The sequence below is a fragment of the Paraburkholderia solisilvae genome, assembly GCF_902859875.1.
Classification (GTDB): domain Bacteria; phylum Pseudomonadota; class Gammaproteobacteria; order Burkholderiales; family Burkholderiaceae; genus Paraburkholderia; species Paraburkholderia solisilvae.
In genome coordinates this window covers 56424-111199 of sequence record NZ_CADIKF010000021.1, presented here as the reverse complement: position 1 = coordinate 111199, position 54776 = coordinate 56424, and the positions used below count along the sequence as shown (strand labels likewise).

43 protein-coding genes and 1 pseudogene (1 of these 44 only partly in view) are annotated in these 54776 nt (G+C 62.5%); 26 read left to right on the top strand and 18 right to left on the bottom strand.

The genetic code is table 11. The annotated features are described in order from the left end of the window. Both HV675_RS15075 and HV675_RS15070 read left to right on the top strand, forming a co-directional pair. Positions 1–1274 (top strand): annotated as a pseudogene (locus HV675_RS15075) (hypothetical protein); the annotation flags it as partial. A 70-nt stretch (positions 1275–1344) separates the two neighbouring features. Continuing rightward, positions 1345–2691 carry a hypothetical protein gene (locus HV675_RS15070; RefSeq protein ID WP_175111716.1) on the top strand — a complete coding sequence of 449 codons (1347 nt, stop codon included), beginning with the start codon at positions 1345–1347 and terminating at the stop codon, positions 2689–2691. Positions 2692–2779: 88 nt separating this feature from the next. Here HV675_RS15070 and HV675_RS15065 read toward each other — a convergent pair whose 3' ends face one another. From HV675_RS15065 to HV675_RS15045, 5 genes are all read right to left on the bottom strand, one after another. Beyond that, on the bottom strand, positions 2780–3295 hold the full coding sequence (locus HV675_RS15065; RefSeq protein ID WP_175111715.1) for a metal-dependent hydrolase: 516 nt from the start codon (positions 3293–3295) through the stop codon (positions 2780–2782). After that, a complete protein-coding gene (locus HV675_RS15060; RefSeq protein ID WP_175111714.1) occupies positions 3296–3631 on the bottom strand; it encodes a sugar ABC transporter ATPase in 336 nt (111 codons plus the stop codon). Between the two features lie 312 nt (positions 3632–3943). After that, positions 3944–5095, bottom strand: a complete 1152-nt coding sequence (locus HV675_RS15055) for a porin (protein ID WP_175111713.1) — start codon at positions 5093–5095, stop codon at positions 3944–3946. Between the two features lie 690 nt (positions 5096–5785). Next, a complete protein-coding gene (locus HV675_RS15050; protein ID WP_175111712.1) occupies positions 5786–6214 on the bottom strand; it encodes an HIT family protein in 429 nt (142 codons plus the stop codon). A 374-nt stretch (positions 6215–6588) separates the two neighbouring features. After that, positions 6589–7020 carry a hypothetical protein gene (locus HV675_RS15045; protein WP_175111711.1) on the bottom strand — a complete coding sequence of 144 codons (432 nt, stop codon included), beginning with the start codon at positions 7018–7020 and terminating at the stop codon, positions 6589–6591. Positions 7021–7304: 284 nt separating this feature from the next. Between HV675_RS15045 and HV675_RS15040 the strand changes: the two genes are divergently transcribed. The 8 genes from HV675_RS15040 (at position 7305) to ppk2 (ending at position 15668) form a co-directional block, all read left to right on the top strand. Further along, a complete protein-coding gene (locus HV675_RS15040; protein ID WP_377700614.1) occupies positions 7305–7961 on the top strand; it encodes a CDP-alcohol phosphatidyltransferase family protein in 657 nt (218 codons plus the stop codon). Further along, on the top strand, positions 7958–8797 hold the full coding sequence (locus tag HV675_RS15035; RefSeq protein WP_175111709.1) for a HalD/BesD family halogenase: 840 nt from the start codon (positions 7958–7960) through the stop codon (positions 8795–8797). The genes HV675_RS15040 and HV675_RS15035 overlap by 4 nt, the downstream gene beginning before the upstream one ends. Next, positions 8794–9798, top strand: a complete 1005-nt coding sequence (locus HV675_RS15030; protein WP_175111708.1) for a flippase-like domain-containing protein — start codon at positions 8794–8796, stop codon at positions 9796–9798. The genes HV675_RS15035 and HV675_RS15030 overlap by 4 nt, the downstream gene beginning before the upstream one ends. A 33-nt stretch (positions 9799–9831) precedes the next feature. Beyond that, the gene (locus HV675_RS15025; RefSeq protein WP_175111707.1) at positions 9832–10596 is read left to right on the top strand and encodes a phosphocholine cytidylyltransferase family protein; all 765 of its coding nucleotides are present in this window, start codon (positions 9832–9834) and stop codon (positions 10594–10596) included. A 108-nt stretch (positions 10597–10704) separates the two neighbouring features. After that, positions 10705–12108, top strand: a complete 1404-nt coding sequence (locus tag HV675_RS15020) for an MFS transporter (RefSeq protein WP_175111706.1) — start codon at positions 10705–10707, stop codon at positions 12106–12108. 270 nt (positions 12109–12378) lie between these two features. After that, positions 12379–14109, top strand: coding sequence for a gamma-glutamyltransferase (gene ggt, locus HV675_RS15015; RefSeq protein WP_175111705.1), 1731 nt, complete (start codon positions 12379–12381; stop codon positions 14107–14109). A gap of 103 nt (positions 14110–14212) precedes the next feature. Then, on the top strand, positions 14213–14617 hold the full coding sequence (locus HV675_RS15010; RefSeq protein ID WP_175111704.1) for a VOC family protein: 405 nt from the start codon (positions 14213–14215) through the stop codon (positions 14615–14617). A gap of 124 nt (positions 14618–14741) precedes the next feature. Continuing rightward, positions 14742–15668: a polyphosphate kinase 2 gene (ppk2, locus tag HV675_RS15005; RefSeq protein WP_175111703.1), complete on the top strand. Its 927-nt coding sequence runs from the start codon at positions 14742–14744 to the stop codon at positions 15666–15668. Between the two features lie 147 nt (positions 15669–15815). Here ppk2 and HV675_RS15000 read toward each other — a convergent pair whose 3' ends face one another. Further along, the gene (locus HV675_RS15000) at positions 15816–17402 is read right to left on the bottom strand and encodes an inorganic phosphate transporter (RefSeq protein WP_175111702.1); all 1587 of its coding nucleotides are present in this window, start codon (positions 17400–17402) and stop codon (positions 15816–15818) included. A 364-nt stretch (positions 17403–17766) separates the two neighbouring features. Between HV675_RS15000 and HV675_RS14995 the strand changes: the two genes are divergently transcribed. Continuing rightward, complete coding sequence (locus HV675_RS14995) at positions 17767–18867, top strand: diguanylate cyclase (protein WP_246270289.1); 1101 nt, start codon at positions 17767–17769, stop codon at positions 18865–18867. A gap of 70 nt (positions 18868–18937) precedes the next feature. Here the strand turns inward: HV675_RS14995 and HV675_RS14990 are convergent, their stop codons facing one another. Then, positions 18938–20002: a VTT domain-containing protein gene (locus HV675_RS14990; RefSeq protein ID WP_246270288.1), complete on the bottom strand. Its 1065-nt coding sequence runs from the start codon at positions 20000–20002 to the stop codon at positions 18938–18940. Between the two features lie 98 nt (positions 20003–20100). Next, positions 20101–22104 (bottom strand): bifunctional DedA family/phosphatase PAP2 family protein, encoded by a 2004-nt coding sequence (locus tag HV675_RS14985; protein ID WP_175111699.1) that lies wholly within the window; start codon positions 22102–22104, stop codon positions 20101–20103. Positions 22105–22696: 592 nt separating this feature from the next. Here HV675_RS14985 and HV675_RS14980 point away from each other — a divergent pair. Beyond that, a complete protein-coding gene (locus tag HV675_RS14980) occupies positions 22697–23446 on the top strand; it encodes an H-NS histone family protein (protein ID WP_343056783.1) in 750 nt (249 codons plus the stop codon). 99 nt (positions 23447–23545) lie between these two features. On the opposite strand, the gene HV675_RS14975 is transcribed toward HV675_RS14980, so the two are convergent. The 4 genes from HV675_RS14975 to HV675_RS14960 form a co-directional block, all read right to left on the bottom strand. After that, positions 23546–24184, bottom strand: a complete 639-nt coding sequence (locus HV675_RS14975; protein ID WP_175111698.1) for an IMPACT family protein — start codon at positions 24182–24184, stop codon at positions 23546–23548. A gap of 415 nt (positions 24185–24599) precedes the next feature. Then, positions 24600–24833, bottom strand: a complete 234-nt coding sequence (locus tag HV675_RS14970) for a hypothetical protein (RefSeq protein WP_175111697.1) — start codon at positions 24831–24833, stop codon at positions 24600–24602. Between the two features lie 190 nt (positions 24834–25023). Then, positions 25024–25299 carry a hypothetical protein gene (locus HV675_RS14965; protein WP_175111696.1) on the bottom strand — a complete coding sequence of 92 codons (276 nt, stop codon included), beginning with the start codon at positions 25297–25299 and terminating at the stop codon, positions 25024–25026. 142 nt (positions 25300–25441) lie between these two features. Further along, positions 25442–25711, bottom strand: a complete 270-nt coding sequence (locus HV675_RS14960) for a hypothetical protein (RefSeq protein ID WP_175111695.1) — start codon at positions 25709–25711, stop codon at positions 25442–25444. A gap of 376 nt (positions 25712–26087) precedes the next feature. Between HV675_RS14960 and HV675_RS14955 the strand changes: the two genes are divergently transcribed. Further along, on the top strand, positions 26088–28274 hold the full coding sequence (locus HV675_RS14955) for a serine/threonine protein kinase (RefSeq protein WP_175111694.1): 2187 nt from the start codon (positions 26088–26090) through the stop codon (positions 28272–28274). 16 nt (positions 28275–28290) lie between these two features. Here HV675_RS14955 and HV675_RS14950 read toward each other — a convergent pair whose 3' ends face one another. After that, positions 28291–30264: an SUMF1/EgtB/PvdO family nonheme iron enzyme gene (locus HV675_RS14950; RefSeq protein ID WP_175111693.1), complete on the bottom strand. Its 1974-nt coding sequence runs from the start codon at positions 30262–30264 to the stop codon at positions 28291–28293. A 180-nt stretch (positions 30265–30444) separates the two neighbouring features. Here HV675_RS14950 and HV675_RS14945 point away from each other — a divergent pair, with 180 nt between their 5' ends. The 9 genes from HV675_RS14945 to HV675_RS14905 all read left to right on the top strand — a co-directional run bounded on the left by HV675_RS14945 (position 30445) and on the right by HV675_RS14905 (position 43165). Then, complete coding sequence (locus HV675_RS14945; protein WP_246270285.1) at positions 30445–30897, top strand: DUF4399 domain-containing protein; 453 nt, start codon at positions 30445–30447, stop codon at positions 30895–30897. 122 nt (positions 30898–31019) lie between these two features. Continuing rightward, entirely contained in the window at positions 31020–31454 is a 435-nt protein-coding gene (locus HV675_RS14940) for a DUF4399 domain-containing protein (protein WP_175111692.1), read from the top strand. Positions 31455–31714: 260 nt separating this feature from the next. Next, positions 31715–31984, top strand: a complete 270-nt coding sequence (locus tag HV675_RS14935; RefSeq protein WP_175111691.1) for a hypothetical protein — start codon at positions 31715–31717, stop codon at positions 31982–31984. 305 nt (positions 31985–32289) lie between these two features. After that, on the top strand, positions 32290–33759 hold the full coding sequence (locus tag HV675_RS14930; protein WP_175111722.1) for an efflux transporter outer membrane subunit: 1470 nt from the start codon (positions 32290–32292) through the stop codon (positions 33757–33759). 151 nt (positions 33760–33910) lie between these two features. Further along, a complete protein-coding gene (locus HV675_RS14925) occupies positions 33911–36511 on the top strand; it encodes an FHA domain-containing protein (RefSeq protein WP_175111690.1) in 2601 nt (866 codons plus the stop codon). Further along, positions 36489–37862 (top strand): beta-barrel domain-containing protein, encoded by a 1374-nt coding sequence (locus HV675_RS14920; protein WP_175111689.1) that lies wholly within the window; start codon positions 36489–36491, stop codon positions 37860–37862. The genes HV675_RS14925 and HV675_RS14920 overlap by 23 nt, the downstream gene beginning before the upstream one ends. Before the next feature lie 68 nt (positions 37863–37930). Next, positions 37931–38683, top strand: a complete 753-nt coding sequence (locus HV675_RS14915) for a peptidylprolyl isomerase (protein WP_175111688.1) — start codon at positions 37931–37933, stop codon at positions 38681–38683. A 55-nt stretch (positions 38684–38738) separates the two neighbouring features. Continuing rightward, on the top strand, positions 38739–41795 hold the full coding sequence (locus HV675_RS14910) for a peptidase domain-containing ABC transporter (protein ID WP_175111687.1): 3057 nt from the start codon (positions 38739–38741) through the stop codon (positions 41793–41795). Further along, the gene (locus HV675_RS14905) at positions 41795–43165 is read left to right on the top strand and encodes a sigma-54 interaction domain-containing protein (protein ID WP_175111686.1); all 1371 of its coding nucleotides are present in this window, start codon (positions 41795–41797) and stop codon (positions 43163–43165) included. The genes HV675_RS14910 and HV675_RS14905 overlap by 1 nt, the downstream gene beginning before the upstream one ends. 166 nt (positions 43166–43331) lie before the next feature. Here HV675_RS14905 and HV675_RS14900 read toward each other — a convergent pair whose 3' ends face one another. Together HV675_RS14900 and HV675_RS14895 are read right to left on the bottom strand one after the other, a co-directional pair. Beyond that, complete coding sequence (locus HV675_RS14900; RefSeq protein WP_175111721.1) at positions 43332–44111, bottom strand: PP2C family protein-serine/threonine phosphatase; 780 nt, start codon at positions 44109–44111, stop codon at positions 43332–43334. Positions 44112–44119: 8 nt separating this feature from the next. Beyond that, complete coding sequence (locus HV675_RS14895) at positions 44120–44404, bottom strand: hypothetical protein (protein WP_175111685.1); 285 nt, start codon at positions 44402–44404, stop codon at positions 44120–44122. Positions 44405–44877: 473 nt separating this feature from the next. Between HV675_RS14895 and HV675_RS14890 the strand changes: the two genes are divergently transcribed. The 3 genes from HV675_RS14890 to HV675_RS14880 all read left to right on the top strand — a co-directional run bounded on the left by HV675_RS14890 (position 44878) and on the right by HV675_RS14880 (position 48271). Beyond that, positions 44878–45417, top strand: coding sequence for a lecithin retinol acyltransferase family protein (locus HV675_RS14890; protein WP_175111684.1), 540 nt, complete (start codon positions 44878–44880; stop codon positions 45415–45417). 39 nt (positions 45418–45456) lie between these two features. Further along, positions 45457–45702, top strand: coding sequence for a hypothetical protein (locus HV675_RS14885; RefSeq protein WP_175111683.1), 246 nt, complete (start codon positions 45457–45459; stop codon positions 45700–45702). Positions 45703–46159: 457 nt separating this feature from the next. Beyond that, positions 46160–48271, top strand: coding sequence for a cytotoxic necrotizing factor Rho-activating domain-containing protein (locus tag HV675_RS14880; protein ID WP_175111682.1), 2112 nt, complete (start codon positions 46160–46162; stop codon positions 48269–48271). A 38-nt stretch (positions 48272–48309) separates the two neighbouring features. Here the strand turns inward: HV675_RS14880 and HV675_RS14875 are convergent, their stop codons facing one another. From HV675_RS14875 to HV675_RS14865, 3 genes are all read right to left on the bottom strand, one after another. After that, entirely contained in the window at positions 48310–50130 is a 1821-nt protein-coding gene (locus tag HV675_RS14875; RefSeq protein WP_175111681.1) for a peptidoglycan D,D-transpeptidase FtsI family protein, read from the bottom strand. A gap of 331 nt (positions 50131–50461) precedes the next feature. Further along, the gene (aqpZ, locus tag HV675_RS14870; protein WP_175111680.1) at positions 50462–51208 is read right to left on the bottom strand and encodes an aquaporin Z; all 747 of its coding nucleotides are present in this window, start codon (positions 51206–51208) and stop codon (positions 50462–50464) included. Between the two features lie 335 nt (positions 51209–51543). Beyond that, positions 51544–53085, bottom strand: coding sequence for a methyl-accepting chemotaxis protein (locus HV675_RS14865; RefSeq protein WP_175111679.1), 1542 nt, complete (start codon positions 53083–53085; stop codon positions 51544–51546). 608 nt (positions 53086–53693) lie between these two features. Here HV675_RS14865 and aepX point away from each other — a divergent pair. Beyond that, positions 53694–54776: the 5' portion of a phosphoenolpyruvate mutase gene (aepX, locus tag HV675_RS14860; protein ID WP_175111678.1), read on the top strand. Its footprint extends 636 nt past the window's final position; 1083 of the gene's 1719 nt are visible here — the first part of the coding sequence; its start codon is at positions 53694–53696; the stop codon falls past the right edge of the window.

Sequence of the window (54776 nt, the reverse complement as noted above, 5' to 3'; positions counted from 1 at the left end):
CGCCCGCCTTCGCGCCGCAGATGTTTCCGTTTCATGTGGCGTGTGACGCGTGGCGGGGCAATAACAGTTTTGCGTGGGCGACGTCGCCAAAGGCGGAGGCCGCGCAAGGGATAGTGCCGGCTGCGCCGGTGTCGCGCGCGTCGATACCGGAGAAGACGCAGGGCAAGGGCGTGCCGGTTATCCCGGCGGATTCGCCCGATGCGCCCGATGCGGATCATCACCCGGAACAGGAGCCGACGCTGCCGGCTTCGCGTGACCTCAGTGTGCCCATCAGGCTTGAGAAGGGCGTGTATTGCAACTGGCGTATGCCGGGGTTTGTCAGCGAGTGTAGTGATGTGACGGAGACGGGTAGCTACGCAGCATTGAAACCGAATAAGACTCCGTGGTTGGACCGTGAAATGAATCAGCGCACGGCGGGTTCCACTTTTCCCACGGCTTTCGAATTGTCGTATGACGAACGGGCGAAGTGTCTGTATGCCACGGTCAGAGTGAAGATCATTCCAGTCGATCTGATCAGGGTTGATACAACAGGAAACGCACGCGGGAATGAAACGCTGAAGCAGTCGGTGCCTTACGACACCACCATCCACTATCCATGCGTATTCAATGGCGTGGGCAAGCCTTCCAGAGGCTACGTCATGGAACACCGCGATGAAACCGGCCCACGCTTTAACGTCGAGACGAAGAAACGCCAGGTCGAGGCGGTGCTGAACGGACATAGAAGCAAGCTGATTCTCGATGGCTGTTCGAAAGGCTCATCGTGTGGTTGCCGTGTATCGGTGCTCTTCCAGGTGGAATTTTTCGTCAGCGTAAGGGGCGCGGAGGTCGGCAACGGCAAGAAGATGCACAAGACAATTCACCTGTTTCCACGGGCGCAGCGAGCCGATGCCGGCGCCTGGGGTGAGATTGGCATGCTGCCGGATAAAGACGGAGCCTGGACCGATGATTTGCGCGATACCAACGTGGTTGCACATGAATGTGGCCACCTGTTTAACTTCCCCGACGAATATTGGGCGTACGGTGGTTGGGTGCACAGGATGTACATCGACGACGGTCAATTGAACTTCAATCTCGGAGACGCCAATCGCGGGAAGGAAGTGTGGCAAATCAGTGCGGCGGCAAACATCATGGGAGCCGCATGCAATAACCCGGTTCCAGATGCGCGCAACGTTGCGCCGAGTGCGTCCGTCCATCCCTATTACCTCGAATACATTCGGCGGCACTTTTCAGAACTAACTCACAAGAACTGGAAGGTGGGCTATGTGGCTGAGTAGGTTCGTCGCCCGCCCTCGCTCACGTGTTATCTGGCTGACCTTGTCATTGTTTTTATTTGGAGCATATGGAATGAACGCGCTGTCGGCCGAAGACAATGGACTTCCGCGTGGGGAAGGTTTCACGATCAGTCCGATGATCACGATGCCCCTGGGTTCGAACGACGTAGGTGTGTGGTTATCCGGAACGATTCACGTCGGCTTGTCCGATACCCTCGATATGAACGTCGACGGTATCGGCATAGTCGAAAATCAGCTTTCGCCGGAGGACCTCCGGCAGGCGCGGGAGATCCATAGCAAACTGTGCAGCGCGGCGACAGATGAGACTTCGCGAGACTTTCCGACCAACCCGCCAGCAATGCATTACTCGGTCACGTGTCTCAACCAGGGCGCCCTCAAATCTTATCAAGGGAAACTGGATGAGTTACCGCGAGATCTGGCGTTCCAGCTTTTTGACTATCGCGTTATGGCATTGAGTCGGTATGTCGAAAGCGGTCGTGCGATCGTCAAGCTTGATCTCGCGGTAAGAGAAGTCAGACGTGAGAAGGATAAATTCTTCGTTTCCGTAAAATTCACCAACAACGGGCGCTACACAATCCGGATGTCCACTCCGGATGTCTGGTCGCGGCAGTACGGTGACAGTCTAAGTGTATGGGGAAAAGCGGTCGACGGGACTGAGAAGTGGGGAATCCAACTCGCCGGTCTGGCTTTGGTGAACAAGGCTGATTTCAACAGTGACACGGTCACCCTGCCTGCGAGAGGGACTGTCGTATTCGACTTCCGGGCGCTACCGGATACAAAGATTAAACGTGGCACATACGACGTCAATGCCATTGCAATTACCGATCTGGACGGTGACGGACTGGCGGCAACCATGGCGCGCGTTGACTTCCGGTCCGACCGTGGTAAGGCCGCCCTCGTCACCTTCGACCACGACTACCCCTCCACACCAGAAGAACGCGAAAACTTCGAAGCCCAAAAGCGCGAAGCAATGTCATCGCAGCCCTTCTACCCCGGTTCAACTTTCATCGAAGAAGGCTACTACCGCGCCGTATCCGACAGCGGACAGCGCAGCCGCTTCGTGAACAGGTTCTACAGGAACGACCCTGTGCCGGAAGTGAAGAACATGGTGGACGGCCTCGGCCAGCCACTCCACGGCAAGCACCTGGGATGGACCTGGGAAGCCGGACCGCCGGCCGATGTTTACGCATTCGAGACGCAATGCAAGCCGGGCAAGGTATGCCCGCGCACCGGCCACTGGTTTGCGCGCATCGAGTGGGACATGACAACGTATCCGCCCGAGTACGACGACAGCCTGGGCGAGATCATCCACTGCAGGCAAGGCCAGCTCATGCCCGCGTCCAGAAAAGCTTCCGGACAGGTTCGTAACGACGTGCGCTGGGAATGGATAGGAGTTTGAACCATGCCGCGACGCGCATACATCATGCAGTTCGACAAAACGACGAGCGGCGGGCTCGTGCTCGATGGCGATCCCGAGGAGGAAAGGCTCAACCCACCCCCATCTTCCGCAGCCACGGCACCGCATGCCATCGAAGCACCCAAACATGCATAACCACAAACCACGCGCTCGCCCACGATGCCGCGACGATCAGCACATCGCACCGCCCGCTGTTCCACCAGTTCAACGAATGCCGTCCAGCGATCCACGGCACGCCGAGCGGATTCGGCCAGTCCGCCAGCAGATGCATCACACCGCCGCACGCGAATCCGAAGAGGGGCGCCGCAAGCGGATGATGAGAGAGCCCGTGATAAGCGCCGGCAAGTAGCGCAAGCCAGCCGATGCCCCAATGCGTCGCAGTGCGATGCGTGATCCACAACCGTCGCGTGCGCGACCACCACGCGACTTCGAGCCAATCCGGCGCCGTACTACCGGCTACGCCAGCAACAAACGCCGCGGCCACCCACAAGTGATAACTCCCGCCCGCACCCGTATGAGCGACAAGCGCCGCCGCAATCGCACCAGCGGCCCAACCGGTCGCATGATGCGCAGCTGTCGATGCCATCTAAGTCGTGCACCGCGCGATCGCGAATCGCAATTCCTCTTCAGGCGGATCTTCCGATGCTCCGCGCACAACTTTCACCACCGACCCGCGCGGCGACGGCGTCAGCGTAATGAAATACGACCCATGCGACGAAGACCCGACCGTCAACTCGGTCGAGCCATTGTTCTTCGACTCATGCACGCGCGAAAGCCGGCTGTCGAGGCAGTGCGCAATATCCGATGCCTCGCGAGCGGATGACACATAGACCATCGTGTCGGAACCAGCGCCTTCCGGTCCGCGCGACGAACCGCAGGCGGCCACGAACGCGAGCGGCGCCAGTAGCAGGAGTTTTTTCATCGTTCTGCTCTTTATGATGTCCGTGCCGGCGCAAGCAAAGAGCAAGCGTAAGCACGGCGCGTGGGCTCGTGCGGAGCATCACGCCCCGCGCTGCAAAAGCAACGCGATTGTCACACGCGCGCGCGGCAGACGGAAAGACGGTTTACATTCGGTAACCGGTTTGCGGTGTCCGCACAAAAAAACGCGCGCGTCGTGCAGACGCGCGCGTTTATCGATACGGAGCATTCATGCGGCAGCAGGAATTTCAAACAGCCTTCAATGCAGCTCAGGCCATGTCAGGAAACCCGGCGCCGCGCTCCGCAAGCGTGATGCTTAGAAGCGGTGACGCAGACCGACGCTAGCCGCGACCTGGTTGCCGGTCGACGACGGCTCGAGCGTGTTGATCGTCGCGACGTTCCCGCCGAAATCGCCGAACTGACCCGATGCGTGCTGGTACACGCCTTCGAGGTACACGTCAGTGCGCTTGCTCAGCGAGTAGTCGGTCATCAGAGACACCGTATGCCACTTCGGATCGCCATTGTTCGCCGTGCCCGTCACCTTGCCGTCCGTGAACGTATAGGCAGCTGCGAGGCTCAACGCCGGCGTCAGTGAATAGCGGCCGTTGATTTCGTAGTTGTCCATATGCAGGTTCATGCCGGTCACGCCCGCCAGCGGGATGCCGCCTGCGTCGATACCTTGTACGCCGTCCAGCTGCGTATGCGTATAGACGAAGTTCGCGTTGGCCGGGCCGTACGTATAGCCGATACCTGCACCGTACGTGCGCTGCTGATTCGACGCGATGTTCGCGTTGCCGTTCTGCACCGAGATCGCGCCGGTCACGTTGGTGCCCGAGTTGTTCAGTTGCAGGTACGACGCGGCGATATTCAACGGACCGTTGTTATACGATGCGCCCGCGCTCCATGCACGGTTCTGCGAGAACCCGCCTGCCTGGTTCGAGAAGCCATACAAGCCACCGAATTTCAGACCCGCGTAGTCGTTGCTCGTGTACTTCACCGAGTTCTGAACCGAGAACGAATTGTCCAGGTTGTCGTTATCGAACGGGTGGGCCGCAAGGTTGTTGCCGTAGCCGCCGCCCGCTTCGGACAGCGGGGCGAGGAAGTCGACCATCGAGTCATATTGGCGGCCGAGGGTCAACGTGCCGTACTGGTTGCTCTGCAAACCGACGAATGCCTGACGGTTGAACAGGTTGTTGCTTTGCGTGAAATTGCCGTTGTTGATGTTGAAGCCGCTCTCCAACGTGAAGATCGCATGCAGACCGCCGCCGAGATCTTCGTTGCCTTTCAAGCCAAAGTACGTGTTCGACACGCTGCCACTCGCTTGCTGCCAGTTGCTATGACCTTGCTGGTTGTTCGAGTAGACGAGACCAGCGTCCAGCGTGCCGTACAGCGTCACGCTGCTTTGCGCGTATACGGCCGGCGCGGCGAAAGCGCCCATGATGCTCGCAACGAAAAGTGTTTTTTTCATGGTTTGTAAACTCCGAGACAGTGCGTAGAGAATCGCGTTGAGATTGTGCATACCGCCGTTCAGCGCGGCCCACAGACGATCCGAAGCGAAGTTTATTCTGCTTATTCCGTGGCTTGACCGCGTATTGCGCAACAGTTCGTTCCGGATTTCGGAATAGCGCGATTTATCGTCGTAAGTACGTCTGTATAAAGGGAAAATCAGCGGCGACACCGGCGATTCACACGCCTGTCAACCTCGCGGCTGTTGCGCAGGCGCGACGTAGCATGCTTTCGTGAAAGATAAGTGATAATTCGAAAATCGGAAAGTCAGCAATTTATTCGTGTGATTTTTTGCAAAGAACTTTTCCGCATTATGTGGTCGCTCGCCGCGCCGCATACGCATAGAATGAAATCGCCCCTTGACCAAGGGTGGTCTTTTTTATCTGTACTTTTGCACGCGGCTTTCGGGCCGCGTTTTTTTTGCCGATATCCGGTTAATTATTCCGGCATTCGCGTTTATTGTGCGGCAATTGCAATCGCATCAGGAAATAAAAGCGGATTCTGGAAAGCATTTTGATAGCAGGTCGATGGTCAATTGATAGTTTCGTGGCTTGCTGCAACCTGGTGCACCCGTTGCGCGCACGCGTGACGCTCGTTTTGCGCTACGTCACGCGTTGCGCGGGTAATGGGAAATGCGTGTTCTTTATACGCGTTATGCGTCGGCCGGCATCGCGGCCTTGATCCGTTCGGCGAATTCGCGCAACTGCGCAGTATCCGCAGGCACCGCGTGATGCAGCTTCAGGTCCAGGCCCGCGTGACGCGGAATCACGTGAAAGTGCACGTGCGGTACGGTCTGGCCGGCTGCGCTGCCATTCAATTGCACGATCATCACGCCGGGCGGATTGAGCGCGGCCTTCACCGCGCGCGCGACTCTGCGCGTCGTGTGCATGCAGGCCGCCGCGCCTTGCGCGGACAGATCGAACACCTCGGCGACCGGTTCCTTCGTGAGGACCAGTACGTGCCCGTCGGCTTGCGGCATGATGTCCATCAACGCGACGGTGAAGTCGTCCTCATACACGCGCAGCGACGGCAACTCGCCGCGCAGGATGCGGGCGAAGGGATTTTGCGGATCGTATTCCATCAGTCGGCCTCGAGAAGGAGAAGGGCGCGACGATTCTAGCCGACGGACCCGCGGCCACGGCGTGAGACCGGCGTTCACGATACGAGGGGCGTCACGCAGGAAGCGATCGGGCCGACGAAGTCGCAACACACGGGCTGCACACGGGCAACACATGGGCTGTGCACGGTTTGTGAGCGGCGCAGGATATTGCGTTTGCTGACAGGCACCTGGACGTGGTGCGCGCAGGTTCTCCACACTGTTGTGCACGGGACCTGTGGACAAACCCGGCATTCACATGTCGAACCGGCCGGCATCCACGCCGCGGCGTCGGGGCGCGCGTCAACGCACAAGCTGCACAGGTAACACATGCAGTACACGCAACCCGCGCGCGAGCGTTAGCTTCGCTTGCAGAAAATCGCGGTGATATGCGGTGCGACGTGATGCACGACCGCGTTGCTGCCGGCTGCGGTCACGGCCGCCTGCACCTTCTCGTCGTTGCCGAACACGACCGCCCCATACGCGGATTTCGCGAGCGGCTCGCCTTTGCCGCGCTTGAAGAGCGGGTCGTCCTGTTCGAAACCGACCACGGCGAACACGCTGAATCCGTACGCGGTCATCCGCGCATCGCGCGCGGGCTGGAACGCATTGATCGAATTGCTTTCGACCCGCATCGGCTCCGGCTCGATCAATTGCTGATCGGCGAGGTCGGCGATAAACCGGTGTGCGGATTCACCGCATGCGAGCGCTGCATCGAGTTCGGCCGCACGCAAAGCGAGCGGCATCGCCGCGGCAATAAGCGCCGCGACAAAGAGGAAAGTGCGTTTCATATTCTTGGTCGAATGTTCGCATCGAGCGTGGCATTGTATGGGCCGGCAGCAAGCATCGCGCGGCGCCCAACACCATGCTGCCTTTTCACAACAGGTTCGGCAGCAGATCTGACACTTTAGCGGCCTTCGGCGATTTGCGCCTGGCTCAACGCCCGCTTTGATCCCGGGAAAATCACAGGCTTGCGATAAAGCCGGGCATGAAGTTTCATTCCCGTATATATTGCCGGGTTATGACATCGAAAGACAACCCTTCGACGACGCCAACCAATGTCCCGCCGCCCAAAATGTGGGATGCGAGGCTGGCGCGGCGGCTGATCATGCCGCTCGTGAACACCCGCGTGACACCGAATCATCTCACCACCGTCCGCCTGCTGATCGGCCTTGCCGGGGCGCTTTATCTCGCGCGCGGCGGTTACGGATGGACCAATCTCGGCGCATTGCTCATCGTCGTCTCGAATTTCGTCGATCACACCGATGGTGAATTGGCGCGCGTGAGCGGCAAGTCGAGTCGTATCGGTCATTTTTACGATCTCGCGTGCGATGCGCTGGTGACCGTGCTGTTGTTCGGCGGCCTCGGCTACGGCGTGCAGGCGGCGAGCGTGCAGGCGTGGATCGGCCTGAGCGCGCCGCCGTTCCTGCTCGGTTGCGTCGCGGGCGTGGCTGTGGCGCTGATCTTTTTCCTGCGCATGCGCATCGAGGAAATGGAAGGCAAGGCGGGCACCAGACAGGGCTCGGTGGGCGGTTTCGAAACCGAAGACGTGCTGTACCTGCTGCCGCTTGTCACGCTGTTCAGCGGCGTGACGCCGTTTCTGATCGCCGCGTCGGTCGGCGCACCGCTCTTTGCCGCGTGGGTCGTCATCGATTATCGCCGTGTCGTGCGCCGCAGCCGTCCGCTGCAGGACGCCAAACAGGAAGCCAGCCAGATGTGGGTTAGCCGATGAGCACGTCAGCCGAACAACCCTTCGTCGCAGTGCAGGCCTCGCCCCATCACGCTGCCGGCTCGCCGCCGGCAGCGGCCATTCCGGACCCCGATCAGGCGGTCGCGAGCCAGGTCGGCACGTTCGACAATGCGCGGTTGCGCAAGCAGTTCGCCGACCAGGGCGCATTCCTGTATCTGGACGATTTCCTTGCGCCGGAAGTCACCGCGCAACTGATCGCGAGCGCGCGCGGCCTGCTCGGCGAGGTGAACCGCAACTATCTGCCGGGTCACAAGCAGGGCGGCAGCGTGAGCCGTCACACGATCGACCGCCTCGCGCCGTTCATCGCTGCGCTGTACCGGTCGAAGGAACTGATCGGCTGGCTCGAACAGCTGACCGGCGACAAGCTGATGGAATCGCCCGCGGACGATCCGCATGCGTACGCCCTCTATTACTACACCCGCGCCGGCGACCATATCGGCTGGCACTATGACACGTCGTACTACGACGGCCGCCGCTATACGCTGCTGCTCGGCGTGATCGACGAATCGTCGTGCCGCCTCGATTACGAGTTGCACACGCGCAACCCGGACGTGCCCGATATGCCCGGTTCCGTGCAGATCCCTCCGGGCGGCCTCGTATTCTTCGACGGCGACAAGCTGCGCCATCGCATCTCGCCGGCGCGCGAAAACGAAATGCGCGTATCGCTGACCTTCGAATACGTGACCGATCCGAACATGCGGCCGTGGCGGCGCGTGATTTCGAACCTGAAAGACGCGATTGCATATTTCGGTTTCCGCCAGGTGTTCAGCCAGTTCGCGCGACGCAACAGCGCCCGGCGCAACGGAGGGCGCGCGTGACCCGCGCCGCCATGATCCTGCTGACCATCGGCGGCGCGCTGTTTGTCGCGCTGCTCGCGTGGCAAGGCTTCGGGTCGGTCGCCTCGACGCTGCTGACGGCCGGCTGGGGGCTCGCGCTGGTCGCGGTGCTGCATCTGCTGCCGCTGGTGCTCGACGCGGGCGCGATTTCCGTGCTGTTCGACAAGCGTCGCGATCCGCTCACCGAGCGTGACGCGGTGTTCGCGCGCTGGATCGGCGAATCGGTGAACAGCCTGCTGCCGGCCGGCCAGATCGGCGGCCCGGTGATGATGGCGCGCCAGCTCGCGCAGCGCGGCATGTCAATGCGCGACTCGGCCGCGGTGATTACCGTCAGCACGACACTGCAGGCGATCGCGCAGATCGTCTTCGCGATGCTCGGGCTGCTGCTGTTCGGTGCATCCGCATCGCACGGCGCGTTTCACAATCTGCAGACCGCCGCGATGATCGCGACCGCGGTGCTCGGCGCGATGGTTGTCGGTTTCTATCTGGCGCAGCGGCGCGGGCTGTTCGGCCGCGCACTGCGCGTGATCTCGAAGGTGCTCGGCAAGCGTGACTGGTCGTCGCTGACGATGCGCGCCGACGCAGTCGACGCAGCGGTGCATGCGCTATACGGCGACCGCCGGCGCGTTGCCGCGAGTTTCGCATTGAGCCTCGCGGGCTGGCTGGTCGGTACGGTGGAAGTGTGGCTTGCGCTGCGCTTTCTCGGCCATCCGGTCGACTGGGTCGACGCGCTGCTGCTCGAAAGCATCGGCCAGGCGATCCGCGGTGCGGCCTTCGCGATTCCGGGCTCGCTCGGCGTCCAGGAAGGCGGCTACCTGCTGCTCGCGCCGCTCGTCGGCCTGCCGCCGGAAGCCGCGCTCGCGCTGTCGCTTGCCAAGCGCGCCCGCGAGTTGCTGCTGGGCATGCCGGGCCTGCTCTATCTGCACTTCAGCGAAAGAAGCTGGCAACGGCGGCGTGCGACGCGCCTGCCGGCGACCGATTAATTCACCCGAAAACCGAAACAGGAAGGACCGCGAATGCGCGCCATCATTCTTGCCGCGGGCTTGGGCCTGCGTCTTCAGCAGCAACCCGGCGAACAATATCCCAAATGCCTGCTGCGCTTCGACGGCATGACGCTGCTCGAGCGTCATCTGCAGATGCTCGATGCGGCGGGCGTGCATGACATCGTGCTCGCGCTCGGCTTTCAGCCCGAGCTGGTGGAAGCGGAATTGAAGCGGATCGCGTGGCCGCGTCAGGTCGAGATCATGTTGAACCCGCGCTATGACCTCGGCAGCGTGCTGACCGTGCATACGGTGGCCGATGCGCTGACGCGCGGCGGCGACGTGCTGCTGATGGACGCGGACGTGCTGTACGACGAACGTATTCTTACGCCGCTGGTGGCCGGCGACCATGCGAACCGCCTGCTGATCGACCGCGACTTCGAAACCGGCGACGAGCCGGTGAAGCTGTGCCTGAAAGACGGCGTGCCGGTGGAGTTGCGCAAGCAGGTCGCCGCGAATCTCGCGTACGACACGATCGGCGAGTCGATCGGCTTTTTCCGCTTGCGCGAGGACGCCGCGCGGCGCTTTGCGCAGATCGTCGCGGGCTATGTCGACGGCGGCCGTGCGAACCTGCCGCATGAAGAAGCGGTGCGCGACCTGCTGCTCGAGCGCAGCCATGTGTTCGAAACCGCCGATGTGACCGGCGCGCCGTGGATCGAAATCGACTTTCCGACCGACGTCGAGCGCGCCGGCATCGAGATTTTGCCGCTGCTGCAACCGCTCGTCGGCGCGTCGCGCTAGTCTCGCCGGCCACGCTCGTCATGCCGTTTTGTTGCAGCCGCAACTGATTCCTCGTCGTCTTGCGCGGCGTTGCGATCTTCAACAGATCGTGAGCCGCGCTGTCATCCAATGCCCCTTGCCCTAGGCGCCTTCATCGTTCCGTTGATCGTCGCATGCGCGATGTTCATGGAGAACGTGGATTCGACCGTAATCGTCACGTCGCTGCCGGTGATCGCACGCGACTTCGGTACCGACCCGATCGTGCTGAAACTGGCGGTCACGAGTTATGTGATCGGCCTTGGCGTATTTATCCCGATCTGCGGCTGGGTCGCGGACCGCTTCGGTTCGCGCACGGTGTTTCGCACGGCGATCGGCGTGTTCGTCGCCGGCTCGCTGATGTGCGCGGCGTCCACCTCGCTGGCGACACTGGTCGCCGCGCGTTTCGTGCAAGGCGTCGGCGGTGCGCTGATGGTGCCGGTCGGACGCATCATCATCTTCCGTTCGATGCCGAAGTCGGAGTTTATTCGCGCGGTCAACTATCTGACGGTGCCCGCGTTGCTCGGGCCGGTCGTCGGGCCGCCGATCGGCGGCTTCATCACGACGTATCTGCACTGGCGGCTGATTTTCTTCGTCAACGTGCCGATCGGCATTCTCGGCATCTGGCTTACGAACCGGCATATCCAGAATCTGCGCGAGCCGCATCCGGGGCGGCTCGACGGGTTCGGTTTCGCGCTGTCCGCGAGCGGCGCGGCGCTGATGATGCTCGGCCTGTCGCTGATCGGCAGCGATCTCGTATCAGGCGCCGCGACGTTCACGATGTGCGCGCTCGGCGCCGCGTTGCTCTTCGCGTACTGGTTCTACGCGAGCCGCGTCGAAGCGCCGGTGCTCGACTTGCGCCTGCTGCGCATTCCGTCGTTTCACGCGAGCGTGGTGGGCGGCTCGCTGTTCCGGATTGGCCTTGGCGCCGTGCCGTTCCTGTTGCCGCTCGCGCTGCAGGAAGGACTCGGCATGACCGCGTTCCAGTCCGGGTCGATTACCTGCGCGTCGGCATTCGGCGCGATCTTTATGAAGGCGATTGCCTCGCCGGTGCTCGCGCGCTTCGGCTTTCGCGCGGTGCTGATGTTTAACGCGGCGCTCGCGGGCTGCGCGATCGCGGTCTACGGCCTGTTTTTTCCCGGCACGCCGCATTGGCTGATCTGGTGCGTCGTGCTGGTCGGCGGCATCTTTCCGTCGTTGCAATTCACGTCGCTCAATTCGCTCGCGTATGCGGACATTCCGATGCGCGACATTAGTCGCGCGACCGGCGTGTCGAGTGTGATCCAGCAACTGTCGCTCGGCCTGGGCGTGACGATAGCCGGCATCGTGCTGCAAATTTCACATGTGCTGCAAGGGCACAAAGCGATCGTCTGGTCGGATTTCTGGCCGGCCTTTCTCGTGGTCGGATTGTTCTCGTGCGCATCGATTCCGGTCACGTCGCGTTTGCCGCACGGCAGCGGCGATGAACTCGCACGCGGCAAGCGGGGCAATGCGTAGCCCTTCTGCTCTGTAGCGCGATACGCGTATCGGATCGTGCGGCGGCACGCGGTATGCATAAGTCTTGCTGCGCTCGTCGGGCGCAATGTCTTGCGACTCCCCATTTATTTTATCTGCCGGCCGTGACGCCGTTCACCACGCCGCACCGTCGCATGGGCGAGAAACGGTATACCGCGGGGTTCGCAACGGCGCATTGTCATGTTATAAGCCCATGACAGGTTTCTCACGAAGATTTGAAGATCGTGTATTCACTGTCATGGAGGACAGCCGATGAAAGCGAACAATAAAGCGAAACTCTCCATCGCGAGCGTGGCTTTTGCCGGGCTCGTGTCGATCTCGGCCGGCTTTCTCGAATCCGCGCCGGCGTATGCAAGAGCGCCTTCGAAACAGCCCGCCGTTCTGTCGGCGTCCGCTATCGCGGTCGCCGATAAATACAGTGCGGACGCCGCGGAACAGATCTTCAAGGAAGGCGGCAATGCGGTCGATGCCGCCGTCGCCATCGCGTTCACCCTTGCGGTCACGTATCCGGAAGCCGGCAATATCGGCGGCGGCGGCTTCATGACGCTCTATGTGAACGGCAAGCCTTACTTCATCGACTATCGCGAGCGTGCGCCGCTCGCGGCGACCCGCACGATGTATCTCGACGAGCAGGGCAACGTGATCAAGGGTAAAAGCCTGCATGGTTATTACGCGGTCGGCGTGCCGGGCACCGTCGCGGGCATGTGGGAGGCGCAACGCCGCTTCGGCCGGCTGCAGTGGAAACAGGTGCTCGCTCCCGCCATCCGGTATGCGCGCGACGGTTTCGTCGTCGACGAACTGCTGCAGCAGCGTCGCGACAGTGCGGCCAAAGACTTCGAGGGCAAGACGAATTTCGACACCTATTTCGGCAGTATGAAAGCGGGTGAGAACTTCAAACAGCCGGATCTTGCCGCGGTGCTTACGCGCATCGCAAACAACGGCGCGAAAGAATTCTATGACGGCGAGACCGCGGACCTGATCGCCGCGTCGATGCGCGGACACGGGTTGATCACGAAACGCGACCTGCATGACTACAAGGCGGTATGGCGTCAGCCGGTTGAGGCGAACTGGAACGGCTACCGCGTGATTACCGCGCCGCCGCCGAGCTCGGGCGGCGTGGGCCTCGTGCAACTGCTGAAAATGAAGGCGGACCTGAAACAGGATTTCAACGGCGTCGAGTTGAATTCGCCGCAGTACATGCATCTGATGGCGGAAATCGAAAAGCGCGTCTTCGCGGACCGCGCGCAATACCTCGGCGACCCCGACTTCTATAAAGTACCGGTTGCCCAGTTGACCGATGACGCGTATCTCGCGAAGCGTGCCGCCGAAGTGAATCCGGATGCGCCGTCGGACACAAAGAGCGTGCAGGCGGGGCTCGGTACATCGATGCCCGAGAAGGCCGAGACGACGCATTTTTCGGTGGTCGACAAATGGGGTAATGCCGTGTCGAACACGTATACGGTCAACGGCTATTTCGGCTCCGGTGTGGTCGCGCAAGGCACCGGCATCGTGCTGAACGACGAAATGGACGACTTCGCGGCCAAGCCGGGTGTGCCGAACATGTTCGGCGTGGTCGGCAGCGACGCGAATGCGATCGAGCCGAACAAGCGCCCGCTGTCGTCGATGACGCCGACCATTCTGACGAAGGACGGCAAGGTATCGCTCGTGATCGGCACGCCGGGCGGTTCGCGTATCTTCACGACGATTTTCCAGGTGATCAACAACGTGTACGATTTCAACATGCCGTTGAAAGACGCGGTGGCCGCCATGCGCTTTCATCACCAGCTGTTGCCGCCGAATACGATCTTCTGGGAGCCGTATGCGAAGATCGACGGCGACCTTGCCAGGCAGGTCGAAGCAAAGGGCTATGTGCTGCAAGGCCAAAACTTCAACGGCGATGTACAGGCGATCAAGATCAACGGCGACACGCCGAACCCCGTGGCCGATCCGCGTGGGCGCGGTGTGACGCGCGTGATCCAGTAACACGCGCAGCGCGCTTGCGGTTTGACGCGGCGCGATGCCGCGTCGTGAACGGCAGCCTCCCGCATGGGGCTGCCGTTTTGTTTCGCAGACGATGGAGCGCGCAATGGCTCGCAGCCCGAAAACTTCCGCACCGCAATCCGCTTTGCCGCAGCCGCGTGTCGAATCGATCAACGCGGTTACGCTGGCGACGAGCGACATGGCGCGCGCGGTGCGGTTCTATGCGGCACTCGGTTTTTCATACGCGTATGGCGGCCCCGACGCGGACTTCACCTCGTACGCGTTCGGCGGGTCGCATCTGAACCTGATCGCGGAAACGCATGGGCCGATCCACTGGTGGGGGCGCGTGATCCTCCACGTCTCCGACGTCGACGCGCTGTACCAGCTAGCGCTCGACGCGGGTCTCGAGCCGGAAAGCGCGCCCGCGGACGCGACCTGGGGCGAGCGCTATTTCCACATCCGCGACCCGGACGGCCATCAACTGAGCTTCGCAAAGCGGCTGCTGCGGTAAACTCTCAACCATCAGGGTTCGATTACATCGCGCTGTCAGGTAACACAGTTGACACCTCGCGCTTCGATAATCGACCATTCGGCACTGCCATTTGTGCGCAGCGCGCAACCGAGGAGAGAACGCGATGAACGAGTTCGACCGGGAGTCCGACCCGATGTCGCTGGCCGCGCGGCAGCGGCGTTTTGAAGAAGACCTCATCGACGCATACGATGAGGAACTGGAAATGGAAGTCGACGACCGCATGCTCGACGGTGCCGGCGCCTTATCCGACGAAGCGCGTGCGTTGCGCAAGCAGTACTTTCGCGAGCTGTTCCGGTTGCAGGGCGAACTGGTGAAGCTGCAGGACTGGATCGTGCAGACCGGCCACCGGCTGGTCGTGATCTTCGAAGGCCGCGATGCGGCGGGCAAGGGCGGCGCGATCAAGCGCATTACGCAGCGGCTGAACCCGCGTGTGTGCCGCGTCGCCGCGCTGCCGGCGCCGAACAACCGCGAACGCACGCAGTGGTATTTCCAGCGCTATGTGAGCCACCTGCCGGCCGGCGGCGAGATGGTGCTGTTCGATCGCAGCTGGTACAACCGCGCCGGCGTCGAGCGTGTGATGGGCTTTTGCAACGACGCGGAGTACGAAGAGTTTTTCCGCTCCGTGCCCGAATTCGAAAAGATGCTGGTGCGCAGCGGTATTCAGATCGTCAAATACTGGTTTTCGATTACCGACGAAGAGCAGGAAATTCGCTTCCAGGCGCGTATTCACGATCCGCTCAAGCAATGGAAGCTGAGTCCGATGGACCTCGAAAGCCGCCGCCGCTGGGAAGCGTATACCCAGGCGAAGGAAGTGATGCTGCAGCGTTCGCATATTCCCGAGGCGCCGTGGTGGGTGGTGCAGGCCGTCGACAAGAAGCGCGCGCGTTTGAACTGCATCCAGCATCTGCTCGACCAGGTGCCGTACAACGAAGTCGAACACCCGACCATCACGTTGCCGGAGCGCGTGCATCATCCGGAGTACATCCGGCAGCCGGTGCCGGCCAGCATGATCGTGCCTGACGTGTATTGAACGGCTGTATTGAACGCATGTTGCCCGCGCGGACACCGAGGCGCGGGCACCGTGTAAAAGAAAACGCGGCGCAGAATTTCTCTGCGCCGCGTTTTTTTATTGCGTCGGTTTAGCGCGCTTTCAATGCGTCCGCAGCGCGCCGCCGGATCAGAACAGATTGCGGAACAACCAGTAGAGGCCTGCCGACAGCGCGATCGATACGGGCAGCGTAAGCACCCACGCGAGCACGAGGCTACGCACCGTGCTCCACTGCAGGCCCGAGCCGTTCGCCGCCATCGTGCCGGCGACACCCGAGGACAGCACATGCGTGGTCGACACCGGCAGGCCGTATGCATCCGCGGCGCCGATCGTCAGCATCGCGACCAGTTCGGCCGATGCGCCCTGTCCGTAGGTAAGGTGCTGCTTGCCGATTTTTTCGCCGACCGTCACGACGATGCGCTTCCAGCCGACCATCGTGCCGAGCCCCAGCGCGATCGCGACCGCGACCTTCACCCACGTCGGGATGAACTTGGTTGCGTTGTCCATCTGTTTCTTGAAGTTGTCGATTGCCTTCGCGTCGTCAGCGGAGAAAGCGGGCGTCTTCGCTTTTTCCATCAGACGGATCGCTTCGGACGCAATGTACATGTCGTTACGCACGTTGTTGACCTTGTCCTGCGGCACGTTCGCGAGCGACCCCGACGAGCCGACCTGCTGGCCGATGCGCTCCGACAGCTGCTGCAGCGCGGTCAGCGTGACCGGCGACAGCTGGCGCGTCTGCACATAGCGCTCGACGTCGCCGCGCGGCGCGGCCGACGGCGGCGCGCCGTCCGTGTACTTGCCCAATGCGGCGACCGCCTGTTGCGACACCGCGAGGAAGGTTTGCGTTTGGGCGGGCGTGACGGCCTTGTTCAGCGCGTACGCGGTCGGCACAGTGCCGATCAGGATCAGCATGATGAGGCCCATGCCCTTCTGGCCGTCGTTCGAGCCGTGCGCGAACGACACGCCGGTGCAGGTGAGGATCAGCAGCGCGCGAATCCAGAACGGCGGCGGCTCCTTGCCGGCCGGTTCCTTATAGAGTTCGGGCACGCGCACGACCGCTTTCAGCACGAGCAACAGCAGCCCGGACAGCAGGAAGCCGACGATCGGCGAGAACAGCAGCGACTTGCCGACGCCGAGCGCCTGATTCCAGTCGACACCGCTCGTGCCCGACGCGCCGTGCAACAACTGGTTCATCAGACCGACGCCGATGATCGAGCCGACCAGCGTATGCGAGCTCGACGACGGCAGGCCGAGATACCAGGTGCCGAGGTTCCAGATGATGGCTGCGATCAGCAGCGCGAATACCATCGCGAAGCCGGCGCTGCTGCCGACCTGCAGGATCAGCTCGACCGGTAGCAACTGCAGGATGCCGAACGCGACCGCGCCGGTGGAAGTCAGGACACCGAGGAAATTCCACGTGCCTGACCATACGACCGCGATATTCGGCGACAGCGAATGGGTATAGATCACGGTCGCCACTGCATTGGCGGTGTCGTGAAAGCCGTTGACGAACTCGAAGCCAAGGGCGATCAGCAGCGCGATGCCGAGCAGCAGATAAGGCAGGTATGACGCTTGCCGGACGCTCTGCAGATCATCGATCAGATGCGTGGCGCAGTAAACCGCACCCGCGACGATCACCAGCAGAAAAATGATCAGGCCGATGCTGCGGCCTTTTCCGGTTGCTGAACCTGCTTGCGGGAAGGAAAGTTCCGGCATGGCCTGCGCCTCCAGAGGATCGCGTGAATGAATCACTGATGCTGAGTGGCAAGTGTGTCGACAGGATGACACGGCTGTGACTGATTTGCCCCTGCAAAAAACTGAGGAAAGAGGCGGTTGTTGCAGCGACAAGCTGATTGCCGTGCTGCGCTGTGACGCGATGTGATTCGCATCTGTCAATGCGTAAGAACGTTCATATAGTACGGCGCAAGATCGATTAACTGGTAGAATTTTTACCGCATTAAGCACGTCATGCTCACAGCGCTGCACCGTTGCGTCTCCATTTATTGGGTGTCCTTGAATCCGCAGTTCATTGCGCAGGTGGTAGATGGCGTCACACACAGATCGAACGACGGATCGAACGTTGGATCGAACGACCGATCAGCGGTCGGATCTTGCGACCGGTAGGGGCAAACGCTTTGTCGAGCGTACCTATCGGCTGCGCATCGTCGGGCTTTCGCTTGGTTTTCTCTGTGTCGCATCGGTCTTTCTCGGCCAGCAGCGCGGCATCGCGCTGTGGAGCCTCGCGGTGTTTCATGGTTTTATCTGGGCGCATGTCGCGCGCCGTGCCGCGCTCGCGTGCGTGGTTCCTTATAGGGGCGAGCGGCTCAACCTGATGATCGATTCGCTGTTCGGCGGCTTCTGGATTGTTGCGATGCAATTCAATGTGCTGCCGAGTGTGCTGATCCTCGTGATGCTGAGCATGGACAATATCGCGGCGGGCGGCCCGCGTCTGTTCGTGCGGGGCGTCGCCGCACATGTGGCGGGCGTCGCGCTCGGCGCGCTCGTGCTGGGTATCCGGTTTAACCCGATGTCGAGCATGGCGACAATCGTCGCCTGCCTGCCGCTGCTCACTATCTATCCGGTGTCGCTGGGCTGGTCGATGTACCGGCTGTCGCAGAAGCTTGCCGCGCGCACCAGCGACCTCGAACACCTGAGCCGCACCGACGGGTTGACGAAGCTCTGGAACCGGCGCCATTGGGAAGGGCAACTGTCGCTCGAGTTCGAGCGTTGCCGCGCGAACGGTTACGCGTCCTGCCTGCTGCTGATCGACCTCGATCACTTCAAGCGCGTCAACGATACGCTCGGGCATCCGGCCGGCGATGCGGTGCTGGTTGCGTTTGCGGACCTGCTGCGCGGCCATTTTCGCGCGGGCGACAGCATCGGCCGCTATGGCGGCGAAGAATTCGGAGTGGTGCTGCCCGGCGCGACGCTGCGCGAGACGCAGACCATCACGCGAGCGTTGCTGGTGCGGGTGCGCGAGCAGGCGCGCGAACCCGATGCGTCATGTCCGTGCACGATCAGCGCGGGCATCGCGCAACTGATGCCCGACATGCCGGACTATCACACGTGGCTGCTCGAAGCGGATCGCAGCCTCTATCAGGCGAAGGCGCAGGGGCGCGATCGCATCATCGTGGCGGGCGCGGCGGCACCGGCGCAGCCGGTCGCGAGCGCGAAGTCCTGAGGCAGGCTTTCGGGTTGGATGGCGTCGCTGCGCCGCATCATGCGCCCGCGCACAAAACGAACGATGGGAACTATGCGGATAGCAGCCGCCGCGACGCGACCGCGCGCAGCGTGACGCTGCCCGATTCCTGTGCGAAGGACGCTTCGCCTTCGCATGGTTCGCCCGGGCGGCCCGGGTCTTCGCTGGAACGTGAACGATGCGACGGCACCGGCTCGACCGCATAGCCGCGCCGCTCCCATGCATCGAGTCCGCCTTTTATCGCGCGCACCCGTTTGAAACCCTTGTCGCGCATTTGCTGCGATAACGTACGCGCCGTTTCGTGATCGGGGCACACGCAGTAGACGACGGTGTTGTGCTCGACCGCCGACGCATCGACTTCTTCCAGCGAATTGCGTTCGATGTGCATCACGCGCGGCAGCCGATAGGGTTCCTGCTGCCGCACCGGATCGGGGCGTGCATCGAATATGACGGGCGGCATTGCCGGGCGCAGCATCGCGTCGAGCCGCTCCGGCGTGACGCTCGCGAGTTTGAGCGGCGCCTGCACGCGCCAGCGCCGGATCAGGCGGTACAGCAAATAGATGAGTGCGAGCGCGACCAGCACGTCGATGGCCGTCCAGCCGTGGCGGCGCACTTCTAGAATGAACATTCGCAAATGCCGCTCGAACAGCGCGCCGCCGAGCAGCCAGAAGCTGGCCCAGGCGGTGACGCCGAGCGCATCCCAGGCGAAAAAGATGGCGGGGTTCACGCGGGTGGTGCCCATCAGCGGCGGCGTGATGATCGCAAGGCCGGGCACGAACTTCGAAATCGCGACGATGCCGGGCCCGAAGCGTACGAAGAGCGCTCGTGCCCTTCTGATACGCGCTTCCACCGTCACCGATAAACGCGCGAGCGCGTGGATGAGCCGGCGGCCGAAAACGCGCCCGGCCGTGAACCAGACGCTATCGCCGGTCAGCGCGCCGAGCACCGCGGCGCCGAGCACGTGCCAGAACGACAGCCGATGGTCGATGATCGCGACCCCTGCAAAGAGCAGAAGCGGCACCGCGGGAATCGGAATGCCGAGGCGCGCGATCAGGACATTGACGAACACCAGCGCGCTGCCCCATGTCGCGACTGCCGCAGCCGGAAACTCGATCACGGGAATTTCTCCTTGCGTGGCGCCGCGGGCCGAAGCGAGCGGCGCACGACCCGGTCCCGGGCATTGTTGCATGGATGCGCAGCGCGCGCAGCAGCGGTTTAGTGAGCAATTAGCGTGACCGGTATGCCCTTGCAGCCCATTCCGCGCGACATCATGAGTTCCTGCCATTCCGCCTGGCCTCGCTCGGAAATCATCGGATCGATCTGACGATCGGTGCGCAACACGTTGAACGGCCATGACGGGCGCAGCAGCCTCTCGTGCACCAGCGAGCCGAGCCAGATCGGCGTCGCGGCAGCGCCGGCCTTGCGCTGAACCGCATAGCCGGTTTGCCAGAAACGCAGCACGTCGCGCTCGTCGCGGCGCTCGCGCTGACGTGCAAAGACGAGGGTCGACGGCTCGCCGTCGTTGAGCTTGGGCAGCACCGGCAGGTCCATCGCGGGCACATCCGGCGAGATCAGCGAGAAGAGGCTGCGTGCGGAAAAGCGTGTGCCGGGCACCCAGCCGCGGCTGCCGAGCTGTGCCTCGATTTGCCCGGCGTCGGCGGTCCACTGCACGGTGATCGGCTCGCGATGATCGCCTTTCAGGTCCGAGCGGTAGCACGGGAAGGTCTTCCACAGCGAGTCGGCCCATTGGGCTTCGCTGACGACAATGGTCGGGCGCGTCTGCATCGGCGGCATCGCGAGCGATCCGGCATTGAAATGGTATTGCAGCACCACGCTCGCGCAGATCACTGCGAGCACGACGAGCGGCATCCACGGACGCGTCGGATGCACATGCGGGTTGCGCCAGACCGCGGTCAACGCGACGATCGCCACCCAGATCGCAGCGAATGCGGCGCCGCCGATCGCGTCGGAGAATGCGTAGCGGCCGGAATAGAGGCCGGCGAACGCGATCGCGCATAAGATCGCAATACTCACGGTCGTGACGACGATGCTGCTGAATACCCCGACGCGGCGCGCGAGAATAAACCCGAGGAAGCCGTAGACGATCACGCTCGCCGCGACGTGATTGCTCGGAAACGCGTAGGTGTCGACGCTGCCGCTCCAGGCGGGCGCGCGATGCACGATGAGCTGGATCGCGACGATCAGCACCTGTGAGAACGCGACCGCGACGACCCAATAGACGACGGTGCGCCAGCGGCGTTCGTAGACCATCCACAGCACGCCGGTTGCGATCAGCGCGGTGAGCGTCGGCACGGTGCCGAGCGCGGTGACGCGGGCCAGCAGGTCGGCAAACCACGGCGAATGGATCGAACGCATGAAGCGATAGACCGATGCGTCGATTTGCACGAGCGGATTGCCGCGCACGACATCCTGCAGTACCCCGAAGAATATGCCCGCGCATAGCAGCACGATAAGCGAGATCGCGACGGCGAGACTGATGCTATGGAGCTGCGGATCGATCACGCGCAGCACGAAGGGACCCGCGCGTCCGCGATGCTGGCGTGCCCATTGCACCATGCCCCGTTGCGAGGTGACCGCCCATGTACGCGCATGCGACAGGATGAAGCGCGTCGCCACGTAGATCAGCCACACGACGCCGACCATGATCGCCAGCGCGGCGACGAGCCGGAACGACACATCGCCGGCGAGCTGGATCGATGCGCCGAACACGATACCGGGCAGGATATGCGCGGGCGCCCAGAGCACGGCGGACAGCACGTTCATCGCGTAAAAGCGCGTGGGCGGCATCTTGAGCATGCCGGCGACCAGCGGCACGATCGCGCGCAGCGGTCCGACGAAACGCGCGAACACGACCGCCTTGGCGCCATGCTTGTCGAAGTACCGGCGGCCGCGTTCGAGCAGTTGCGGATGCGTGGAGAATGGCCAACGGCCGGCAATCGAGTCCCGGTAGCGATGCCCGAACCAGTAACTGATCCCGTCGCCCGCGACGGCGCCGGCAATCGCGCAGACGAGCAGCCAGCCGAGATTCAGCGATCCGGTGCCGACCAGCGCGCCGGCGACGAACATCGCGGTGCTGCCGGGAACGAAGGTTCCGACGATCGCAAGCGATTCAAGAAACGCGGCGAGAAAGGCGACCGTCAACGTCCATCCAGCGTGCCCCCCTAACAGGTGCAGTAACTGGACGTACGCATGCTCCATATGAATCTCCCGATTTTTAGCGGCCGGTCTGGCGGGCGGGTGCAGCCTGCAGCAACTGACAGTCTAAGGGCAATGACCGTTTGTGCGCAGCGTCGTGTGAGGCGGCCGGATTCAGGAAACCTGTCAGAGACCGACAAGCGCCGCTCATTCAAGCCGTAAGGCGCAGATGCCCGATTGACGAGAAGCGGTAAAGCCGCTTGCGGCTGCATCGCATGGAATACCCGCCCCGTGTGTTGGACACATCTTCACGTGTCGTGAGGTTTCGCGCTTTCAAGCGAGCTTATTGGCGGATTGCTGGACTCCATCTGATGTCCGATTCAATAACCGGCAATGGCGTTTTCATATCGCTTGCATATCGAACGCCAAAAAAAGGATTCTTGATGCGATGCCTGCGACTCTGTTAAAGAGCGCTAACGATGTGCACCGTGGAGAATCTGGCAATAGTTAAGAAGAACCCGGCTTGAGCGAGATGTAATTCCAATAGCCGCAATTTGCTTTTTTGCGACGTTTCCCAAGCGAAAATCTGTTGTTATTACCTTACTTTACGTTCAAAACATAGCACTTCAACGTATATCCATGGCATAGTCCGCCTATGTCGTTCAACTGGGAGAAAAGTATGGCCACATTGGAGCAAATCCAGGTGCGTATGAAAAAACTGCAGGCGCAGGCTGAAGTCCTCATCGCCAGGCGGGCGCAACACGCACTTGATCAGATCCGCGAATTGATGATCAAGCATGGACTGACCACCCGCGATATCGAAGCGCGTGCGAAGGCAAAGCGTGATCGCGCGAGCGCGGAAAGGCTTGGACTTCGCATTGGCAAGCTCAAGAGCGCAGGCGCAACCAAGGGCAAGCTGCCTCCCAAGTATCGCGACCCGAAGACGGGCGCCACGTGGAGCGGTCACGCGAGGCCCCCGGCATGGATCAAGAACGTGAAAGACCGTAGCAAGTTCCTGATCGATGGCAGTGTCGCCGCAGTCGATGCAGTTGTTTCCGTTAAGGCAAAACCGGCGGCGAAAAAAGCGGCGCGCAAGGTGGGCCGTCAAGTGGCTGCGAAGAAGAGTACGGCAAAGAAGAGCACGGCCGCCAAAACGGTTGGACGAAAGGTTGCTGCTAAGAAGACTGCGGTAAAGAAGACTGCGGCCAGGAAAACGGCTGGCCGGAAAGTTGCGGCCAAGAAGGCCAAGGCCGGACGCCCTGCAACCGGCAAGACGGCGACGAAATCCGTTGGCGCAAAGACAGTTGCGCGTAAAGCGAGTGGTGGCATGGCAAGAAAGATGGCGCCGCGGGCGACGTCCATCGCTGCGCCGGTCACGGCAAACGGTGCGATCACGCATAGCTAGTCAGGTGTGCCCGATCGACACGGCGGCAATGCGGCGAAGAAATGAGCGCCGCTTGCCGCCGTTTGTTTAAGCACGCTTGAACGTGCTTAAGCGCTGCGCTTAAGCAGCGCTCGACGCAAAGACTGCGCGCCCCTGCGTCAGGTCACGCAATGCTTCGCGCGCATCGTCAAGGGCGGTGAGCGGCATGCGAATCGCAAGATCGACACGCATGCCATAGGCGCTATGGTCCAGCAGATAGTTTTGCTGTTCGATCCAGCGCCGCACACGCGCTTCGTCCGCATAGCCGATCTCGACGGCAAGTGTGGTGAGCGCAATCCGTTCGACGCGGGGTGCATCCTGCAATGCGCTTGCGATCGCATCGGTATAAGCACGCACGAGTCCGCCCGCGCCCAGTTTGACGCCGCCGTAGTAGCGCACCACCGCGGCCAGCACGCCGTCGAGATCATGATGGCGCAGCACTTCGAGAATGGGCCGGCCGGCTGTGCCCGAAGGCTCGCCATCGTCGGACATACCGGACTGGCCGCCGGCCAGCAGCGCCCAGCAGACATGCGTCGCGCCAGGATATCTCTCGCGCAGACGGCGCAGCTCGTCCATCGCGGCATCGCGGTCCGCGACCGGAATCGCGTAGGCGATAAAGCGGCTTTTGCGGATCTCGAGTTCCGCAGTCAACGCGTTAGGCAGGGTATAGGTCGGCAAAGCGGGTAATCGTATCGGCGGCAAATGAGACGGGTGGGGCATCAGGCTGCAATGTTAGCTGATGCGCGAGCGGCAATGGCATCACGCTCGTGACCCGGGGATGCTGCGGATGCGTCGCACAATACCCGTATCTTGCGCTATCCGGTAACACTCTCTTGTCAAGTTGTGTAGTGACGGGCCCAGACTCGCATTGGATAATCGCGGACGTGACGGATCTCGCTTCTGGCTGGAGCGAATGCCGGACTCCTCATCCGGTGGTCCGTCATACCTTGTTCCGGAAGAACGGCAACGCGCGGGCGGTTGCTCCGATGCGCGCGCAGTCAGCAACCGGCCCGGTTTTTCAGGCCGCTCATTTCGACGCGGCGTTCGAAGACCACGCGCGAACGCGCTGCATCACCGACGTTTGACACGTGCGGCAAGCACAGATTGCAAGCAGCGGTACGGTGGCCGACGGCTGCTATTTGCGCAACAGGCTTTGCGGCGGAATCCGTTGGTCGACTGTTTGCGGCATGGGCGAAAAGCCCGGCGGAAAATCGATAACCCGCAACGGTGCGCGCGACACGGTCGGTCGAGCCTGATCCGCAGTGCCGAAAAAGCGTGCGCCGACACGCGCACCGCCGACGATCGCGGTCATTGCCTCGCGGTCGAGTTCGACGCTGGCGGAAAGGTCTTTGATTACGAGCTTGGTCATGGCTGTTCCCGATGCTTGATCCGTACGGACCGTATGCAAACAGTTCATGCGGACATTGCATCGCATGAGACCTTGCACGAGCCGCATAGGGCTCGAACCACCAGTATAGGAAAAACGCGCAGGCGCGAATGTGTGCACAGCGCGTTAGCGCACGATGCGGAGGCCCCCGATCCTCCACAGCGGCGTGTGCTTACACAACCGCGTTCGTGCTGGCCCAAAGCTTCGGGCTCACGTTCAGGTTCGGCGGCACGAAGCCCGCGCCGATCACACCGATGTTATTCAGTGCTTCGACATTCACATATTGCATCTGCGTGATGTTCTGGTTGATGCCGATATTCACGTTGGCAACCGGACCGAGGCCGGCAAGCCATGAGTTACCGGGCACACCGCCGCCTGCGACGGCGGACATCGCGCGACGGTCGAGTGTCCGGGCGCCGGACAGATCGCTGATAACGATGGATGACATGATGGTTCTCCAGGGAAATCGAAAGGCGGTGAAGACGGACAGCGGCACACAGCGGCGAAACAACAGCAAACAGGCGGACTGCGACGACTGGGAGCGCATGCGGCTCAGGCGCTCCCGGTCCCCCGTGCAAGCGTCGTTGTGATCAGTACACGGTGACGTGGTTGGTGCCCGTCATGGTCGGCGTGATCGTCGTGTCGAAGTTCTTCGTGAACGCATTGCCGTTGTTGCTGACGTTGCTGATATCCATCGACTGGTTTACAAGCTGCTGTGCATTGACCGTCTTGCTGTTATCGAACTTGAACGACTGGCTCGGATAGTACGGGAAAGCGATATAGCCGCCGCGGACAGCCTTCATTGCGCGGCTGTCGAGTTGTTCGGTCAGCGACAGGTCTTTGATGGTCAGCGATTTCATGAAAGTTCTCCTAACTGGGAATAGAAAGGTCTTGCGGTTCGTTTGAGCATCTTGTCTGCTCGGGCGTCACTCACGCACAGGTTGTGCCAGGCGCGCACGCAAGCAGCGGTAAAGCGATCAAGCCATTGATGGATAAAGGCTCATCCGCCTGCAATGAGATCGGCGCGCACGCCGCAACAGAGGGCGTGCATTGACGATGACGGTTCGAGGCCAACTGACTGCCCGGTGCTGTTGGCCGCTTCGCAACACATCCGCTTGATCGCTTGCAGCAGATGTTTGCGAAAGAGAAACGTGCGGGCTACTATCGAATGAGCGCATGTAATTGATTACGACAGGATCACTCTTCGTCCAGCGAGCGCTGCATCGCTTTGCACCCATGGCCAACCTTGCGCATCTGATCCGGGATTACCAGAGCGGCGTGCTTTCGCACGATGCGTTCGTTGCGCGGCTCGACAGCACATTGACGACCGAAGGCCTGGGTTCCGCGCGGCTCCTCGACATACTCGGCGAAGCGCACGCACGCACGCCGCTGCCGGCGGATCTTCATGCGGAAATACGCCGCCGGATCGAGCAATTGCCGGTGTCGAATGTTGCGACGGGCGGCGACGAAACGCGTGTGCAAACGGCGTCCGGGCAAGGCGGCACGACGGTAGTCGACGATTCCGCGGCATTGCGCGTGCCGCCCGCGCCGTCGTCGCCATCCGGCACGTTCGGCGCGACGCTCGCGCAGAGCGCGTCGCCGGATCACGTCAAAGGCACCGGCGATACGCTGAACAACCGCTTCGTGCTCGAAGAATGTCTGGGCGTCGGCGGCATGGGCACCGTGTACAAGGCGCTCGATCTGCGCAAGCTGGAAGCATCGGATCGCAAGCCTTATGTCGCGATCAAGGTGCTCAACGTGCAGTTCCGCGGCAACCCGAAGTCGCTGATCGCGCTGCAGCGCGAGGCGCGCAAGGCGCAGGTGCTCGCGCACCGGAACATCGTCACGGTGTACGACTTCGATCGCGACGGCGCGATCGTCTACCTGACGATGGAGTATCTGTCCGGCAAGCCGCTCAGCCAGATTCTGCGTACGCCTGATTTTCACGGCATGCCGGTCGGCGCGGCGCTGCCGATCGTGCGCGGCATGTCCGCCGCGCTCGCGTACGCGCACGAACGCGGTTTTGTGCATTGCGATTTCAAGCCGGCTAACGTGTTTCTCACCGAAACCGGTGAAGTGAAGGTGATCGACTTCGGCATTGCGCGCGTATTCCAGCGTACCGAGGAAGAAAACGATGCGACCGTCTTCGACCCGGGCAGCCTCGGCGCATTGACGCCCGCGTATGCGAGCCCGGAAATGCTCGAGCATCTGGAACCCGACCCGCGCGACGACATTTACGCGCTTGGCTGCATTACGTACGAACTGCTGACCGGGCGCCATCCGTTCGAGCGGATCGCGGCGACCCAGGCACGCGCGGCGCATCGCGAGCCGCGCCGACCCGATCAGCTTGGCGCACGGCAATGGCGTGCGTTGCGGGCGGCGTTGTCGTTCGATCGTGCAACGCGCACACCGAGCGTTGCGCGCTTTGTCGAGGGGTTCTGCATCGATGAGCCGCGCGCGGCGAATGGCGCGTCGGGCAAAGGCGGCGGCGCGTTCAATGCGCTGTCCGGCTGGCCGTTGAAGGCAGGCGTCGCGGGCCTTGCCGTACTGATCGCGGCAGGCGTTGGCGTGTATCGCCATCGTCTGTCGCCAGTCGAGCAGGATGCCGACCGGCAACTGTCTGCCGCGTCTGACACGCCGGTGCAGCGCGCATCGCAGGCCGCAGCGGTTCAGGCGATCGCGCCTGCGGCGCCGCGCGCGGAATCGCCAACGCCTGACCAGAGCTCGCGCGCCGTTCCTGCCCCGCCGCCTACGCTTGCGATGGTTGCGCCATTGCTTGCGAAGCTGCCGTGTTCAGCACTAGCCGCATCGATCGACGGCCGCGCAGTGCAACTGCGCGGCTTCGTCGCGCAACCAGGCGGTATCGACAAGCTGAAGGAAACGGTGGGCACGATGCCGGGCGTCGATGCGCTCAAGCTCGCCGTGCAACCGCTCGGCGCGGACACCTGTGAAGTGCTCGACGAATATGCGCCGTACTGGGCGCGCAACTGGCAGACCGGTCACCTCGCTGCGCTGCGTATGCATGCGCCCGGCGCACAGCTTACCGAAGGCGACCCGCTTGTCGTCGATGTGACAACGCCCGGTTACGACTCGTATGTGAACATCGATTACTACATGCTGGACGGCAGTGTCATCCATATGGTGCCGGGGCCGCGTGCGAAGGACAATCAGGCGCCCGCGCATTATGTGGCGACAATCGGTTCGGCGGGTGACTGGATCGTGTCGAAGCCGTTCGGCACCGAACTGGTGGTGCTGCTGATTACGCCGGCGCCGTTGTTCGATAGCTTGCGACCGGAAAGCGAGGCGCGCGCCGACTATCTACACGCGCTCGATACAAGACTCAGGCAGATCGCTGCAAAAGTCGGACAGGAGCGGATCGTCGCGGACATTGTGCCGATCACGACCCGCGCGCGCGGACACTAAAACACGCGCTGCGGCTTTATTTGAGGTCCTTCGCGACACGGAAGCCGTCCTGCGACTGACGCACGCTCTGGCTGTACTTGAAGCGCGTCGAAGTCAGCATATAGTCGCTGCCTTCACGCCACGAGCCGCCGCGAATCACGCGCATATTGCAGCCCGGCGCGTCCCACGTGCGGCCGTCGTTCGGCGCGCTCTGATATGAGTTGTGCCAGCAGTCGCTGACCCATTCCCACACACTGCCGTTCATGTCGTGCAGCCCATACGGATTTTGCGCGAACGAACCGACGCTTTCCGGGCCTTCCTTATGCCACGGGTCGCCGCAGTCCTTGCAATTCGCCTGGCCTTTGCGCATCTGGTCGCCCCACCAGTACTTTGTCGTAGTGCCTGCGCGATCCGCGTATTCCCATTCGGATTCGGTCGGCAGACGGTAAGGCTTGCCGGTCGTTTTAGCGAGCCATTTGACGTAGAGCTGCGCGTCGTCCCAGCTCAGATCGCGGGCCGGCGCATTCTTGACAGCATTGTTTTCCGGAGACAGACGCGGGCAGCCGTTCGCGTCCGCGCATGCGTTCCACTGCTCGACCGTCACTTCGTATTTGCCGATCGCGAACGGTGCGGCGATCGTCACATGGTGCGGCGGCTTTTCGGATGGATCGTCGTAGTTGCTGCCCATCGTGAATGAACCGGCAGGTAGCGCGATCATCACCGGGCAGCTCGCGCAGTCCTTGCTTTCGCTGCTGGCGGTTGGCGTTGCCTTGGGGACGGGTTGAGCAGCCGCCGGCGGCGCGGGCGAGGGCGATGGTGCGGGTGTCGTTACGATCGGATGTTGCGGCTGTGGTGCGGGTGCCGGTGCGGGTATCGGCGCCGCTTGCGGCGCGGGAGCCGTGGACGGTTTCGGCGCCGATGCGGCTGCCTTGAGCCGGTCGATGCGCGCACGCGCCAGCGTCGCGAAGCGTCCATTCGGATAGGCTTTCAGATACGCTTCGTAATCGCTTGCGTAATTGCTGTCCTTGATCGAGTCCCAGAACGTCAGTTCGTATTGTTCGCTGCTGTCCTTGGGCATGATGCCGCGGCTTTGCGTCGGCGCAGAAGAGTCATCCATCGGCGTGCGAGCGAGCGCGATACGCTGCGACGCGTCGAAGGTGTGTGGGTCGCCGCCGCTCAGGCTCAGCGCGCTGCTCGATGTCGACGCGGTCCATGGCTGTTGTCGACCATGCGTGGCTAACGAGACTTCGTGCGCAGCCAGCCGGGCAATCGTGTCGACGTCATCGCCGTGGGTACTTTGCAACGCATGCAACCATGCGGCCGTCAGCATGCCATTTTGCGCACCGTCCAACGCGAATCCGCCGGGCGCCGTCGCGTAGGTAATCGACGTATCGGGCGGCAGTGCCGGCAGTGCGTCGCTGGGCCGCGCCGGAGCGGCGAACGGCTGCGCGAGACAGGCGTCGAGCACGAGCACGTTATGCCGCTGCGCACGCTTCGCGGACATCACGCGCAATACGGCGGTCAGATCGATGCCGTCGCGCACCATGGCCGAAGGTGCGAGCGCGTTGCTGCCTGCCGGCAGCAGCAACGTGGAGCGTGCGGTTTGAATGCCATGCCCGGCGAAGTAAAAGAGGCCCATGCCGCCCGCCTGCAGGCGCTCGCCGAATTCGGCAATTGCATCATTCATTTGCTGCGGCGTCGCGTCGGCGCGGCTAATCACGTCGAAGCCCAACGACTTCAATGCGGCACTGACCGCTTGCGCGTCGCGCCTCGCGTTCGCAAGCGGACTTGCCGGATAGTCGCCATTGGCGATGACAAGCGCCACCTTGCGGCCGGCGACGCGATCGCCGACGCCTGCCGTTGGATGCGCATGACGGGTGGGATCTGCAACGCTGCGCATCACAGCGTTTTGCGCCGCCGCGCCGGCCGCTTGCGCGATGTCTGTATCAGCGCCGGCCGAATAGGCGTTGCCGATCCCGATCATGCATACCAGCAGGAGTTTTCGCCACATATTCAATCCTGTCCGTGGTGGACCGTTATAGCTACGGAACGTCTCGCCGGCCGTCATCGAAAAGATAGCACGCAGTCCGAACGTCAGAACGTTAACGAGCGGCGCGTATCTTTTTGGCAAGTTCCGTCCTAAGCTAAAGCAGAATCGCAAAGCCCTGACCTTCCTTCGGGAGAATGCGCCATGCGAAGAACAAGAACGTCGGGCATGCTGGCCGTGCTGTTCGTCTCGCTGGTCGCGTGCGTTGTTCTCGGGCACTCGCGCGCGCATGCCGCCGCGCAGACACCCTCGCCGCCGGGCGCGCAGGAATACATCATCTGGCCTTATGACGGCGCGGTCATTCAGGGCGGCAAGCTGTGGGTCCGGATGGGGCTGCGCAATATGGGCGTGTGCCCGAAGGGCGTCAATGTGCCCAATACCGGGCACCATCATCTGCTGATCGACACTGACTTGCCGCCGCTCGATCAGGAAATTCCGTCCGACCGCCAGCACCTGCATTTCGGCGCAGGCGAGACCGATGCGCGCATCGAGTTGCCGCCAGGCAAGCACACGCTGCAGTTGCTGCTGGGCGACCAGAATCACGTGCCGCACGTGCCGCCGGTTTACTCGAAGAAGATCACGATCATCGTCAAATAGCGTTCGCTCAAGACCTTTTGGCTCGCGGGCGCCGGATGGATAGGGATGCTGCCGGTTGCGATGCGCAACGCGCGTGCGCAGTAACAGCGGGCCAGGCGACGCGACGACGGAGAGCACGACTCATGTACAAGATCCTTGCCGCAGCGGCGCTTGCCGCGTTGATGTGTTCTTTCATGTCGAACATCGCATCGGCCGGCACGACGCCGGCGCCGCGCGATGCGGTTGCGTATATCGGCTATCCGAACGACGGTCAGGTCGTGCCCGCAAACAAGCCGTTTCGCGTATGGTTCGGGTTGCGCTATATGGGCGTCGCGCCTAAAGGCGTCAAATATCCGAACACCGGCCATCACCATTTGCTGATCGATTGCGACTTGCCGCCGATGGATCAGGAAATTCCGTCGGACCGCCAGCATCTGCATTTCGGTGCTGGCGAAACCGAAACGATGATCGAATTGCCGCCCGGTAAGCACACGCTGCAATTGCTGATGGGCGACGACCGGCACGTGCCGCATGATCCGCCGATCTATTCGAAGAAGATCACGGTGATCGCAAAGTGACGAAGGTGTGGTTCGCACACCAACACTCGAACAGGCGGTGTTGGCGCCTCGCCATCGGTTAGCGAACCGGCCGTGCCGGCAGAAATTCCGCGCACGCATTCGCGAGTGGCCGAAACAGCCCGTATTTTCAATGCGTTGCATGCTTTGCCCGCAAGCGCGTTCAACACTGGCACAACCTGTGCGTGAGTCAGGCCCGAGCAGACAACGAATGCTCGAACCCGAAATCGCAGACCCTGCGCTCACCTCTTAGGAGAACCGTGATGAACTCGCTGATGATCAAAGACCTGCACGTTGCCGAACCACTCGACAGCCGCGCGATGAAAGCCGTGCGTGGCGGCTATATCGCTTACCCGTACTTTCCGAGCCTGTCGTTCAAGTTCGACAACAGCAAGAACGTGAGCGCGCAGCAGCTCGTCGACCAGTCGCTCGGCATCAACAACGTGAGCGGCAACGGCAATGCCTTCGCCAAGAACTTCGACACCACGATCACGCCGACGATGACCGCGACGAACCACGTCGACGTTCATTAAGAAGCCTGACGGTTCCGCGGAAGGCTGGACCGGGCCTTCCACGGGCCGAGCCGGAAGCATCATTGCCGTACCCGCAGTCGCGCGTCAAAAAGCGCATAAGCAGAATCGTCCTTTCCACACCACCCGCCACGGCCCGCCAGAAGCGCGCACTCCAAACCCACGAATCACGCCGACATCGATAGAGATGCCGCGCGGGACGTGCTTTACTTGAATCGCGCGTGTTCGCTGTGCGGCATCGGCAGGTTCGATCGGAGAATACCGTGTTCGCGTTGCCCCGTTCATTGGTTCGCTGCGTGCCGGGCGGTATGCACCATTGCGTTGCAACGCAGCGCCGCGCTGGCCGCGCGATAGCGCGCCGCGCCGCGGCGACCGCCGTCGCCGCACAGGCGCTCCTCGCGGCCGCATTGCTCGGCGGCTGCATCGACGCGCACGTGCCGGACTATCATCGGCCCGACACACCGGCCAAGGCATCGTGGACCGACCACACGGGCTCGTCGATCTCCGCCGCGGACACGATCGAGCCCGACTGGTGGAAGAGCTTTCAGGACCCGTACCTGAACACGCTGATTGCGAAGTCGATCGAAGGCAACTTCGACATCAAGATTCTCGCCGCGCGCATCAATGTGGCCGGCGCGCAGATCGCCGAAGCGAAAGCGGGCGCATTGCCGACGATGGACGTCGGCGCCGGCGCGAACTTCGAAAAAACCACGGGCTTGCCGTTTTCAAAGCAATACAACCTCGCCACGCAGGTGAATTGGGATATCGACATCTGGGGCAAGGTCGAGAAGGGCGTGCAGGCGCAAAAGGCCGAATTTCGCGCAAGCGAAGCCGATTGGCGCGCGGGTTACCTGGAACTCGTGTCAAACGTGTCAACCACGTACTTCCAGATCCTGCAATTCGACGACCAGCTCGAGCAGCAGCAAAAGATGATCGACGCGAACCGGCAGATCCTGACCATTTTCGAAGGGATGAGCGCGAACGGTTTGATCCCGAAGACGCAAGTGTTGCGCCAGCAGGCCGAGATCAACCGCTTGACCAAGGACCTGCTCGATCTGCGCCGCTCACGCGACCTCGCGAACAACGCGCTATGCACGCTGATCGGCGTGCCGGCCGGCGAGTACAAGGTGCCGTCCGGGCATTTGCAGCAGCGCGTGCAACTGCCGCTGGTGCCGGCGGGCTTGCCGTCCCAGTTGCTGGCGCGCCGCCCCGACATTGTCGCGTCGGAACTACGCGTGCTCGAAGCGTATGACCTGGTCGGCGAAGCGAAGCTCGCGCAATTGCCGACCGTGAGCCTCACCGCGCACGGCGGCACGGCGAGCCTCGCTTTGTCGGACTTGCTGAAATCGTTCACGTTCGGCGTGATGCCGAGCATCAACATTCCGATTCTCGACCCAAGCGTGCGCGCGCATGTGAAGACGACTGAAGCGCAAGTCACGGTATCCGAACAGGAATACCGGCGTACGGTGATGGGTGCATTCGAGGAAGTGGAAAGCGCGCTCGTCAATCTGAATGCGCACAAGGCGCAGCGCGTCGAGTTGCAGCAGCAGGTCGAGCGTCTGCACATTGTCGCGGACCAGGTGAATGCGCAACTGAAGGAAGGGGTGATCTCGCAGCTCGACGTGTTCGAAACCGACCGGTCGTACCTCGAAGCGCAGCTCGATCTGCTGTCGAACCATCAGCAGATTCTGTCCGATACGGTATTGCTCTATAAGGCGCTCGGCGGCGGCTGGCCGCCCGTCGATATCCAGATGCAAGTGAAGGGTACGGAAAATTGACTCCCGTCATGCGTGACTTACAATCGCTGTGTGCCGGCGGACCCGTGCTTCGGGCCGCCCGCGCGCCCTCCGCCGCGTTTTCTGACGGCATTCCTCTGACGCGTGCATCCAGCGCAGGCGTCTGCTGGTATACGATTAGTGATGCAGAAAGATGAATCCCGGCGAAGCTCCGATTGCTGAGATGCGCGCGACTCTGGACCAGGAGTTCGATGTCGTGCTCGTGCCGGTTTCGCATCCGGCGCTGGGTGTGATCCGCATTAGCGAAAGTCTGTTCGCGATCGGCCGCAGCGAGGCACCGTTCGCCGATTATCCGCACGAGCGCGTGGCGCGGCTGTCCCGGCGCCACGCACGCATTTTCTTCGAGCATGGCGCGGTATATGTCGCCGATCTCGACAGCAAGAACGGCACGGCGGTGAATGGCGCGAGCGTGCGCGAATCGCCGAGCCGCGTGCGCGCCGGCGACGAATTGTGCTTTGGCGGCGAACTCGCGTATCGCGTCGGTATCGAGCCGCGCGCATTCGATCCGGCCGCCGCGCGCGCGGCGCAGCAAGTGAGCGTCACGTTGACGCCCGAACGCGCGGATCTGGACCTCGAACCGATCGATGTGCATGCGTTCCCGTTTCTCGTCAGCAAAACGGACTCGCTGTTTGCACGCTACAAGGAGCGCTACCCTCATCAGGTGAACTACATCTCGCGCCGCCATGCGCACCTCTTTTTGCGCGGCGCGCAGCCCTATGTCGAAGATCTCGGCAGCACGAACGGCACGTTTGTCGGAGGAAATCGGCTGGACGAATCCGCCGTCGCGCTTCATGACGGCGACCTGCTTGGATTCGGCAGCGACCACTTCGTTTACCGGGTGAAGCTGCGCAAGGCGCTCGAGGTCGAGCCGACCGTCACGCATCTGACCGCACGCAGTACGCGGCGCGACGACGCCCCGCAACCGGCCGCGGCCAGTGTGCCCGTACGACCGGCGCCGCCGGTGGAACCCGCGATCGATATGGACAAGACGACCTTCGTCGGCGCCGCGCATTCGTTTCTCGACATCTTCTACGTCGATCGCGCGGTGCAACGCGAGGATGAGGTCAACGAGGCCGCGCGGCCGGCCGCAGCCGACGCGGCGCCGGACGACGCGCGCTCGCGCCGTCCGCGGCACCGCTTCAGCGCGCTCGCGATCGAGTTCGCGCGCGCGTTTTCCGGCGGCGATCGCACCGCGCTGCGCCGCATCGGCTTCGGTACGCTGGCGGCGCTCATGCTGATCGCGGCTGTCGCGACGGCGCTGTACATGCGGGGCGAGTCGGAACGCGAGCTCAAGCATCGTCTTGCAAGCGGCGATGACGAGCGTGCGATCGTGCTGGCGAACGAATATCTGATGCGCCATCCGTCGGACGATGCGGTCAAGACGTTGGCAAGCGTCGCGTTGATGAAGGCGCGCGTGCCCGGCTGGCTCGACGCATTGCAGGCGCGCCAGTTCGACCGCGCGGACGCGCTGATCGGCGGGATGAAAGTGTCGAGCGCCGGCAATGCGGATACGGCGCCGCTGATCGACGAACTGCAATGGGTCGGCAATCTCGAACGCTTTGTGATGCGGCGCAACAGTGCCGGCGCTGCGGGCGGCAATGCGACTGCCGGCGAAGGCGAAGCGCCGATTCGCATCTATGGCGATGAAGACCGCATCAACGGTCTGCTGCAGCACTGGGACGACGATCCAAAAAGCCATCAGCGCACGCTCGATCGCATTGCTTCTTATGTGCCGCAATTCGCCGATCCGTATGCGCTGGCATTGAGTCATCTGCGCAAGCTGCAAAGCGACGACTCGGTCTACGTGGCCGCGATCGATCGGCTCAATGCGACGATCGGCACCGTACTGATTCGCGACAAACCCGATGCGCTCGTCGCGGTGTTCGACGACTATGCGCAGCGTTATCCGCGGCTCACCGGCCTCGACGGCTTGCGCGCAGATGTGCGGCAATACACGGATTTGCTCAACGCATTGCTTGCGCGGCATCTGGGTCCGCTGCTCGCCCAAATGAAACAGGTGCATTTCTCGACACCGCCGTTTCAGGCGCAATACCGGCAACTGGCGGCGTCGCGCTTGCCGTCGGCCGGTCTCGTCGGTGCGCATGACGCAGCGCTTGCCGCCTGGCAGCGCGGCGCTGTCGAACAGGCGCTCGACGCATGGCGAAACATCGCGGGCGGTGCATGGTCCGCCGAGATTGCGGCCGAATACGCGCACAAGAAGGCACTCGCTGCGCAATTCGCGGACTTGCGAAGCAATCGCGGCGGCAAGGACTATCAGCAACGGCTGCTTGCGTTCTATGCGGGACTCGATCCGCTCGAAGACGGCTGGTTCGCGCACGCAATCGAGCCGGACGTCGCGGCGCTGCGCGATAACGCACTGGTCCACGCTCATGACCAGCTCGCGCGCGCGCAGACGCTTTGGCGCCAGTATCGTGCGAACGGTTCGATCGGCGGCACGCAGCGGCTCGAATCCGGCATTTCCGAGCGCTTTCGCGGCCAGGCGCGTTTGCTGTCCGATGCGCAGTCCGCCGCGCAGCAGGGCATGCGCGTCTATACACAACTGAAGGCGGACCACCCGTCGCAATGGGATCAACTGCTGGAAGATATCGATGCGGAATGCGCGTTGCAGCGCCGTTCGCTCGAAGAACTGCGGATGGTGCTCGAGCCCGGCTTGCTGAAAGCGAAGCTCGCATTGATCGGAGGCGAAGACGGTGAAGCGCGATCCTCACCTTAAGCCGCTGCACGAGGCGCTGGAAGACCACAGCGTCGAAGGCATCGCAATTCTGACCGCGGAACCGGTGCGCATTGCACAGGCGCTCGTGCTTGCGATGGTCGCACTGGTCTTCGCCGGTTTGCTGTGGTCGTTCGTCGGCCGAGCGGATGTGATCGTCACCGCGCAGGGCACGTTGTCGCCGGAGTCCGACGTGCGGCGTATCTATGCGCCGATCGACGGAGAACTCGCGGACCTCTTTATCGCGGAAGGTCAGCCGGTGTCGAAAGGCGATGTGCTCGCGCGCCTGAATGCGCGCGGCGCGATCGAGGCGGCGACCAACGCGTTGCAGGCGCAATTGAAGCTCGATGACGCGGAGCGTGAATGGAAGCAGTTCCCCGAGAAGAAGGAACTGATGCAGCGCAAGGCGGCGGCGCTCAAGGATCAGCTCGACGTGGAAGAGCGCCTGCATGAAAACCGCGTGTCGGAAGGCACGACCAAGCTTGCCGAAGGGCAGAAAGCGCAACTGGAAGAAGCGCGCAGCGCGCTCGACAACGCGCGCCGCGCGCGCGATGCCGCGCGCGTCGACCTCGACCGGTACTCGCGTCTGTTCGCCCAGCCAGGCGGCGGCGGGGTCGCGGAATTGCAGGTGGAACAGAAGCGTAACGCGTATCTGGAGGCGGAAAACGCGTACCGTGTCGCGCAATCGAAACTGACCGAACTGGATTTCCGCTTGAGCCACGAATTTGCCGAGGCGAATGCGCAACTCGAAACCAGCGGCCAGCAGACGACCAGCCTGAAACTGCAATACGACGCGGCGGTGCGTGAGATTACCAGCACCGAGGACAAGTTGCGCCTGCAACTGCAAACCGCGCGTCTGGTGTCGGACGCTGCAGCGCGGATTCGTTTCGAGAATATCGACAAGGACAATTTTCTGCTGATTCTCGCGCCGGTGTCCGGCGTGATTACGGATGTCACGTCGACGCAACCGGGCGACAAGATTCAGGCCAACGCGCCGCTCGGCGGCATTGCACCGAAAGACGCGCGTCCGGTGCTGAAGATCGATATCGCCGAACGCGACCGCGCGTTTTTGCACGAGGGCATGCCGGTGAAAATGAAGTTCAGCGCGTTTCCTTACCAGCGCTATGGAATCGTCAAGGGCACGCTTGCTTATATTTCACCCGCGACCAAACCGTCGGGGCCGGACAAGCAACCCGTCTACGAGGGCCGCGTGACGCTCGACAAGGATTACTACCAGGTGGCGGATACGCGTTACCCGTTGCGTTACGGCATGACCGCAAGCGCCGAGATTGTCGTCAGGGAACGCCGGTTGATCGACCTGGGGCTCGACCCGTTCCGGCAACTGGCCGGATAACACCACACGACCACGCGCCTGTATTGAACGTATCGGAAAGCACGAGCTGCCCATTCGAGGAGAAGGAGATGACCGCGATTGTAAGAATCGATGATGAAGTGGTCGACGATGCCGAGTTCATCCGCTTGCTGAAGCTGACCGGCCAGTTCGAAAGCCTGATTGAGCAACTCGTGCGCGACAAGCTGACTGTGCATGCGGCGAAGAAGCAGGGCATCACGGTCGATGCGGACGAGATCCAGCAGCGTGCGGACCAGTTTCGCCGTGTGCGCGGCCTGCATCGCGCGGCCGAGACGAACCAGTATCTCGATGCGCTTGGTGTGTCGCTCGATCAGTTCGAGGCGTTCATTGCCGACGGCCTGTACCAGGAAAAGATGCTCGACAAGATCGCGGACGACCATGCGATCGAAGCGTACTTCTCGCTGAATTCACCGAAGTTCGACGCGATCGAGGTGAGCCATATCGTGCTCGATAGCGAAGGCAAGGCCAAGGAGATGATTTCGTATCTGCACGACGATCCGGACAGTTTCGCGGATATGGCGCGTGAACATTCGATTGCCGATACGGGTGCGGCGGGCGGCGTGATCGGCAAGGTGCTGCGCGGCTCGCTGAAGCCGGATATCGAAGCGAAGATTTTCAATGCGGCAGCCGGCGATCTGCTCGGACCTTTTACATCGGATGACCGGACCTGTTTCGAAATTTTCGCGGTCACCGCGAAGTGTCCGGCGGCGCTCGATGCGGACGTCGCGGCGGAGATCAGGCGGCTCCTGCGTGAGGAATGGCTGATGGCCCGTGCGCAGGAACACATTATCGAGGCGCGTTGACGGCGCACGCCGCCGCATGCCGCTCTCGCCTTCAGAGGCTCTGGACCGCACTGATATGGACGCTCCGCAAACCTCGCCGTCCACCGCCGATTTCCTCGCGTCGGTTGAAATCCTGTCGCCGTTTTCTCGCGACGAACTCGAGCGGCTTGCCGCCCACGCGCAGTCGCGCTTTTATACATTCGGCGAGACCATCTGCAATGCAGGCGACCCGGCCGACGGACTGTTCGTGATCAAGTCGGGGTCCGTGCGCATCTTTACCGAAGAGCACGGCAAGGAAATCAGCATGGGCGTGCGCAAGCAAGGCGAGATCTTTGGCGAGCTCGCCATGCTGCGCGCCTATACGCATGAATCGTCGGTGCGTTCTTCCGCAAAGACAGAGCTGCTGTTTATCCCGCATGCGGAAATCGAGCCGGTCATTGTTGCGAATCAGGCCGCGCACGCGTTCGTCGCGAGCTATGTGGCGATCAATTCGGCAGGCGGTTTTGTCGCGCAGCTGTTCGATCTGCGCGGCAAGCTCAACAAGGCCGAGCTTGAAGAATACGTGCGCAGCGTCGGGGTCAAGCGCGTCAGCGCGGGCAAGGAAATCCTCAAGCAGGATGCGCGCGATGATCGCCGGCTGTATGTGGTGCGTCAGGGTGAAGTGAAGATCGTGCGTCACGAGGCCGGGCACGACTATACGATCGCCACGTTGCGCGACGGCGAGATTTTCGGCGAAAAGGCGTGCCTGATGCGCCAGGAGCAAACCACCTCCGTGGTGGCGAGCACCGACACGCGTTTGCTTGTAATTCCCGAGCGTACCGTGCACTTCATCCTCGAGCGCAATCCGAAATTGCGTGAAGTGCTCGACGAGCGGATCCGCTATTCGGACCGCGAACTGGAACGCCAGAAGCGGCTCGAACAGCGCCGCAAGCGGCCGTTGATGCTCGATCTGCATACGAAGCCGGAATTCGGCGAGCGCGTGATCCGCCGCTTCGCGCTGGTTGAGCAGGCCGAAGAAATGGATTGCGGCGCGGCCTGTCTCGCGATGGTCTGCAAGCACTATGGCATTCCGATGACGCTCGGCAAGCTGCGCGAACTCGCGAACGTGACGACCCAGGGCGCGACGCTGGACAGCCTCGCGCGCGCGGGCGAGTCGCTCGGCTTCACGACGCGTGGCGTGCAATGCACGTTCGACGCGCTGCGCGGCTTCGATCTGCCGTTTATCGTTCACTGGGAGGGTTACCACTACGTGGTGGTATACGGCGTATCGCGCGATGACGTGTGGCTCGCGGACCCGGCGCTCGGCTTCAGAAAGCTCGCGGTCGAGGATTTCGAACGCGGCTGGAGCGGCACCTGCCTGTTGTTCACGCCGGGCGCGAATCTCGTGCAACTGGCCGCGTCGCGTTCGCCATGGCTACGCTTTATCGGCTATCTGAGGCCGTATCGCAAGATACTGGGCTACCTGTTTCTCGCGACGTTCGTGATTCAGGTGCTCGGTGTGATTCCGCCGCTGATCATTCAGAACATCCTGGATGGCGTGATCGTTCACCAGAATATCGGGCTGCTGCATCTGCTCATTATCGGGTTGATCATCTCGAACGTGTTTACGCAGCTGATGTCGACGATTCGCGCGTATCTGTCGAACTTTATGGTCCGCAATATGGACTTCGCGATGATGTCGCAGTTCTTCAGGCATACGATGTCGCTGCCGTTCTCGTTCTTTGCGAAACGCAAGACCGGCGACATCTTCGCGCGCTTCCAGGAGAACCAGACGATTCGCGCATTCCTGACCGAATCGACGGTCACGACGGCGTTGAATCTGCTGATGGTGTTCATCTACTTTGCGATCATGTTCTTCTACAACGTGAAGATGACGCTCACGCTGATTGCGTTTGTAATCCCGATTATCGCGTTGACCGTGCTGGCCACGCCGAAAATCAAGGCGTATGCGCGCGAAGTGTTTGCCGCGTCGACCGAATCGAAGTCGTTCCTGATGGAAGCGCTGGCCGGTGTGGAGACCGTGAAGGGGATGGGCATCGAGCGTCCGGTGCGGCTGCGCTGGGAGAAGAAATATGCACGATCGCTCGAGGTGCAATATCGCGCGCACGCATTCAACATCATGGTCGGCTTCGGCAGTCAGCTGCTGAACGCCGCGACGACGATCGCCATTCTCTGGGTCGGCGCAAACCTCGTGCTCGCGCGCGAAATGACGATCGGCCAGTTGATCGCGTTCAATGCGTTCATGGGCAGCGTGCTCAGTCCATTGATGGGGCTGGTCGGCTTGTGGAGCATGCTCAACGATGCCGGTGTGGCGATGGAGCGCCTCGGCGACGTGCTCGACATCGAACCCGAGCAGAAGCCTGAAGATCTGCAATCGCGTGTGATGCTGCCCGACCTGCAGGGCGAAATCAGTCTGAACGGCGTCTACTTCCGTTATGGCGACGGCGATGCGCCGTACGTGCTCGAAAACATCAGCTTCGATATCAAGCCGGGCGAACTGGTGGCGATTGTCGGCCGCAGCGGGTCAGGCAAAACGACGCTCGCGAAGCTGCTGGTCGGTTTCTATACGCCGAGCGAAGGGAAGATGAGCGTGGACGGCTACGACCTGAATGTGATCGACAAGGCGTACTACCGCGCGCAGATCGGCTATGTGATGCAGACCAATCTGCTGTTCTCCGGGAGCATCGCTGAAAACATCGCGAGCGGCGACGATACGCCGGACCGGCGCCGTATTGAAGAGGTCGCGAAGATGGCCGATGCGCATGCGTTTATCAGCAAGATGCCGCTCGGTTACGAACAGGTGGTCGGCGAGCGCGGCATCGGGTTGTCGGGCGGGCAGATCCAGCGGCTGTGCATTGCGCGGGCGCTGTATCACGACCCGCGGCTGCTCGTGTTCGACGAAGCGACTTCCGCGCTCGATACGCAGTCGGAGAGCAATATCCTCGGCAATATGCACGACATCCTGAAAGGCCGCACTGCGGTGATCATCGCGCACCGGTTGAGCACGATCATGCGGGCGGACAAGATCCTCGTGCTGTATGAAGGCGCGATTGTCGAGCAGGGGCGGCATGAGGAACTCGTCAACCGGAAGGGCATGTATTACCAGCTCGTCCAGAAACAGTTGAGCGCGTAATGAAAATACTCGACCAGCCGGAAGACAGCAGCCCCGCCATTTCTTATGCCGGGTTGATCGAAAAGATCGAAATTCTGCGTTCGACGCTGCGCTGGTCGTCGCGTCTCGAACGTGCGGAGATCGAGAAGCTGTTGCGCCAGGCGAGCGCGCTGCGCGACGAGGTGATGCAGTTATCGCACAAGGAGCGCTTTGTGCAGGCCGCCGCGGCCGAACCGGAGCGCTTGGCCGCGGATCTGCTTCGGTCGCGCGGGGCGCGGCGCCAGGCGCTGCTCGAACGCAGCTTTATCTTCGAAGGGACGTTCGGCGACAATCCGAAACTGCTCGAGGCCCTCGAAATTGCCGAAAAGGCCGCGCCGACCGATCTGCCAGTGCTGATCGACGGTGAGAGCGGCACCGGCAAGGAGTTGATGGCCAAAGTGATTCACGCGAACGGCGGACGCGCGGACAAGCCGTTTATCTCCGTGAATTGCGGCGCGATTCCGGACAATCTGCTCGAGTCGGAACTGTTCGGGCATCGCAAGGGCGCGTTTACCGGTGCGTCCGGCGATCGCAAAGGCAAATTCGAAAGCGCGCATACCGGCACGATCTTTCTTGACGAGATTGGCGAACTTCCGCTGCCCGGCCAGGTGAAGCTGCTGCGCGTGCTCGAAGCGCATGAGATCCAGCGGGTCGGGTCCGACGAGCCGATCGCGGTGGATACGCGAATCGTCGCCGCGACTAACCGCAACCTGCGCAAGCTGAGCGAGCAAGGGATGTTTCGCGAAGATCTGTTTTACCGGCTCAGCGTGATTCACGTCACGCTGCCGCCGCTGCGCGAACGCCGCGACGAAATTCCACTGCTGTTCTCGTATTTCAGCGACGAAGCGGCCGGCGCATTGAAGCGCCGGCCGGTCCGCATGACACCGCGTCTGCGCGATTTTCTGCTGACGTATGCCTACCCGGGCAATATTCGCGAGTTGCGCAATGTCATGTACCGCCTGTCGTGTCTCGCCGGCGATATGGCCGATATCGATCACTTGCCGGTCGATATGCGGCCGATGGCTCATGCGCCGGCGGCTGTCGGGGCGTCGTCCGATGCCGCGACACTGAACGGCGAGGCGGGCACGGCGAATCTGCTGTCGCTTAGCGACGCGAAGCGCGCGGCAAGCGATGAAGCGGAAAAAGCGTTTCTGCAGCGCGGGCTGCGCGAGGTCGGCGGCACCGTTGCGGAACTGGCGCGGCGCGTCGATATGAATCGCTCGCATCTTCAGATGCTGTTGAAGAAACACGGGTTGCATTCAAAGGACTTCCGGCATTCTGCGCAGTCGCGCGGCGCCACGCGCAACAGCGCGACAGACGATGCCGATGAAAGCGAAGCTGATCTGCGTTGAGCGCCGTGCGTAATGCACCGGCACAGACGCACAGACGCACAGGTTGCAACGCGCAGGCTGGCCGGCCACGCGCCCGAGGCGCGAAGTGCGAAGTGCGAAGTGCGAAGTGCGAAGTGCGAAGTGCGAAGTGCGAAGTGCGAAGTGCGAAGTGCGAAGTGCGATCGAATCAGTATGTCGGATTCAGCAGCGTCTTGTCCGACGCGTGCGGATCTTCCGCCCGCATCACGACCGCGGTGACGTTGTCGCGGCCGCCGCGCGCCAGCGCGAGATTGACGAGTTCATCGGTGACGCGCCGGCAGTCCAACGGTGTCGGCGCGGTCAGCGTCGCGAGAATGTCGGCGTCGCTCAGTTCATTCGATAGTCCATCGCTGCATAACAGGAACACGTCGCCGTCGGCGACTTCGATCGCGTCTTCGTCCAGCGCGAGGTGATCGGTCGCGCCCACTGCGCGCGTAATGATGTGATGCGCGGGATGGTTGCGCGCTTCCTCGTCGGTCAACTGGCCGAGCGCGCGCATTGCCTCGACCTGGCTGTGGTCGCGCGTCAACTGACGCAACTGGCCTTGCCGGCAGTGATAGATGCGGCTGTCGCCTGCCCACAGATAACCGCAAAAGCGGTCGCACGCGAGCAGCACGACGACGGTGCTGCCGATTCGCTGCACCTGACGTTGCACCGCTTCGTCACGCAATTGCCGGTTGGCGTCGAGCAATTGCGCGCGTGCCTGTGCAAGGCCTAGTGTGAGGTTCGCCGCAGCCGGCATCTGTTTGAGCTTGTCGATCACGAGCCGGCTCGCGAGATCGCCGACCGCATGGCCGCCCATGCCGTCGGCGACCGCCCAGCGCCCGTGCGCCGGTTCATCGAGACAGGCGTCTTCGTTGATGTCGCGCACGCGCCCGGCGTCCGAGCGCGCGAACGACACCCAGTGGAAGTGGCTCGCGCAACTCACGGCATCGGTCACGCAGTGTTCCGGCTGAGCGCGTCGGGCGCGACATTGATGTGCGAGTTCGAGCCGCTGTTGCGCACATCGACAGTCTGGAACTGGTTGATCATCTGGTCCGCGTAGAAGTTGTTCTGCACTTCGTACAGGTTGACGACCGGACCCATGCTCGGCGAACTGCGCACGTAGGGCTGGATCCAGCCGAATACCCAGGGAGCGCCGCCGCCGCCGCGGATCGCGGTCATCGCCTTGCGATCGAGCGCGAGGCTGTGCGACAGGTCGTGGATAGCAATCGAGGCCATGGTGTATCTCCGGATAAAGCCGATGTGGCGCGGCTGTTGAGTCGGCTGTTGAGTTCAAGGATAGCTGCGGAAAATGGTGCAAGGGGTATGCCAGTTTGTGTCCGTTCCTGCACCGCGGCGCTAACGTCTTGATTGCCCGGCGATTCCGGCGCGTGGCACGTGATGCGCGCGGATCCGTCAGCCGGGTTGCGCACTGCGGCGCCCAACAGAATGCGATCCGAAGCGTTGGGACGCCCAACATATTCGTTATCGCTCGCACGCCCGGACGGGACGGGCATGATGCGAGCGAAATGAACGATCGCAGCCAACAGTTCGGCGCCGAAGCTGTTGGGCGTAGGCATACAGCGGCCCGTATCGGCTGCCGTGGAATGTCGCCATTTCCTCGCTGGATCAAGGACTTGCCGGCATTGGCCCGGATGATGCGAAAGCTTGCGCAACTGTGTTGGACACTTGAAGCGCAAACGGGGCAAGCCATGAACACCCTCTACCAGTCAGTGACGATCGAGCAACCGGCCGCACAACGCGCGACGGGTTGCGCAGTCAACGATGTCACGGTGTACGGCTTCGACGACGAACCCGCTCCCGGCGCGCACCTCATCACGCAGCGGCGCGGCTATGCGCATCACGGCATTTATGTCGGCGACGGCAAGGTGGTCCACTACGCCGGCTTCGCCGGCTCGGCCCAGCGCGGTCCGATCGGCGAGGTCACGCTCGAACAGTTCGCCGCCGGTCATGCGATCACCGTATGGCCGCATCCGTGTCCGAAGTATGCCGGCGCCGAGGCCGTGCGTCGCGCGCGCTCGCGGCTCGGCGAAAACCGTTATCGCCTGCTGACCAACAACTGCGAACACTTTTGCGCATGGTGCCTGTTTGGCGAAAGCCGCAGCGAGCAGGTGCATGCGTGCTTCACGCATCCGGTCGCGGCCTTGCGTGCGCTGCTGTGTCTGATCACGGCGTGCGTGGCGCGCGGACCGAAGGGAAAGGGCGGCCGGTTCGCCGCTCGTGCGGCGTGACGCGATGACTTGCGATAGCAGCCGCTCAAGGAGACTGTCATGAACACGACCGGAAAGACATTGCACTGGGCTGTCGACAAGTGGCTCGCGCCGACGCCCGCGATGCCCGCGCGCGTCATGCGTTTTTCGCGTGCGCCCGGATATGGCCGCCGCTGTGTGCGCGTCGAAGCGTCGCGGCCAGGCGGTCCGCTGTCGATCATGTTCTTTCGCCATGACGACGGCTCGTGGAATGTGTTCCCCCCCGCGGCGCAGCGGCCGGCGATGAACGGCTGGCGGATGGCCTGACGCGCAACGGATTGCGCACCTTGCTGGTGCGGCGCGTTCGGAATCCGGATCAGCGCCTGAGCCGGACAAAAAAATGCCGCCTGGACTTCGGCGGCTTAACAGGGGATGACGTCATCGTCACAGCAAAGAATTAAATGAAGCTTAAAACGCGCGACTGTCTTGCCTGGGGGTGCGCAACACGGCGGTCCGGGCTTTTACGCCTGTCCTGATCCAGCGCTACATGGCGGTTGCCGCGTGACGTACGCTTGGCTCACTCTTTGTGCCCGCTGCGACCCGCGCGGGTCCATAGCCTGGGGGAAAAGCCATGCAGATTCTGGGACGGTCACCTTACTCGACAGTGAGCAAGCGCACAGACCCCGGGCTTCCAAAGCGAGATGACGGCGACGGTGGCGGCAAGTCTGCTGCCGGCGCGACATCGGGCATTCAGTCTCGTGCGGCAGGCAGTGCAGCCTCCGCTGTGCAGCAAGGAAAACAGAGCGGCGAAGCGCAAGGCCGGCCCGCCGCCCGGAAGCCTGAAGACCTGATGCAGCACTATCCGGACGCGGCTCAGATGACGCAGCGATTCGAACTGTTCGATGAACGGGTACGCTGGATCCAACGCATGGACGATCGCGGCGGTCGCTTGTCGATTGAAGAAAGCGAAGCGGTCAAACTCCACGACACGCTGCTCGATCGCCTCGCTTTTTTGCGCGCCGGTCCGGTCGCGAATGCACGTATCCAGAATCCGCCGCCTGAAACGCGTGCTGAAGCGTCGCCAGGCGGTAGCGCGGCGCCGAAAAACAGTGAGCCCATGGTGCGGTACATCGGCGGTGTGAAGCTCAAATCGGACTATTCGCTGCAGGATGTGCTTGCGGCATCGGCCAATGCGGCCAAATCGCCGTTCGCATCATTTATTGCGAGTGCCAGGGATCTGGTCAAGAAAGCGACCGAGGGGAAAGCATTAAGCGCCGAAGAGGAAGAGCAGATCTACCGCTATGCCGGAGTGGTCGACGCTTTCGTGGCGCTTACGCCGAAAGGCGGTCTCTCACGCGTGGCGGGGAGCGTGCTGGATGGCGTCAATCAGGCAGTCGACGGAAAGGATGCGGATGTCGATGATTTACGGGAAAAAATGGTGGATGCGTATAAGGTCGTCCAGCCTAAGACGAAGGCGCAATCGGGATCCAGCCGGGGCAAGCTATCCAACGTGAACGACAGCGGGGTGGCGTCCCGGAAGGAGACGCCGCTCATCGTTGCCGTGCCGGCTTTCGGCGGATCGCCGTCAAGGCCTATTGATCTCTTCGATTATCCACGGTTCAAGATTCCCTATGGAGCCAGCGGTTTCCGCACATCCGGGGAGGAGCGCATTATTCGCAAACCGGCATTCAATGCGCCGGTCAAGCTGCCCGATGGCAGGACAGGCTACCTGTTGAGTCCGACGCATCCGCCTCGCCTGCCTGATGACAAGATGCATGAACAGGAGCCGGTCGCCGGTCCGAGCGGCGAGTCGACGGTAGCAGAAGTCGACAGTGCAACGTCGAGCGGTTCGGACTCGCCAGTCAGCTCGCGAACGCGGTTGCGCAAATGGGGCGCCGGCGGCGATCTGAAGCGGATCGCCGGTAAAGGCCCGATCAATGTGATGCCCGCGGCGACACCGCTTGACGACGGCAAACGGATAACCAATTTTGGCGCGCCATTCTTCTTTTACCGCAAGGACCGCGACGTAACGGATATGGATGGGCCGCGCGCGGTACGCGGGACAGACTACGATCACCGGCGGGAGGTGCTCGTGGTCGGGGACGGCACGCAAACCACGTCGCAGATCGCCAGGTCGAAGATCAGCGCCGGCACGTTCTGGGGCAGCGGTCCCGCGTCGCATCTGCAGGGCGCGGAAGTCATCAAGCTCGGCAATGGGCGGGACGGTGTCGGCGCCATCAAGTTGCCGTTCGCGAGTATCAAGCCTGGCGAAGCGGTGGTCGTGTCCGGCGGAGCGATGAACGGCTGCACGATGCTGTTCGCGTCGGACGGAAAATCGCTCTATGCGTACCACGCCGGTTTGTCCCAGCTCACGCCAAACTGGCGGACCGCGCGCGAAGGTGCGCAAGCGATCGTCGATGCGCACGTGGTGATGGGTCCCAAAGAGCAAATCAGGTACAAGTGGTATGGCAGCAACGACGATCTGATCACGATTGGACGGCAGTATCCGTTTTCCGCACTGATCTATAACAGCCGCGACCTGTCCGGTACGAACGCGCTGGTCTGCGCGGGCGGCTTGCTCGGCTGTGTGGCGGGCGGGTTCGACGTCATGCCGACCTCTCACATAAACGTGCCGCGGCACGCGTATGGGCCTCGACACGGACCTCGCTGGCACATGATGACGTTCGATTACTCCGAGCAAGATCCGAACGTGCGTACCGTCGGCACTGCGGAGGCGATCGTGGCGAAGGACCTGAAGGGCCGAGTGACCGTGAGCGTGCTGGCGGAGAAGGGCAAGCTGGATCGGCGCGCGTCGTTTGACGATCGGGCGATTCCCATCGCGTACAAATACAAGACCATGGATAGCGATTCGGCCATCTACGAACCGAAGACCTGACGGCTGAAGACACTTCGCTGGCTGCGTTGCGCCGCGGCTCACGCATCCGGCGGCACACCGAGCAGTTGCAGCGCGCCGCCCGCGACCGCCGAGAACACCGGCCCGGCCACCGTGCCGCCGTAATATGCGCGCCCGGCCGGATCGTCGATCATCACCGCGACGATCAGGCGCGGGTCGCTCATCGGCGCGATGCCGACGAACAACGCGCGGTAGCGGTTTGCCGCATAGCTCGCGCCAATCTGCTTGCGCGCGGTGCCGGTCTTGCCGCCGACCCGATAGCCTTCGATTGCCGCGGCCTGACCGGTGCCGCCGGGGCCAGTTGCCATTTCGAGCATCGCGCGTATCGACGCCGCAGTGGCGGGCGTCGTGACGCGCCGCACGTGCGATGGCGGGTGATTTGCCGGATGACTCGGGGCGTCGCCGGCGGCGTGGTGCAACGCTGAATCTTTGACAACGTTGTCCATGTCGATAGCGGACGCGGTGGAGGCTGTCTGCGCATCGGGCGCCGTCGGCCGCAGCAACTGCGCGGGCCGCAGCGTGCCGTCGCCAGCATAGACGGTGTAGACCTGCGCCAGTTGCAGCAGCGACGCCGACAACCCGTACCCATACGCCATCGTCGCCTGTTCGATTGGCCGCCAGCGTTCATATGGCCGCACCTTGCCCGCGGCCACGCCCGGAAACATCAGTTGCGGCGCGCGGCCCAGACCGTATTGCTGGTACGTGGTCCAGATCGTTTGCGCGGGCAGATTGAGCGCGAGCTTCGCGAGCGCGATATTGCTCGATTTCTGCAGCGCCTGTGCGACAGTCATTTGACCGTGGTCGGATGTGTCGTGTATCAGGTTCGAGCCGATGCGATACGAGCCAGGCGCGGTGTCGATCAGCGTCTGCGGACGCACTTTGCCCGCGTCGAGCGACAGCGCGACGACGACCGGCTTGATGGTCGAGCCGGGCTCGAAGGTGTCGACCACCGCGCGGTTGCGCAACTGTCGTCCGGTCAGCCGGGCGCGGTCGTTCGGATCGAAGCTGGGGTAGTTCGCGAGCGCGAGAATCTCGCCATTGCGCGCGTCGAGCACGACTACGCTGCCTGCTTCGGCACGATGTTTCGCGATGGCTGTTTTCAACTGCGCATACGCAAGCTGCTGGATGCGGCGGTCGATGGTCAACTGGACGGTTGCGCCGTTGCGTGCCGGCAAGCGCGGCCGGGTTTCATAGACGACGCGCCCGAGGCGATCGCGAATCACCTCGCGCAGACCCGGTACGCCGCTCAGCTGTTCGTTCGCGGCCAGTTCGATGCCTTCCTGACCGTGGTCTTCGATATCGGTGAAGCCGACCACGTGCGCGGCGGATTCGCCTTCCGGATAGTAGCGTTTCGAATCGGCGATCTGCGTGATGCCGGCAAGGCCGAGCCGGTTGATTCGTTGCGCCGTGTCGGCGTCCACCTGGCGTTTGAGCAGCACGAAGGTCTTGTCGCCGGACACGCGCCGCTCGATCTCGGCAAGCGGCAGGCCGAGCAGACGCGCGAGCGGCGCGAGTGCGTTGCGATCGAGCAGCTTCGGAGACGCCCAGATTTCATACGTGGCGAGACTGACGGCGAGCAGCGCGCCGTGCCGGTCGACGATGCGTCCACGCGTCGCATCGAGTTCGAGGGTGCGCTGATAGCGCTTCTGACCTTGCTCGACGTAGAAGTCGCGATTCACGACCTGCACCCACAGCGCCCGCCCGACAAGCGATGCGAACGCGGCGAATGCGACGAATACGATGAGTGTCGAGCGCCATGCCGGCAAGCGCGCTGCGAGCACCGGATGCTTGGCGACGCTGGCGTAGGCGGTGGAGGAATGCGCTTTCTTTTTCAGAACCATGGGTGCGGACGAGGTTGAGCGCGTGACGCAGCCGTCGATGCGACCGCAGTTGCCAGCGCTGTCGCCATTGTCTGGCGATGCCGCACCGATTGTAATTAAAACGTAATATTAAAGCGAGCACGGCGCGGCCGGCGTTGCGGGAATCATGAACCCGCTGCCGGCCGCGCCGGGGTCATGCCGTGCCGTGCATGCCGTGCCGTGCGTGCAGTGTCGCGTAGGGTCGAACAACAGCACATACGACACGTTGCCGCGTGTGTGCTCAGTGGCTCAAGTGGCTCACAAGTGGCTCAGTGGCCGCGGCGCGGCATCGTGCCGTTGCGCATCGTGCCGCTTACGCCGTTGCGCTCGAAGCGCGCAGCGGCTTGTCCTGCGCGTGGCCCGCGACGAGCGGATACACGATGCCCGCGACGATCGCGCCGATGACCGGCGCCAGCCAGAACAGCCACAGCTGATCGACGGCCGCGCCGCCGACGAACAACGCGGGGCCGGTCGAGCGAGCCGGATTGACCGACGTATTGGTGACCGGGATCGAGATCAGGTGAATCAGCGTCAGGCACAGGCCGATTGCGATCGGTGCGAAGCCGGCCGGGGCGCGCTTGTCGGTGGCGCCGAGGATCACGAACAGGAAGAAGCCGGTCAGCACCGCTTCGCAGATGAACGCGGCGGCCATCGAGTAATGGCCGGGCGAACGCTCGCCATAACCGTTGCTCGCAAAGCCGCTCGCGACCAGATCGAAACCGGGTTTGCCCGACGCGATCAGCGACAGCACGAACGCACCGAGAATCGCGCCGGCGAGCTGCGCGACGATATACGGCACGACGTCGCGCAGCGGGAAGCGGCCCGCGGTCGCCAGCCCGATACTGACGGCCGGGTTCAGGTGACAGCCGGACACGTGGCCGATCGCGTACGCCATCGTCAGCACGGTCAGACCGAACGCGAGCGAGACGCCGACGAAGCCGATGCCGAGCCCGTGCTCGGGGCCGGCGAAGCTGGCGGCGAGCACGGCGCTGCCGCACCCGCCGAGGACCAGCCAGAAAGTGCCGAACAGCTCGGCGGCAAGACGCTTGGATAGGCTCATGAAGTTGTGCTCCGTGGAAAATTGCAATGAACGGGAGCGTGCGAGGCCGGCTGCATGCGCGACGCAATCGATGCGTGATCGATACAGGTCGATCGATGCGCGACCGATACCGTGATCGATACACGGCCGATGCACGACCGGTGCACGGCCGATACGCGACCGGTGCGCTCCCGAGCGCGAGAGTTTAGGCATTCCGCGGGAGAACGACTGTCAAGATTTGTCAACGCCGCGTCGGGCAAGGCGGGAGCGCGCCGCCGACAGGTCACCGGGCGGCGCGGGGAAGATGGGTGGAAGAAGCGAGGAAGCGACGAGGAAGCGAGGAAGCGGGATGCCGATCAGGCCGGCAGCGTGAACGTCGAAATCGCGTCGCGCAGCACGCTCACCTGGTCCTTCAGAGAATGCGCGGCCGCGGCGGCCTGTTCGACGAGCGCCGCATTCTGCTGCGTGACCTGATCCATCTCGCCGACCGCACGATTCACCTGCTCGATGCCCGCGCTCTGCTCGCGCGACGCGCGGCTGATCTCTTCGAGAATTTCATTGACGCGCCGCACCGACTGCACGATCTCGCCCATCGTCGAGCCGGCGCTGGCGACGAGCTCGGCGCCCGCATCGACGCTGCCGGTCGAGGTTTCGATCAGCGCCTTGATCTCCTTCGCGGCGGTGGCCGAGCGCTGCGCAAGGCTGCGCACTTCGGCCGCGACGACCGCGAAGCCGCGGCCCTGTTCGCCGGCGCGCGCCGCTTCGACGGCCGCGTTCAGCGCGAGAATATTCGTCTGGAACGCGATGCCGTCGATCACGCCGATGATGTCGCCGATCTGCCGCGAGCTGTTCGTGATGTCGCCCATCGTGCGCACCACGTCGTCGACGACCTGGCTGCCGCGCGACGCGACGTCCGCCGCCTGGCTCGCGAGCTGCGCGGCCTGCGTGGCGCTGTCCGCGTTGTGCTTCACGTTGCTGGTCATCTGGTCCATGCTCGATGCGGTTTGCACGAGCGCGGCCGCCTGCTCTTCAGTGCGCTGCGACAGGTCGGTGTTGCCGGCGGCAATTTCGGTTGCGCCCACATCGATATTTTCAGTGCCGGCGCGCACGCGCGACACGGTCGCGACGAGTCCCTGCTGCATCTCGCGCAACGCATGCAGCAGGCTCGGATGGTCGCCGTGCACAAGCGGCACCGCGGTGGCGAGGTCGCCGTTCGCCATCCGGCGCGCGGCGACCACGGCCACTTCGAGATCGCCGCCAAGCGTGCGCCGCACGCTGCGCAACACGAGCACCATCACGACCGTCGCGAGCGCGCCGAGCGCAAAGGTGATCGCGAGCCAGCGCACGAGGTTGGCGATGAATGCGCTCTGCACATCGTCCATATACATGCCGGTCACGAGATACCAGTCCCACGGCGCGAAGCGCAGCGAAAAGCTGGTCTTCGGCACCGGCTTCTCGTGACCGGGCTTCGACCACAGGTAATCGACGAAGCCGCCGCCGTCGTGATTGCCGGCCTGCACGATGCCGAGGAATACATGCGTGCCTGCCGGGTCCGCGAACTGTGCGAGGTTCTTGCCGTTCAGTTCGGGCTTCATCGGATGCATCAGCATCACCGGCTGCGAATCGTTGATCGAAAAGTAGCCGTCGGTGCCGTAGCGTAGCGCGTTCATCGCCGCGAGCGCCTGCTTCTTCGCGTCGTCTTCGCTGATCGCATGCTGCTGCGCGAGCGTGTAGTAATGGTTGACGATCGAATTGGCCTCCTGACCGAGCGTCATCAGTTGCGCGCGACGCTCGGCGATCATCGATGCGCGGCTTTGCCACGCGCCGAATGCGCCGATCAGGATCAGGCCGATCCACAGCACGGCGATCATCGAGCCGAGTTTCTTGTTGAGCGTCATGGTCTGTATGTCCGGATATCTGGATGAAGCGGGCGGTTGTCGTGCCTGCTCGAAAACAGCGTGACGAATTAAGGTCGATGGAAAAGTTGCAAGGCGGCGCGTCGTGGCGCCTGATTGTCGTTAACGGTTGCGGCGCGGCGACAGCACAGCAGGGGAAACCCCTAACCGGTGCGCTATTCGCGCGGTCTTTCGTCCGATAAATCAACGCATTGCACAGACTTTTCTGACGTTGATCGAGGACGGGTTCCAGGCGCTGATCACGCGGCAACACGTGCGCCGCAAATCCACATTTTTCAAACTAATTCCACCAAATGCCATAAACGGCTTATCAACGCGGCGAGACCGTTTTATTTCCGATATAGTCGCCACTTTTGGTTATCCGGAAACCGACCCGCGATTCGGGCAGCCGGACTCCGATTTGAATAAAAACCGTCTATACCCATTCGATATCTCCCTGGGAACCGCAGACGCGCAATCCGGATTGCCGCACGCGAGGCCCGCGTTCGCACGAGCGCCGGGAACGCTGTCTCCCAGGATTTTTCCCACGACGTTGCGCGAGCAACCGTCGATGTTTTTCCGCCATTTGCGCGGCCAGTAGGAGCCAGATAATGAACGCACGCGAACCTTCTTTTTCCGTTTCGTCCCGCAGCGCACGCCTGCGCCAGATGCTGACCAGCAACGAGCTCGAATTCCTGATGGAAGCGCATAACGGCCTGTCGGCGCGCATCGTGCGCGAGGCGGGCTTCAAGGCCATCTGGGGCTCGGGCCTGACGATCTCCGCGCAGTTCGGCGTGCGCGACAACAACGAAGCGAGCTGGACCCAGGTGGTCGACCAGCTCGAATTCATGGCCGACGCGAGCGATCTGCCGATCCTGCTCGACGGCGATACCGGTTACGGCAACTTCAACAACGTGCGCCGTCTCGTGCGCAAGCTCGAACAGCGCGGCATCGCGGGCGTCTGTATCGAAGACAAGCAGTTCCCGAAAACGAACAGCTTTATCAACGGCGAGCGCCAGCCGCTCGCGGACGTCGACGAATTCTGCGGCAAGATCAAGGCCGGCAAGGACTCGCAGCTCGATGAGAATTTCTCGATCGTCGCGCGCGTCGAGGCGCTGATTGCCGGCTGGGGCATGGAAGAAGCGCTGCGCCGCGCGGAAGCGTACCGGCTCGCGGGCGCCGATGCGATCCTGATGCACAGCAAGCTGTCGAAGCCCGACGAGATTCTCGAGTTCGCGCGCGAATGGGCCGGCCGCTGCCCGATCGTGATCGTGCCGACCAAGTACTACAGCACGCCGACCGACGTGTTCCGCAAGGCGGGCATCAGCGCGGTGATCTGGGCCAACCATCAGTTGCGCGCGGCCGTGTCCGCGATGCAGGCGGTCGTGAAGGACATCTACGAGAACCAGACGCTCGTCAATGTCGAAGACCGCGTGGCGACGGTGAACGAGATTTTCCGCTTGCAGGATGCGGACGAATATTCGGAGGCGGAAGACCGCTATCTGTCCGCATCGCGCGCATCGGGCGCCGCGGTCGTGCTCGCGGCGAGCCGCGGCAAGGGCCTCGAAGCGGTCACGGCCGATCGTCCGAAAGTGATGCTGCCGATTGCCGGCAAGCCGCTGTTGCGCTGGCTCGTCGATGCGTTCAAGAAGCAGGGCGTCAACGATATCACCGTGGTCGGCGGCTATCGCGCC

Bases quoted from the DNA above. Each gene is read 5' to 3' on its own strand.
- HV675_RS15070 (WP_175111716.1), top strand. From the start codon at position 1,345: ATGAACGCGCTGTCGGCCGAAGACAATGGACTTCCGCGTGGGGAAGGT.
- HV675_RS15065 (WP_175111715.1), bottom strand. From the start codon at position 3,295: ATGGCATCGACAGCTGCGCATCATGCGACCGGTTGGGCCGCTGGTGCG.
- HV675_RS15060 (WP_175111714.1), bottom strand. From the start codon at position 3,631: ATGAAAAAACTCCTGCTACTGGCGCCGCTCGCGTTCGTGGCCGCCTGC.
- HV675_RS15055 (WP_175111713.1), bottom strand. From the start codon at position 5,095: ATGAAAAAAACACTTTTCGTTGCGAGCATCATGGGCGCTTTCGCCGCG.
- HV675_RS15050 (WP_175111712.1), bottom strand. From the start codon at position 6,214: ATGGAATACGATCCGCAAAATCCCTTCGCCCGCATCCTGCGCGGCGAG.
- HV675_RS15045 (WP_175111711.1), bottom strand. From the start codon at position 7,020: ATGAAACGCACTTTCCTCTTTGTCGCGGCGCTTATTGCCGCGGCGATG.
- HV675_RS15040 (WP_377700614.1), top strand. From the start codon at position 7,305: ATGTGGGATGCGAGGCTGGCGCGGCGGCTGATCATGCCGCTCGTGAAC.
- HV675_RS15035 (WP_175111709.1), top strand. From the start codon at position 7,958: ATGAGCACGTCAGCCGAACAACCCTTCGTCGCAGTGCAGGCCTCGCCC.
- HV675_RS15025 (WP_175111707.1), top strand. From the start codon at position 9,832: ATGCGCGCCATCATTCTTGCCGCGGGCTTGGGCCTGCGTCTTCAGCAG.
- HV675_RS15020 (WP_175111706.1), top strand. From the start codon at position 10,705: ATGCCCCTTGCCCTAGGCGCCTTCATCGTTCCGTTGATCGTCGCATGC.
- ggt (WP_175111705.1), top strand. From the start codon at position 12,379: ATGAAAGCGAACAATAAAGCGAAACTCTCCATCGCGAGCGTGGCTTTT.
- HV675_RS15010 (WP_175111704.1), top strand. From the start codon at position 14,213: ATGGCTCGCAGCCCGAAAACTTCCGCACCGCAATCCGCTTTGCCGCAG.
- ppk2 (WP_175111703.1), top strand. From the start codon at position 14,742: ATGAACGAGTTCGACCGGGAGTCCGACCCGATGTCGCTGGCCGCGCGG.
- HV675_RS15000 (WP_175111702.1), bottom strand. From the start codon at position 17,402: ATGCCGGAACTTTCCTTCCCGCAAGCAGGTTCAGCAACCGGAAAAGGC.
- HV675_RS14985 (WP_175111699.1), bottom strand. From the start codon at position 22,104: ATGGAGCATGCGTACGTCCAGTTACTGCACCTGTTAGGGGGGCACGCT.
- HV675_RS14980 (WP_343056783.1), top strand. From the start codon at position 22,697: ATGTCGTTCAACTGGGAGAAAAGTATGGCCACATTGGAGCAAATCCAG.
- HV675_RS14975 (WP_175111698.1), bottom strand. From the start codon at position 24,184: ATGCCCCACCCGTCTCATTTGCCGCCGATACGATTACCCGCTTTGCCG.
- HV675_RS14970 (WP_175111697.1), bottom strand. From the start codon at position 24,833: ATGACCAAGCTCGTAATCAAAGACCTTTCCGCCAGCGTCGAACTCGAC.
- HV675_RS14965 (WP_175111696.1), bottom strand. From the start codon at position 25,299: ATGTCATCCATCGTTATCAGCGATCTGTCCGGCGCCCGGACACTCGAC.
- HV675_RS14960 (WP_175111695.1), bottom strand. From the start codon at position 25,711: ATGAAATCGCTGACCATCAAAGACCTGTCGCTGACCGAACAACTCGAC.
- HV675_RS14955 (WP_175111694.1), top strand. From the start codon at position 26,088: ATGGCCAACCTTGCGCATCTGATCCGGGATTACCAGAGCGGCGTGCTT.
- HV675_RS14950 (WP_175111693.1), bottom strand. From the start codon at position 30,264: ATGTGGCGAAAACTCCTGCTGGTATGCATGATCGGGATCGGCAACGCC.
- HV675_RS14945 (WP_246270285.1), top strand. From the start codon at position 30,445: ATGCGAAGAACAAGAACGTCGGGCATGCTGGCCGTGCTGTTCGTCTCG.
- HV675_RS14940 (WP_175111692.1), top strand. From the start codon at position 31,020: ATGTACAAGATCCTTGCCGCAGCGGCGCTTGCCGCGTTGATGTGTTCT.
- HV675_RS14935 (WP_175111691.1), top strand. From the start codon at position 31,715: ATGAACTCGCTGATGATCAAAGACCTGCACGTTGCCGAACCACTCGAC.
- HV675_RS14930 (WP_175111722.1), top strand. From the start codon at position 32,290: ATGCACCATTGCGTTGCAACGCAGCGCCGCGCTGGCCGCGCGATAGCG.
- HV675_RS14925 (WP_175111690.1), top strand. From the start codon at position 33,911: ATGAATCCCGGCGAAGCTCCGATTGCTGAGATGCGCGCGACTCTGGAC.
- HV675_RS14915 (WP_175111688.1), top strand. From the start codon at position 37,931: ATGACCGCGATTGTAAGAATCGATGATGAAGTGGTCGACGATGCCGAG.
- HV675_RS14910 (WP_175111687.1), top strand. From the start codon at position 38,739: ATGGACGCTCCGCAAACCTCGCCGTCCACCGCCGATTTCCTCGCGTCG.
- HV675_RS14905 (WP_175111686.1), top strand. From the start codon at position 41,795: ATGAAAATACTCGACCAGCCGGAAGACAGCAGCCCCGCCATTTCTTAT.
- HV675_RS14895 (WP_175111685.1), bottom strand. From the start codon at position 44,404: ATGGCCTCGATTGCTATCCACGACCTGTCGCACAGCCTCGCGCTCGAT.
- HV675_RS14890 (WP_175111684.1), top strand. From the start codon at position 44,878: ATGAACACCCTCTACCAGTCAGTGACGATCGAGCAACCGGCCGCACAA.
- HV675_RS14885 (WP_175111683.1), top strand. From the start codon at position 45,457: ATGAACACGACCGGAAAGACATTGCACTGGGCTGTCGACAAGTGGCTC.
- HV675_RS14875 (WP_175111681.1), bottom strand. From the start codon at position 50,130: ATGGTTCTGAAAAAGAAAGCGCATTCCTCCACCGCCTACGCCAGCGTC.
- aqpZ (WP_175111680.1), bottom strand. From the start codon at position 51,208: ATGAGCCTATCCAAGCGTCTTGCCGCCGAGCTGTTCGGCACTTTCTGG.
- HV675_RS14865 (WP_175111679.1), bottom strand. From the start codon at position 53,085: ATGACGCTCAACAAGAAACTCGGCTCGATGATCGCCGTGCTGTGGATC.